Here is a 40,863-nt window from a genome sequence, read left to right as displayed (position 1 = left end):
ACAGTGGCCAAGCAGACCTGGCGCGGCAACACCCTCAGCCACTCGATGGTGATCACCCCAGAGGCGGCCTGGCCCTCGATCCACATGGTGGAGGTGGTGCGCAGCTGCCCCGAACTCTGCCGCTTTTGCCTGGCCAGCTACCTCACCCTGCCCTTTCGGACCCCATCCCTGGATGACGGCCTGATCCCAGCGGCGGAAAAGGGGCTCACTGCCACCCAGCGTCTCGGGCTGCTCGGGGCATCCGTAACCCAGCACCCCCAGTTCGCCGACCTATTGGCCTGGCTAGATCAGGATCGTTTTGAGGGCACCCGGGTAAGCGTGAGTTCCGTGCGGGCCGCCACCGTGACCCCCGAGCTGGGCCGAATCCTGGCCAAACGGGGCAGCAAGTCGCTCACGATCGCCATCGAATCCGGCAGCGAGCGTATGCGCCAGGTGGTCAACAAAAAACTCGCCAATGAAGAGATTTACGCCGCCGCCCGCTACGCAAAGGAAGGAGGTCTCACGGGCCTGAAGCTCTACGGGATGGTGGGCCTACCCACGGAAGAGGAGGCCGACATTGAAACCACCGCCGACCTACTACTGGCCCTAAAGAAGGCCACTCCGGGCCTGCGGCTCTCCTTTGGGGTGAGCACCTTTGTGCCCAAGGCCCACACGCCTTTCCAGTGGCAAGGAGTACGCCCAGAAGCCGAAAAACGTCTCAAGCTTCTAGGCAAACGGCTCAAGCCCAAGGGCATCGAGCTGCGGCCCGAGAGTTACGGCTGGAGCGTGATCCAGGCCCTGCTCTCGCGCAGCGATCGGCGCCTAGCACCCGTGATCGCCGCCGCCCGCGGTCGCAACGAAAGCCTGGGGGGCTGGAAAAAGGCCTATCGGGAGCTACTGGCGCAAGGGCCAGCCGCAAACTCGGCTCCATTGCCCCCCTGGGAGGAGGTGATCCACGCCAGCTGGGATCCCGGGCGCGTATTGCCCTGGGATCACCTGGAAGGACCCCTGCCAAAAACCACCCTGGCCAACCACCACCAAGATGCTCTAAGGACGTACAGTGATTACAACTAAAGCAATTTAAAGTGGCCACCAATTTATTAGATTGGCTCTTTACCGATCAGTTCATTCTGGGTGGAGCCACTGCTGCCGCTGGTCAAAATCTACTGTTAGCTGACACACCTATCGAATCCAATCCAGAAAACTGTCTCACCTATCTGGTTTTCCTGAAGGGACCAATCAAACCTGAAGAACTTGATCAGGCAGCACGGCGACTGCTAGGGCAGGTGACCCCAAAGGCCACCCCGCGCCAGCTATTTGAACAGCTCGGGGGCTTCGCGGTAGACCTCAACAAGACCCAAGCCAACCAACTGCGTCAACGGCGTGAGGTGACCAGCCTGGAGCTGGATCAGCCAGTAGTACTAGATCCACCGTTGCACCGTTATGCGTCGGAAAACAACGTATTTCTACCCCAAGCCCTCGTAAGCTACACAAACACTATTGCGACCAACAAAGAAATCCTGCCCTGGGGCGTGCGCGCAATTTGGCAAGGACGTGACATTTCAAGCATGGGAAACTCCGGCGCAGGCAGCTTCGCATTCGTAATCGATTCGGGAGTCCTAGCAACCACAGGTGACCTCAACCTCAATACCAGCTGGTCCCGTAGCTGGATCTCCGGCCAGGACGCATTCACGGACGATGATGGTCACGGCACCCATGTGGCGGGCACTATTGGTGCCCTAGTCAATGGGTTAGGGATGGTCGGTGTTGCACCCGGTGCTTCGATCGTTTCCCTGAAAGTGTTCGACAGCTCCGGCAATGGCAGCAGTCTCAACATCATTGCCGCAATCGATTATGCAGTATCGGTAATAAGGACTAATAAACTTGATCTCTCAAAAGTAGTAATCAACCTTAGCCTTGCCGGCGGGCTCAACTCCGCCTTGAATTCGGCGCTGCTGAATGCTGCCGATCTCGGAATCCGTTTCGCCGTCGCTGCCGGTAACAACGGGGCAGACGCCGACACAATGTCACCAGCTAGTACCGGTATCCACCCCAACATCTATACGGTATCTGCGGTCGACAGCACCTATAAAATGCCCAGTTGGTCAAACTGGGATCAGATCACAACTAACGACCCCATAGATAGCGTCGACTTCGCCGCTCCCGGGGTAGACGTGATGTCCTATTACAAAAACGGGGCCCTCGCCAACCTCAGCGGCACCTCCATGGCCGCCCCCCACGTGGCCGGAGCTCTCCTGATGGGGGGCGTAACAACCGGCGACATGGTCAAACCCTCGGTCGCAGGTACTGCAGACCCCTTCGCTTGGGCTATCAACTTCCCAGGCACCACCATCACCTCAAGTGCAGCTGTCCAAAATAAGGTTCTTTGGGGCACAGCCGCTAGCGACATTCTCATCGGCGGCAATGGCAACGACAGCATCACTGGGGTGCAAGCAAACGGAACCACGGGCGCAGCAATGGGTCTGGGACAGATTGACATACTCACAGGTGGTCCTGGTGCAGACACCTTTCTGCTAGGAGATTCCCGCGGGGTCTTCTACGACGACCGCAGCAACAACAACATCGGCCTCAGCGATTATGCCCGGATCACTGACTTCAACACCGGCATAGACAAGCTACAGTTCCACAACGGAACTTACTTCACTACTGTCAGTACAGGCATAACTTCGATCTACTGGGATCGCAATGGCAATAACCAATTTGATACCATAGAAAAAGATCAGGACGAATTGATCGCCATGGTGACTGGCGCAATTACTAGCAAAGACATCATCTTGGCCTGAAAACTCTCTAAACTCCTGAGCCGAAGCCCTCAATCAAAAACAGCCGTACGACTGCCGTAGACCATCACCTGGCGCTTGAGGTGCAACAGCACGGCCTTGACCAGGGCCAGGCGTTCGGTGTCGCGGCCCTTGCGAATCAAATCGCCCACCTCATCACGGTGCTTCACCGGCACGGTCTCCTGGGTAATGATTGGCCCGCCATCCAGCTCCTCACTTACGTAGTGGGCCGTGGCGCCAATCAATTTGACGCCCCGATCCCAGGCCCGGTGGTAGGGCTGGGCTCCCATGAAGGCGGGCAAGAAGGAATGGTGAATGTTGATCACCTTGTGAAAAGCATCCGGGGGATCAAAGGCAACTAAAAATTCCTTGCTCAATACCTGCATGTATTTGGCCAAGATCACCAACTCGATCTTGTGTTGAGCCAACAGCTCCAGGTGGCGCGCCTCTGCCTCGGGTTTGCCATCTGGATCAACCGGCACGTGCTCAAAGCGGGCCCCAAATTCAGTGGCAATCGGGCCCAGATCAGGGTGGTTGGAGATCACCAAAGGCACCTCCATTGGCAGCTCTCCGGTGCGCTTACGCCAGAGCAAATCCAGCAGGCAGTGGTCCTGCTTGCTCACGAAAATCGCCACCGGCGGGCGGTAATCGGAGAAGTTGACCTTGTATTCACCGTGCAGCCGTTCGGCCAGGGCATGGGCCGTGGGGCAAATGGCCTCCCTGGGTAAACCAAACCCCTCTAGCTCCCACTCAATGCGGCTCAAGAACAGGCCCGCCGTGGGGTCGCTGTGGTGGTCGGCATGGACGATGTTGCCGCCGTTGGATGTGACCCAACCGGAAAGCTCCCGCACCAGCCCCGGTTGATCGGGGCAGATCATCTGCAGGATCGCCGTGGGGGAGCTCATCGTCGAATTAGGCAGTATTGGCAGCATGGCCCAAGGCGCTCCAGGTTGCGAGGGGCTACAGCAAGTGTCAAAGCCCGGGGGGCACGGATAAAGTCGCCAGCACGAACCACCCTCCGGTGCCCCCCATGCTTACTGGGCTGCTCTCTGCGCTCACCCAACAGCTCCGCCGCCTCGCCTTGCTGGGCCTGGCCGCAGTGCTCTGTTTTGGGCTGGCCGCCTGTGGTGATCAAAGCCGCAAGCCCGCCACGATCAGCGACACCGACATGGCGGCGATTGAACGCCAGGCCAAGGGCTTCCTCTCCGCCCGAGATCGCCTCCCCGAACTGGCTGCCCTGGTCAACGAGCGCAACTGGGTGTTCACGGCCAACCTGATCCATGGCCCCATGCAGGAAGTGGGTCGCGAAATGAGCTACATCAACCAGCGCCTGCTGCCCGCCGATCGCCCCGAGGCCAACGAGCTGGCCCAAAACCTCAAAACAGCCCTCGCCCAACTGGATGAGGCCGCCAAACTCCAGGACGGCGACAAGCTGCGTAAGGCCTATATCCAAGTCGCCAGCGGCTTCGGTCTCTACGCCGACGTACTGCCCGCCCAGGTTCAAACTGATCTGAAGCAGGCCTGATCTAGGCCAAACCTGCCCTCCATTGGCCCCCCAGGACCCCAATTTCCACAGCCAGTCCGTACTGGTGGTGGGAGCGGGAATGGTGGGCCTTTCCATTGCCTGGTGGCTACAGCTCCAGGGCCACCGGGTGGAGCTGATCGACCCGCAGCCAGCTGCCAGCCCCGCAGCCCTGGGGGTCTTAATGGCCCAGGTGTTTCACCGCTCCAGCGGAAGGGGTTGGCGGCTGCGCCAGCGCAGCCTCGAGCTCTGGAACCAATGGCTGCCGCTGCTGGCCGACCAGGGGCACCCGATCCATTGGCGCCCAGGTCTGCTGCTGCTGGCCGCCAGCCCGGAAGAGCGCAGCCGCCAAGAACGACTGGCCGCAGAACGCCAAGGCCAGGGTTTGCCCCTCACCCTATGGAACCAGGACCAACTGGCCCAGCTCCAGCCCCAGCTGCCCCCTGGGGGCTCGGGTGCAATCCATTCAGCCGCCGATGGCCAACTTGATCCAGCCCAAGCCCTACGGGCATTTCGCCTGGATGGGGAGCGCCTTGGCATGGCCACCCACCAGGATCGGGTGGTAATCCTGCGGCGGGGCGGCGCCGGCCAGCGCTGGCGGGCAGAGGGTCAAAGCGGCCGCAGCTGGCAAGCCGATTGGTGCGTAGTTAGCGCCGCTGTGGCCAGCTCTGCACTCCTGGAACCCCTGGGATACCAGCTGCCGATGGAGCCCGTACTGGGCCAAGCCCTGGAGCTGGAACTGCAGGAAGAGCCCGGCTGGAACTGGCCAGGAGCCGTGCTTTGGCAGGGCATCAACCTCGTACCACGTCCTGATTTGGGCGGGGGCCGCAGGCTCTGGCTGGGGGCCACCCTCGAACCGGGGGAGCTGGCGGCACCGGAGGCACTCAGCCAACTGCGCCAGCTAAATGGAAACGCACCGCCCTGGCTCGAGAAAGCCCAGGTGGTGCGCCAGTGGCAGGGCCACCGGCCCCACCCGATTGGACAGCCAGCCCCCCTGCTTCAAAAGCTGGAGGATGGCCTAATACTGGCCAGCGGCCACTACCGCAACGGCGTGCTACTTGCACCGGCCACCGCTGAATGGGTGGCCGGCCAGATCACTTGCTCTCGGTGAACTCGGCGTCGATTACGTCGTCGCTGGAGGAGGCACCGGAGCCAGCACCGTTGCCGTTGCCGCCGGCAGCCGCCGCACCTTCAGCCCCAGCGGCCTGCTGGTAGACGGCAGCACCAGCGGCGTAGAGGGCCTGTTGAAGGGTTTCGAGCTCGGATTTGATCGTCTCGAAATCTTCCTTCTCCAGGGCCTCCTTGAGCTTGGCGGAGGAGGCCTCCACCTTGGCCTTGTCGTCGGCACCAACCTTGTCGCCCAGTTCGCCGAGTTGCTTTTCGGACTGGTAAACGAGGGTTTCGGCCTGGTTTTTCAGGTCGATCCGCTCGCGCTTTTCCTTGTCCACCGAGGCGTTGCTCTCGGCGTCCTTAACCATCTTGTCCACCTCGTTGTCGCTGAGGGTGGAGGCCCCGGTGATCGAGATGCTCTGCTCCTTGCCGCTGCCCTTGTCCTTAGCGGTAACGCTGAGGATGCCGTTGGCATCGATGTCGAAGGTCACCTCGATCTGGGGTACGCCCCGGGGAGCTGGGGGGATGCCATCGAGACGGAAGGTGCCCAGCGATTTGTTGTCGCTGGCCATCTCGCGCTCACCCTGGAGCACGTGGATTTCCACGTTGGTCTGGCCGTCGACGGCCGTGGAATACACCTCGGATTTCTTGGTGGGGATCGTGGTGTTGCGGGGGATCATCTTGGTCATCACACCACCCAGGGTTTCCACCCCCAAGGACAGCGGGCTGACGTCCAGCAACAGGATGTCCTTGACTTCACCAGCCAGCACACCGCCCTGAATTGCAGCGCCGACGGCCACGACCTCGTCGGGGTTGACGGTTTGGTTGGGGTCCTTGCCGGTTACCCGCTTGACCAGCTCCAGCACGGCCGGAATGCGGGTGGAACCACCCACCATCACGATCTCGTCCAGCTCGCCCGAGGAAAGCTTGGCGTCCTTGAGCGCCTGCTCCACCGGCACCCGGCAGCGGTCGATCAGCTTGGAGGCCAGCTCCTCAAACTTGGCCCGGGTGAGGGTCAAATCGAGGTGCTTGGGGCCCTCCGGGGTGGCCGTGATGAACGGCAGATTGATCTCGCTTTGGGTGGCGCTAGAGAGCTCGATCTTGGCCTTCTCAGCGGCCTCGGTGAGGCGCTGCAGGGCCTGCTTGTCCTGGCGCAGGTCAATGCCTTCGTTGGCCTTAAAGGTGGCGGCCAGGTGGTCAACAATCACCTTGTCGAAGTCGTCTCCGCCCAGGTGGGTGTCACCGGAAGTGGAGAGCACCTCAAACACACCATCACCCACCTCCAACACGGAGACGTCGAAGGTGCCGCCGCCCAGGTCGAAGACCAGGATGCGCTCATTACTCTTCCTATCGAGGCCGTAGGCCAGCGCCGCCGCGGTGGGCTCGTTGATGATGCGCAGCACCTCGAGGCCGGCGATCTTGCCGGCGTCCTTGGTGGCTTGGCGCTGGGAGTCGTTGAAGTAGGCGGGCACCGTGATCACCGCCTGGGTGACGGTTTCACCGAGATACTTGCCGGCGTCTTCAGCCAGCTTGCGCAGCACCTGGGCACTCACCTCCTCCGGGGCGAACTGCTTATTAAGTACTGGGCACTTCACCTTCACGTTGGAGCCGGCTTTCTCCACGCCGTAGCTCACTTCCTTCGATTCATCGTTCACCTCATCAACCCGACGGCCAATGAATCGCTTCACCGAATAAAAGGTGTTTTCCGGATTCATCACCGCCTGGCGCTTGGCGATCTGACCAACCAGTTGGTCCTGGTTTTTGGTGTATGCCACCACCGACGGGGTGGTGCGGAAGCCTTCGGCGTTGGCAATCACGGTGGGCTTGCCACCTTCCATCACCGCCACACAGCTGTTTGTGGTGCCTAGATCAATACCGACAACCTTGCCCATGGGTTAACACCTGCTTACGGTGAACGAATCAGAACTGAGTGCATCTTCAGCAGCAGGGCCTGGCCCAGGCGAGGTGTGGTTCCCGAACAGGCGTTTACGGTGCCGCCCACCGGACCCCAAGCCATGGCTTCTGAGATCACTGGCCGCACTGCTCTTCTGGGGGTCCTGGGCGATCCCGTGCGCCACTCGCTCTCCCCCACCCTGCACAACGCGGCAATCCCTGAACTGGGGCTGGAGTGGATCTATCTGGCCCTGCCGACCCCGGCTGCCCAGCTGACAGCAGTGGTGCAGGCGCTTGAGGCCATCGGCTGCCGCGGCCTAAGCGTCACGATCCCCCACAAGCAGGCGGTGGCGGCGCTCTGCCAGGAGCTAAGCCCCCTTGCCCAACGGGTCGGGGCGGTGAACACCCTGGTGCCCCTCGAGGGCGGCGGCTGGCATGGCACCAACACCGATGTGGAGGGCTTTCTGGCGCCGCTGCGACAGCGCCAATGGCAGGGCAAAAGGGCGGTGGTGCTTGGCTGCGGAGGTAGCGCCCGGGCAGTGGTGGCCGGTCTGGTGGAGCTCAATTGCGACCTAATCACCGTTGTGGGCAGGCGGCCCGATGCCCTGGAGGCCTTTGCGAGCAGTTGCCACGCCTGGGCGCCCCAGCTCCAAACCCTTTGCTGGGGCGCCGCACTGAATGCCGCCGATCTGGTGGTCAACACCACTCCGGTGGGCATGGCCTCGCCGGTAGGCATGGCCTCGCCGGTGGGCATGCCCTCGCCGACCAATCCGGCAGCGGTGGATCAAAGCCCCCTCAGCCCGGCCCAGCTTGACCAACTCCAAACCAATTGCCTTGTCTACGACCTGATCTACACACCCCGACCCACGGTCCTGCTGCAGCAGGCCGCGGCCCGGGGCTGCCCCACCCAGGATGGCCTGGAGATGCTGGTGCAACAGGGGGCCGCCGCCCTGCGGCTTTGGAGTGGCCGCAGCGAAGTGCCCGTAGCAAGCATGCGCAGCGCGGTTGAGACCAGCCTTGACTCCAGCCTCCGGCGCCTTTCCTAGGCAGGTTCGACAGCCCTAGCCTGGGCCCCTTCGGCAGAGTCGTGTCCATGGAAGGTCCACCGATCTGGCAACGGTTACTCGCGGCCGCGGCCTACCTGCTGCCCTGGAGTGATGCCCTGCCCTTCGGCCAAGGGCTGTTTGGTGTTTTCCCCCTGCTGCAGTGGCTGCAACTGCCTGCCCTGCCGGTGGTGATGGTGCAGCAATTGGTGCCCTTCGGCAGCCTGGTGCTGTTCCTGGTGCTCTACCTGGCCGTGGTGCGCAACAGCAAGGTGCCCTACTTCCTGCGCTTCAACGTGCTGCAGGCAATCCTTGTCGACATCGTGCTGGTGTTGGTCAATCTGGCTTTTGGGGTTTTACGCCTGGGCAACGGCAGTTTTGCCGGACGCACCCTGGGCAACACGGTGTTCCTGGCGATCCTGGTGCTGGTCGCTTTTGCAGTGGTGGAGAGCCTGCGGGGCAAGGAAGCCGATATTCCCTCGATATCAGAAGCGGTGCGCCTGCAGCTCAATTAACCCCACTGCGATAGGTTGACCAATCCGTCGCTGGTGGGTCCCTGACCTGCTGGCCCCTGCCCCCAAAGGCTTTCTCCGACAGGCGACCATGACGCAGTCCTATTACGAGACCATGTACATCCTTCGTCCGGACATCCCGGAGGAAGAGGTGGAAACCCATGTGACCAAATACCGCGACCTCGTAACAGAGGCGGGTGGAATGGTTCTGGATTGCCAAATGCGCGGCAAGCGCCGCCTGGCCTACACGATTGCCAAGCACCGTGAAGGCATCTACGTGCAGCTCAACCACGATGGTGATGGCCAACACGTGGCTCCCCTGGAGCGGGCCATGCGCCTCTCGGAAGACGTGATCCGCTACCTCACCATCAAGCAGGACGGCCCCATGCCGGCACCTCGCACCATCCCCGGTGCCGCCAGCGAAGCCGCTCCAATGCAGCCCGCCACCAGCGAAATCGAAGTAGTCCCAGCCTTGTAAAGCTGCCTTCCGATCTGTATGGTCCGGCGATGGAGCCGGATCTACACCAATCACCTGAACCGGAGTGGTCCTCCAAGACCGCTTCGGTTTTTGCTTGGGCGAACGCTGTGCTGGCTGCCGAGCAGCCCCAGGCCCATGGGCAGCCGCAAGCCCTGCAGCTGGTCGAGCAAGAACTGGCCCAAGCGCGGGCCGAGCTGGCCACCCTGCACGAGCTGCTGAAAGACATCCCGGAAATTTTTGAGCGGAAATTCAACCAGCGGCTCCAACCACTGCTGGCCGAAAATCGGAACCTCCGCCAGCAGTTACTCGCCCCGAAGCAATTGGCCCTGCTTCAGCCGAGACAAACCAGCGGGCTCGCAGATCTCGAGCTCTCTGATCTCAACGACGACGAGCTGCTGCCCAAAGCCGGGTAGGCAGTCCCCAGACATAGATAAAGCCCTCCGCTGCACGGTGGTCGAACTGGTCATCGGAGCCGTAGGTGGCCATGTCTGGCACATAGAGGCTGTGGGTTTCACTGCTGCGGCCCACCACCGTGGCGTTGCCCCTGTGCAACTTCACCCGCACCGTGCCGGTGACGGTCTGCTGGCTGCGATCGATGAAACCATCGAGGGCATCCTTCAGGGGGCCAAACCAGAGACCCTGGTACACCAGGTCTGCCCACTGCATTTCCAGCTGGCGCTTGGTGCGCAGCACGTCGGCGGCCAGGGTGAGGCTTTCAAGCTCCTGGTGGGCCTTGATCAAAAGCAGCAGGCCAGGGGTTTCGTAAATCTCCCGGCTCTTGATGCCCACCACCCGGTTTTCGATCATGTCGAGCCGGCCGAAACCGTGGCTACCGGCCAGGGCGTTGGCCTGGCGAATCAAACTCACCGGATCAAGCCGCACCCCATCGATGCTCACGGGATTGCCCTGCTCAAAACCGATCTCCACAGTTTGGGCAGTGGCTGGGGCCGCATCCACCGCCACGGTCATGGCATAGATCTCCTCAGGTGGCTCCACATTTGGATCCTCCAGGGGTCCGGCTTCGATCGAGCGACCCAGCAGGTTTAGGTCGATCGAATAGGGGGATTTTTTGCTTACCGGCGAAGGGATCCCACAGCGCTCGCCGTAGGCAATCGTTTCCTCGCGGCTCATGCCCCATTCGCGGGCCGGCGTGAGCACCTTGAGATCGGGGGCAAGGGCACCTATCGCCACATCAAAACGCACCTGATCGTTGCCCTTGCCAGTGCAGCCGTGGGCCACCGCATCGGCGCCTACCTCCCGGGCAATTTCCACCAGGCGGCGGGCAATCAGGGGCCGCGCCAGGGCAGTGGAGAGGGGATAGCGACCCTCGTAAAGGGCATTGGCCCGGATTGCGGGGAAAGCGAACTCCGTGATGAAGGGCTCAATCAAATCGCTAACGATCGACTGACTGGCTCCCGAATCCAGCGCCTTCTGGCGAATCGGCTCGAGCTCATCACCCTGGCCCAGGTCGGCGGCGAAGGTGATCACCTCCTCCACGCCCCATTCCTTAATCAAGTAGGGGATGCAAACGCTGGTGTCCACACCACCGGAATAGGCCAAAACTGCCTTTTTTGCCCGACCCATTAGGCGTCTCCTGCGCTCAATTCTCCGATTCTCCCTTGCCGTCGATCCGCCATCGGCTTAGTAGCCAGATGCCCATCAAGGCAGGAGGCGCCAGCACCAAACCCCAGACAAGCAATGGTTGCAGCTGCAACGGCTCTGGCCAACGGTCTCCTGCTGCCACCAAAACCACACTCAGGGCCAGGGCTAGGGCCCAAAGCTGCAGGACTTGACGCATCGGGGCTATCCGCTGAGCACTGGAAGCTATGGTGGTGGATTGGGGAAGCAGGCTCCAGCCTGTCCCGTAATTGGATACAGCATGAGCACGCTTGCAACCAGCGGCAGCAGTCGCCTCGACACGATCAACCCCTCGTTGACCCGCTACGGCCGCACCGAAATGGCGCCCGTACTGCCCCTGCGCGATGAACCCGATTTGCTCAGCTGGCTGGAAAGCAGCGGCCGCCTGGTGGCCGATGAGGAAACCGCCAGCACCGATGTGAGCACGGTGGAAGAGGAAGAGCTCTCGGCGCTGATGGGCGAAAAAGAGGACTACAACAAGGACGACGAGCAACAGGAAGAAAACTGGGAAGACTGAACTCCCGCCTGTTCAAGCCCAAGCCCATCCCTTGCAGCTTCCCTTGCAACTCTCCTGGCCCAGCAACAGTCGCTCCACGGCGGCCCTGCTGGGCTTTTTGCTGCTTGGAGCCTGCCTGATCTGCGATGGCCTGGTGGCCAACTCCAGGTTGGCCCTGCCCCTGCTGCTTACGGCCGTGATCAGCTGGGCCGTTACCCGCTGGGGGCTCCCCCGGCTGCGGGCCCTCAAGCTCGGACAGGTGATCCGCGAAGAGGGACCCAAGGGCCACCAGAGCAAGGCCGGCACTCCCACCATGGGTGGGCTGTTGGTGGTGCCGGTTGGGGTTTTAGTGGGGGGGTTGATCAACCCGGCCGATCCCCGGCTGCTGGCCATTGCGGCGATCACCCTGGCCTACATGGCGATTGGGGCCATCGATGACTGGCGCAGCCTCACCAAGCGCACCAACACCGGCCTAGGGCCAAAGGGCAAATTGGTGCTGCAGGGCGGTGCAGCCCTTCTTTTTCTTGCTTGGGCCGCCTACGGACAGTGGCTAGGTGGGGCCGGGGCTGGCGACGTGGCCCTACCCCTGGGCTGGGTATTGCCCCTGGGGCTACTGATCTGGCCCCTGGGCCTGTTTGTGTTCCTGGCGGAAAGCAACGCCACCAACCTCACCGATGGCCTCGATGGCCTAGCTGCTGGTTGCGGGGCAGTGGTGTTCACGGGCATGGGCCTGCAACTGATGCTGCGGGGCAACCAGGGTGATCCCTCCCTGGCGGCCTTTTCCGTGGCGATGGCTGGCTGCTGGCTGGGCTTTTTAGCCCACAACCGCCACCCGGCTCGGCTGTTCATGGGTGATACGGGCTCCCTGGCGATGGGGGCAAGCCTTAGCGCCGTGGCCCTGCTTTCCAACAGCCTCTGGCCCCTACTGGTGATGGGCGGCGTGTTTTTAGCTGAATCCCTCTCAGTGATCCTGCAGGTATGGGTGTTCAAAGCCACCAAAGGCCCCGATGGCCAAGGCAAACGGCTGTTTCGGATGGCCCCACTGCACCATCACTTTGAGCTGGGGGGCATGGCTGAACAACAGGTGGTAATCAATTTTTGGCTGGCCAGCTTGTTGCTGGTAGGAGTGGGTTTGGTCTTGCTGCCCTAGCCAGCTCCAAAGATGGCCTACTTCACCTGGAAGGAAACCGGTCTCACCGGCGATTGCGCCAGCCTCGAGGCGATGGCAGCCCGATTTGAAGAGGCGGCAAAACTGATGCGGCGCATGGCCCAGGAGGGCTTCAGCATCGAGCGCCACAGCGACGGTCAGCACATCACCCACCCCGATCCAGCGGTCTTTGAGGCCTATGGATTTGTGAGTGAGGAGTCCCCCGTGCGCCAGCTGACCCTGCTCTGCGAGCCCTAAGGGCTAGCCAGGGAGCCCTAAGCCCTGCTCATAGGCCCTTAGCCCGGCGCAGGTAACCCACCACCCAAACCACCACAAAAGCCAGGGAAGAGATGCCCAAATAAATCAGGGCCCACTTCTGGAAATCGGCGATATCCCAGCCAAACAACAGGCCATTGGCCGCATCACCGGCGGTGCTGAAGCCCAGGTAGGGGGCTCCCATGGCAGCCAGCAGGCCCCGCTCCATAAAAGCCATATCCCATGCCATATCTAGGGACCCGGTTTAGCAGGAATTGGGGATTGGCAGGGGTCAGGCAGGATCAAGGCAGCTTGCCCTTAAGTGCAGTGACAAAGAGCGCAGCCCAGGCCTTCCCCCGCACCCTGATGCTGCTGGGCAGTGGGGAGCTGGGCAAGGAGGTGGCGATCGCAGCCCAGCGACTTGGTTGCAGGGTGATTGCGGTGGACCGTTATCCAGGCGCCCCGGCCATGCAGGTGGCTGACCAGGCCGAAGTGGTGGCCATGGCAGACCCTGAAGCCCTAAAAGCCGTGGTGCGCAGGCACCGACCGGATCTGGTGATTCCGGAGATCGAAGCCCTGGCGGTGGATGCCCTGGCCGAACTGGAAGCGGAGGGAATCACCGTGATTCCCACGGCCCGGGCCACGGCGGTGACGATGAACCGCGACCGCATCAGAGATCTGGCGGCCCGGGAGCTGGGCCTGCGCACGGCGCGTTTTGCCTATGCCGAAAGTGCAACCGAACTGGCGGCCAGGGCCGAACCCTTGGGTTGGCCCGTGGTGGTGAAACCGGTGATGAGCTCCTCTGGCAAGGGCCAAAGCGTGGTCAAAGGCCCGGAAGAGATTCCAGCCGCATGGGAGGCCGCCATGGCCGGAGCCAGGGGCCAGGGAGCCCGGGTGATCGTGGAGGAGTTCCTTGACTTTGAGCTGGAGATCACCCTGCTCACGGTTAAGCAATGGCACGGACCCACCCTGTTTTGCCCGCCAATTGGCCACATCCAAGAGCGGGGCGACTACCAGTGCAGCTGGCAGCCGGCCGCCATGGGCAGCAACGAACTTGCCGAAGCCCAGGCCATGGCAAGGGCCGTCACCGACAACCTGGGAGGGGCGGGGTTATTTGGGGTGGAATTTTTCCTCTGCCGGCGTTCAGAAAAGCTGGAAGTCGTTTTCTCGGAGCTGTCGCCCCGGCCCCACGACACCGGCCTGGTGACCCTGATGGGCCAAAACCTGAGCGAATTTGAGCTTCACCTGCGGGCGATTTTGGGGCTGCCGATTCCCGAAATCACCTCACTTGGACCAGCTGCCAGCCGGGTGGTGCTTGCCACGGAAAGCTCTGCCGCAGTGTGCTTTGAAGGGGTGGCCGAGGCCCTGGCTGAGGCCGATACCGAGTTGCTGCTCTTCGGCAAAGCTGATGCCAGACCCCAGCGCCGCATGGGCGTTGCCCTAGCCCGGGGTGTCAACGAAGTGGAAGCCCGCCGCAAAGCCGACACCGCCGCCGCCCAGGTGCGGGTGATCCCAATGGGATGAAAAGCTGCCACCCCCCTGGCGCGCAAGGGATCTGAACCTTATGGTGCGCCGAGCGTGCTGCACCATGACCCAGGCCCAACCCCGTCCGCCTCGCCGCAGGGAGTTCGATCGCGAAATTCGCCGCGAAGAGCGCCGCGAAGAGCGCCGTGGGGAGCGTCGCGTCAGCGGCCAGGGGTCCAGCCAACGCCGTGAAAAACCCAGCGCACAGCAGAAAAAGCAAAAAAATCAGCCAGCTCGCCGCAGGGGCTCGCCCCTCAAACCATTTGCCGTAGGGATCGCCGTCGGCTGGGCACTAGCCGGCCCCTTGCCCCACCTTGCAGGAGGTGCCGTTGCGGCCCTGCTCCATGGCCCGCAAAGCCTCGGAGCCCTGATCAATCCCTTTGGCCTGGGCGATCGACGCATTCTGGTGATGGGCGCCGACAAGGTGGCAGGCAACACCGATGTGATGTTCACCGTTCAGATCAAGGACGGCAAAACCCAACTCACCCAGGTGCCCAGGGACACCTTCGTGGAATCCCAGGAGTATGGGGTGCTCAAGGCCAATGCCCTGCTCAATTACGGGGGCATCAAGGGGGTGAAGCAGGAATTGAGCAACCTGCTGCAGGTGCCGGTGGATCGCTATGTGAGCGTCGACATGCGGGCAATCAAGCGGCTTGGTGATGCCCTGGGCGGGGTGGAAGTCAATGTGCCTAAGCGGATGTATTACGTCGACAACAGCCAGGGGCTCTACATCGACCTCTATCCAGGCACCCAGCTACTCAAGGGCGACCAGCTCGAGGGCTTCCTGCGTTTCCGCCACGACGAAATGGGCGATCTGGGTCGCATGGAACGGCAAAAACTTGTGCTCGCTGAGCTGTTCAAAAAACTGGGCCAGCCCAGCACCTTGGCCCAATTGCCCGGGTTGCTAAAAATCGCTGGCAGCGATGTGAAAACCGATCTATCGGCCCTGGAAATGGGCCAACTGGTAACGGCCATGGCCGGCACCAAGCTGACGACAAACCAGCTTCCCGGCAGGATTTTCTGGCAAAACGACCTCAGCTACTGGATGCCCGATGCCAATAACCACTACACCGGCGTAGATGGGCCAGCCCCTGGGCCCTAGCCCACCACCTCAGGCGGATGCTGCTTCAGCACCTGCTTGAGATACCTGCCCGTGTGGCTGGTGGCATGCTCAGCCACCTCCTCAGGGGTGCCCATTACCACCAAGTCGCCGCCCTTGTCTCCACCTTCTGGACCGAGATCAATAACCCAGTCGGCACAGCGAATTACATCGAGGTTGTGCTCGATCACCAGGATCGAATTGCCCTTATCCACCAAGCGTTGCATCACATCCATCAGCTTGTGCACGTCAAAGAAGCTCAGGCCCGTGGTGGGTTCGTCAATCAGGTAAAGGGTTTTGCCAGTGGCCCGCTTAGAAAGCTCGGTGGCCAATTTGACCCGCTGGGCCTCACCGCCGGAAAGGGTGGGTGCTGGTTGTCCCAACTTGACGTAGCCCAGGCCCACATCCACCAGGGTGCGCAGGCGATCCGCCGCCTGGGGAATCGCTGAAAACACCTCCGCCGCCTGCTCCACGGTCATCTCCAGCACATCGGCAATGGTGTGGCCCTTGTAGGTCACCTGCAGGGTTTCGCGGTTATAGCGGGCCCCCTTACACACATCACACTGCACATAGACATCCGGCAGGAAGTTCATCTCAATCACATTCACGCCCTGGCCACTGCAGGCCTCGCAGCGGCCACCCTTGACGTTGAAGCTGAACTGACCCACCAGATAACCGCGGGCCTTCGCCTCCACGGTGGCGGCAAAAATCTGACGAATCGGATCAAAGGCCCCCGTATAGGTGGCGGGGTTGGAGCGTGGGGTGCGGCCAATGGGGGATTGGTCGATCACGATCACCTTGTCGATCGCCTTAATTCCCCGCAGCTCAGCAAGGCCCGCAGGGAATGGCACCTTCATGCCCAATTGATGTTCCAGGGCTGGATGGAGTAATTCATTCACCAAGGTGCTCTTGCCGCTACCGCTAACACCGGTAACGCAGACCAACCTGCCCAGGGGAATCTCCACGCTGATGCCGTTGAGATTGTTGCGGGCGCAATCCACCATCGTGATCTTGCGGCTGCCTTCGGTGCGGCGTTCTGCCGGTGTGGGAATTGAACGGCGACCACTCAAATAGGCACCCGTCAGGGAGTCTTCTGCCGCCAGGAGGTCCTGAAAATCACCCTGCGCCACGATGTGGCCACCGTGGACACCGGCACCGGGGCCAATGTCGACGATGTAATCGGCGGCACGGATTGTGTCTTCGTCGTGCTCCACCACGATCAAGGTATTGCCCAGGTCGCGGAGCTTCATCAGGGTGGTGAGCAGGCGATCGTTATCGCGCTGGTGCAAGCCAATGCTGGGCTCATCGAGCACATACAAAACTCCGGTAAGGCCGGCACCGATCTGGGTGGCCAGGCGAATCCGCTGGGCTTCCCCCCCTGAGAGGGTCATGGCTGGCCGATCCAGGCTCAGATAGTCGAGCCCCACATCCAACAAAAACTTCAAGCGCATGCGGACCTCCCGCAGCACCAGGTCGCCGATCTGGATCTGGCGGGCATTGAGCAAGGGATCCACTCCCTCACTTGCTCCCACCCCCATCAGGGCCTCAATACGGGCCAGGGTTTCACCCACGCTCACGGAAGTGAGCTCATGGATCCCGTAGGGGCCGACCCTCACCGCCAGGGCCTCCGGCTTGAGCCTCAATCCATGGCAGGTGGAGCAGGGCACCAGCTCCAGGTATTTCTCCAGCTTCTGGCGCACCGATTCCCCACTGGCATCGCGCAGCTGACGCTCCAGGATTGGCAGGACACCTTCAAAGGGACGTTCAAAGCCCGCACTCTTGCGATAACGGCTATCCGCCTGGATCAGGATTGGCTCCTTGCTGCCGGTTAACAGCACCTCCCGTTGCTCGTCGCTGAGTTGGTTCCAGGGGGTTTTTAACTCGAACTTGAAGGCCTCTCCCACCGAATAGAGCAAGGAGAAGTAATAGGAATTGTCCTTATCTGCCCAGGGGGCAATGGCGGCATAAACGGGCAAATTGGGGTCCGGCACCACCCGTTCGGCCGTGAATTTGCGCAGGTGGCCAATGCCATGGCAGTCGGCACAGGCGCCATAGGGGCTGTTGAAGGAGAACAGCCGCGGCGAAAGCTCCTCCATCACGGCCCCATGGACCGGGCAGGCAAAGTTTTCGGAGTAGAGCCGCTCCCGCTCCACCCCTTCCGGCAACTCCTCACCCGCCTTGGGCACCACCTCCACCAGGGCCAGGCCATCGCCGCGCTTAAGGGAAGTGCGCAGGGAATCGGTCAGCCGCTCCTGGACTCCTTCGCGAGCCACCAGGCGATCGACCACCACCTCAATGTTGTGGGCGTGATTTTTGTCGAGCTCGATGTTGTCGGCGAGTTCGCGCACCTCACCGTTGATTCGCACCCGGGCAAAGCCCTCGGCCACCAGGCCCCCCAGCAACTTCACGTGGGTGCCCTTCTTGCCCCGCACCAGCGGCGCCAGGAGTTGGTAACGCATGCCCTCTGGCAAAGCGAGGATTTGGTCCACCATCTCATCGATGGTTTGGGGCCTAATCGAGCGGTCGCACTGGGGGCAATGGGGTTCCCCAGCCCGGCCATAGAGCAGGCGCAGGTAATCCTGAATTTCCGTCACCGTGCCGACGGTGGAGCGGGGGTTGTGGCTAGTGGATTTCTGATCGATCGAAATAGCCGGTGAGAGGCCCTCGATCGCATCCACATCGGGCTTGTCGACCTGCCCTAAAAACTGCCGGGCATAGGCCGAGAGGCTCTCCACATAGCGGCGCTGGCCCTCCGCAAAAATGGTGTCGAAGGCCAGGGAGCTCTTACCGCTACCGCTCACCCCGGTGAACACCACCAGGCGATTGCGCGGAATGGTGAGATCGATGTTTTTGAGGTTGTGCTGGCGGGCACCCCGCACCCGGATCACGTCCTCCAGGGAACCGCCATTGAGCGACTGCAGCGCCGCTTTTTCGTTCACGCTCTTGGCGAGGGCGCGGGGCATCCGGGCGACTACGTAACAGGTAATCCTACGGGCGCCGCTCCGGACCCAGCAGGCTGGCCGCATAACTGCGGGCTTCCCCGGAATCACCCCCCGCCAGTTCCGCCAGTTCGGCTTCGCGGGCCTGGATGTCCCGCAGTTGGGACACCCGGGTATGGGTGGAACCCTTGAGCACCTCCTTGACCACCCGGAAGTGGTGGTCAGCCGCGGCCGCCACCAGGGGCTGATGGGTCACACAGAACACCTGGCGCTGGGCCGCCAACCGCTGCAACAGCTCGGCCATGGCCCCACTAACCCGGCCGCTCACGCCCGCGTCGATCTCGTCGAATAGCAGGGTCACGTGGGGATCCGCCGCCGCCAGGCAGGTTTTTAGGGCCAGCAGGAAACGCGACATCTCGCCGCCCGAGGCGACTTCCGCCAAAGGTGCCAGGGCTTGGCCTGGGTTGGCAGAAAACAGAAACTGCACCCCATCGGCCCCCTCCTCCCCCGGTGCTGTTGGCTCAATGGCCACGGAAAAACGCACGTTTGCCAGGCCCATCGGCCGCAGGGCGGCCATCAACTGCTGCTCCAGCTCGCTGGCGGCGCTGCGGCGGGCGGCGCTGAGCCGACCATTGACCAGGTCACGCCCGGCCCTGGCTGCCGCTTCAGCGGCCTCGAGGGCCTCCAGGGAAGCTTCCGCTCCACCGGGGGCTAGTTGCTGACGCAACTGGTCGCGCCAGAGGATTAATTCGGCCAGATCCTTGCCGTGGCGGCGCTCCAAGGCCTTGATCTGGGCGATGCGCTCCTGGAGCTGCCCGAGGCTTTCGGGATCGCTCTCGAGGCCAGAGCCATAGCGATCAAGATCCCGAGCCAAATCCTGAACCAGGGCCAGGCCATCAATGCAACTGGTGGCCAGCTCCAATAGGGATGGATCGAGCTGCTGCATCAGGTCAAGCTCGGCCCCACAGGCCGCCAGATGGTCCAGCACCGATGGAGCCTGCTCGGCGCCCTCCACCAGACGCCCAAGCAGGGTCATCACCCCCTCCTCGAGGCGCACCCCATGGGCCAGGCGGTTTTCCTCGACCTGGAGCCGCTCCCGCTCCGCCGGATCCTCCAAGCCAGCTGCCTCCAGATCCGCCAGCAGCTGTTCCTGGCGCTCCCGCTCCTGTTGCAGCTGTAGCCAATCCCTGCGGGCCTCCTCCAAACCAAGAACGGCCCGCTTCCAGGCCCGATAAGCCTCCGCAACCGGGCCAAGTTGCTGCTGGTGCTCAGCTCCGGCAAAGCGATCTAGCCAGCGCCGCTGCTGACCGGGCTTGCCCAGCTGCTGGGTTTGGCCCTGCACGGTGAGATCGAGCAGTAGGGGCCGCAGTTCCTGGATTTGAGCCCGATTGACGGCCACACCGTTGAGGCGGTGGCGACTGCTAAGCCTGTCGTCGCTGAGCCGCCACTCCCGGCTCAGGAGAATTTCCTGCTCATCGGCATCCAGCTGCTGCTGCTCGAGCCAGGCCTGCAGCGGCGGGGTGAGGCTGAAGCTGGCCTCGATCAGGGCCCGCTCCGAACCCTGGCGAAGCAAACGGGGGCCACCACCCAGCAGGGCATCGAGGGCATCGAGCAAAATCGATTTACCTGCCCCGGTTTCACCAGTAAGCACGGTGAAACCAGCGCTGAACTCCAGCTGGAGCTGCTCAATTAGGGCAATGTTTTCGAGGCGCAGTCCGGTGAGCACAGGCCCTTCCGCCAGCCAAAGAGTGATCGGCCCGACCGTAGCGGCTGTGTCTTTCGTTTAGAAGGGGCTCAGATTTAAAGGGTCCTTCCGCGATAGGCGGGGGAATCCGTGTTGTGAGCCTGTGGGTCATGAGTGAACTCGGCGATTTCATTGAGGCCTCTGGCCTGCTCAGCTACGACCCAGCTGCCATTACCCGGATTTATGCCGGCCACCCGCAAAGGCTGATCAAGAGGCTCTGGCAAACCCTGGTACCGATCGGCCTCTACCTATTGGGAGTGGCAAGCGACTGGCTATTCGGTCTCTTGCGCAATTCGGAGCGGTCCCGCAACCGGTCCCGGGAAGCCGCCGAACTGCTGGTGGCCCTGGGGCCTGCCTTCATCAAGGCCGGCCAGGCCCTATCCACCCGGCCAGACATCGTGCCCCCAGTACTGCTGGAGGAACTAGCCCAACTCCAGGACCAGCTACCCGGTTTCGACAGCGCCCTGGCGATGGCCTGCATTGAGGAAGACCTAGGCGCACCGATCAGCGCGATCTACGCCCAGCTGGATGCCGAACCCATCTCGGCGGCCTCCCTGGGCCAGGTGCACAAGGGGGTTTTACCCACTGGCCAAACGGTGGCCGTGAAGGTGCAAAGGCCTGGCCTGCGGGAGCAAATCACGCTCGATCTATACATCGTGCGCAATATCGCCGCCTGGCTCAACCGCAACGTGGGCCTGATCCGCTCCGACCTGGTCGCCCTGATCGACGAACTGGGCAAGCGGGTTTTTGAGGAGATGGACTACCTAAATGAAGCGAGCAACGCCGAGGCCTTTGCCCGGCTCCACAGCCAAAACCCCCGCATAGCAGTACCAGCCATCTACCGGCACGCCACCAGCCGCCGGGTGCTGACGATGGAATGGATTGATGGGGTGAAGCTCACCAACCTGGAGGCGGTTCGCCAGCTGGGTATCGACCCCGACGACATGGTGAGCGTGGGGGTGAACTGCAGCCTGCAACAACTGCTGGAGCACGGCTTCTTCCACGCCGATCCCCATCCCGGCAACCTGCTGGCCCTGCCCGATGGCCGTTTGGCCTACCTGGACTTCGGAATGATGAGTGAGGTGAGCCGCGAATCGCGCACCGGCCTGATCCAGGCGGTGGTGCATCTGGTCAATCGCAACTTCTCAAAACTGTCCAAGGATTTTGTATCCCTCGGCTTCCTAGCGGAAGACGTGAACCTCGAGCCAATCGTGCCCGCCTTCGAAAATGTCTTTGGCCAGGCGATCGAAATGGGCGTCAGCCGGATGGATTTCAAGGCCGTCACCGACGACCTTTCCGGCGTGATGTATCGCTTCCCCTTCCGGGTGCCCCCCTATTACGCCCTGATCATCAGGTCACTGGTGACCCTCGAGGGGATCGCCCTAAGCGTGGATCCCGATTTCAAAATCCTCGGAGCGGCCTACCCCTATTTCGCCCGGCGCCTGATGGAAGATCCCGATCCATCCCTGCGGGAAAGCCTCAAGGAAATGCTGTTTGACGGCGAAATCTTCCGCTGGCAAAGGCTCGACAACCTGATTGCCAGCGCCTCCCAGGGCAGCCAACTGGATCTGGAAAGCCTGCTGGATCAAGTGCTCGATTTTCTGTTCTCCGCCAATGGGGGGCTGTTACGCCAGCAGCTGGTGGAGGCCGCGATCGAACAGGTGGATGCGGTTGCCTGGAACGCCACCCTGCAACTCAGCCAACGGATCCCAGCGCAGTTACAACCACCTGGGCTCAAAAAACGTTCCTGGATGGCAAGCCAGGATCCACTGCCAATGCTGAATTTGGAGCCGATTCGCCAACTGGTGACAATTCTGCAGGCCCTACCGGGGTTCGAACCCCAACTCCTGCTCAAACGCCTGCCACGGGTCCTGGGGGAACCCAACCTGCGCCAGATGGGTGTGCAAATGGCAAAGGGCCTGGCGGAGCGCAGCGTGGTGCGTCTCTTGAGGGATGTGCTTGTTCCCGCTTGAGCAGTTGGGCTAAAGCACCTAGGGTTTTGGTCATATTGGTTTGAACTCCTTGAACAAACGCCGCGCTCTTTTCGCTGCAGCTGCAGCCCTGGGCCTAGCTGTCGGCTCGCCGGCTGGCCTGGCAGCCGAAAACCTGGTTTTCGTTAGCGGTGCCTTTCGCCGCTCAATTCCCGTGGCCGAATTAGAGCACCTGGCCCAGACAGGCCAAGCCGTTGGTCTGAGCGCAGATGTGCTGGCCATAAGCAAGCAAAAGCCCGCGGAAGTGGCAAAAATGCTCAACCAATCGCTGAGCATGCCGGTCACCTTGGTCAGTCGCCTGCTCAACACCCGCATAGGCGAAGCAATCTTGGCCCGCCTGGCGAAGGTGGTCTATCCGCTCAAGGCATCCCAAGACGGCGTCCTAGCCCTACGCGCAGCTGTGATCATTGCCATCGCCAACGGCAATGGCTCGATCAACGCCATTTCCTTTTTGAAGGCCTATCCGGTGGCGGAAATGGAAGTGAGCATTCCAGCCTTGATGGCCGCCCTGAAGAAAGCCAGTTCCCTCGCCGAACTGGTGAGATTTTTCAGTGAATCGCCCCTCGATGGTCTGAAGCCCGCGCCCTAGATTCGAAACGCAAACCCTTTTGCCCGTGCCCGTGCTCCGATCCATCCGGCGTCTGGGCAATTTGAGCTTCGGGGCAAAGCCGACCATGCAGGACTGGCCTGGCCTGATTGAGGCCTACCGCCGCTGGCTGCCGGTATCAGCAAAAACACCAGTCATCACCCTGCGGGAGGGGGCCACACCCCTGATCCCAGCGCCCGTAATTGCTGGCGAGATAGGTAGGGGCGTAAAGGTATTTCTCAAGTACGACGGCCTAAACCCCACCGGCTCCTTTAAGGACAGGGGCATGACCATGGCCATCAGCAAGGCCAAGGAAGCCGGCTCAGAGGCGGTGATCTGTGCCAGCACCGGCAACACCTCGGCCGCCGCCGCCGCCTACGCCCGCCGGGGGGGCATGAGGGCCTTTGTGCTGATTCCTGATGGCTATGTGGCCCAGGGGAAATTGGCCCAGGCCCTGCTCTACGGAGCGGAAGTGGTGGCGGTGCAGGGCAATTTCGATGCGGCCTTGGAAATCGTGCGCGATGTGGCCGATCGCTACCCGATCACCCTGGTGAACTCAGTAAATCCCTACAGGCTGCAGGGCCAAAAAACTGCCGCCTTTGAGGTTGTTGACGCCCTGGGGGAAGCACCGGATTGGCTCTGCATCCCCGTGGGCAATGCCGGCAACATCTCCGCCTATTGGATGGGCTTCAACGAATACAAGCAAGCTGGCCACAGCCGCAAATTGCCCAAGATGATGGGCTTCCAGGCAGCGGGTTCAGCCCCCCTCGTATTGGGGCACAAGGTTGAACAACCGGACACCATTGCCACAGCGATCCGCATCGGCAATCCGGTAAACCGCGAGAAAGCCCTAGACGTCCGCCAGGCCAGTGGGGGCGATTTCATGGCGGTCAGCGACGCCGAGATCATCACCGCCTACAAGCTGCTGGGGGCCGGTGAAGGGGTCTTCTGCGAACCGGCCAGCGCGGCCTCCGTAGCGGGCCTTCTCAAGCGCAAGCACGAAGTGCCCAACGGGGCAACTGTCGTTTGCGTACTCACCGGCAATGGCCTTAAAGACCCCACCACGGCAATCGAGCACAACGATGCCAAGTTCCATACGGGTTTAGCTGCCAACACCGAAGTAGTTGCCAAGGTTTTGGGTTTCTAAAAATTCCAAGGCCCCAGGTAAAGGATCAGCACAACCAATCGACAAAGCGTCTGCCCAAAACCTGGGGGAAACCCCGCAAAAGCTGGGCAGGGAACACCCCGTGCTCGATTTTTAAAAAGATCGGCTTTTCCGCAGGCAAGGGAAAAGGTGGAAAACGATCGGCTTTACCCATTTGGCAAATCTCAATCCCCAGGCCTGCAATGGCAACATCTCTTTAGTAGCAATGCTTCCAAAGGTTTTCCCAAGAACCACCAGCCCCTACTACGGCGATTTTAATTTTGTTCTTTAAATCAATTAATCCCTTAAGAACAGAGCCTGGGGAGGACGGTTCACAGGCGTTGCGCAAAAGGCGGCCCTGTGGAAGCGTGGGTGTCATCGTTTGCAGGCCACCTGGCTCGAAGGTCCGAATCCCATGAAGCTGGTTTGCTCCCAATCGGAACTCAACGCCAGCCTCCAGCTGGTCAGCCGCGCAGTAGCAGGAAGGCCTACCCACCCGGTCTTGGCGAATGTGCTGCTTACGGCCGATGCAGGCACTGGCAGGCTGAGCCTCACGGGCTTTGATCTCAGCTTGGGCATTCAGACCAGCCTGGCGGCCAGTGTCGAAGCCAGTGGTGCCATCACCCTGCCCGCCCGCATGTTTGGTGAGATCGTCTCCAGGATGTCGGCGGATAGTCCGATCACCCTGCATTGCCCTGAGGGCTCTGAGCAGGTTGAGCTCACCAGTCTCTCGGGTAGCTACCAGATGCGGGGCATGCCAGCTGATGATTTTCCAGACTTGCCCCTGGTACAAAGCGGCACTCCGATCAAGCTGGAGGCTGAATCCCTGGTTAAGGGGCTACGGGCAAGCCTGTTTGCCAGTAGTGCCGATGAAGCCAAGCAAATCCTCACCGGCGTCCACCTCGCCCTGGATGCAGATGGTCTCGAATGCGCAGCCACCGACGGCCACCGTCTAGCGGTTTTGCGTCTGGACCATGCCACAAAAAACCCTGCCACAGAAAGCCACTCCGCAGAAACCAGTGAAAACGACGGCGAACCCTTTTCCGTAACGGTGCCCGCCCGCTCATTGCGTGAATTGGAGAGGTTGCTCTCCGGTCGCCAATCCAACGAGCCCCTGAGCCTTTTTTGCGATCGGGGCCAGGTGGTGTTTCTTTGGGCTGATCAGGTGCTGACCAGTCGCAGCCTGGATGGCAATTACCCCAACTATCGGCAGTTGATTCCCGAGGCTTTCAACCGCCAACTTCAGCTCGATCGTCGGGGTCTTATCTCTGCTTTAGAGCGCGTGGCGGTCCTCGCTGACCAACACAACAACGTGGTCAAGTTCAGCGCCGATTCAGCCAAGGGCCAGGTGTTGATCCAGGCTGATGCCCAGGATGTGGGCAGTGGTTCAGAGGCCCTCGCCGCCGACATCAGTGGTGAAGACATTCAGATTGCCTTCAATGTTCGCTACCTGCTTGATGGTCTCAAGGCCATGGCCACCGATCAGGTGGTTTTGCAGTGCAATGCCCCAACTACTCCGGCGATTCTTACTCCTGTAGATGGTGGTCGCTTCACCTACCTGGTGATGCCCGTTCAAATCCGTAGCTGATTGCCTTGGCGCTTCCCGAGCAGCTGCTGTTGCGTGATCTCCTGCGCCTGCGGGTGATGGACGAGCAGGTCGGCGACCAGGGCTCAGGGGTCAGTGTCTGGATGCATCCCCCCGTGCACCGTGTTTTGGGGTGGATTAGTAAGCCCGCCTCCTTTGGTAACCAGCGTTTGGTTTGGCGCCTCAATCAATTGCGTTCTCTGGCTGAGACCGAGCTGTTTGTGAAGGGCGATCCCAGCGAAACAGATCAGGCCACGGTGGAGCGCCTACCAACCTTGATAGATGCCACCCTCTTGGATCGCCGCCAGGAGGCCATTGGTTTTGTGGCGGATGCGGCCATTGAGCTCAAAACCGGCAGGATTCTCCATTACCTGGTCAGTCGCAGCGATCCCCGAGTGCCTGGGAGCAGCCGTTGGCGGCTCACTCCTGATCGGATTGTCGATCAAAAACCTGGCCAGGTTTTAACACCACTGGAAGGTTTGGACGACTTACCGCTTGCTAAAGCAAGTGTGCGCCAGGAGTTTCTGCGCAGGTCCAGGCGCTGGCGAGATCAGTTCCAGAAGGTTGGGGACCGCTTCGAAGAGCGGGTTGAGGGTTGGCTTGAGGAGCCCCCTTGGCAAAAAGATGGGTGGGATCAACCCCAGGAAAGAAATGGGCCCAGGCGGGGCCCTGTATCAGGTCGCCCAGAAACCGATGAAGACCCCTGGATCTGATACTGGAAGCCTGCTGCTGATCCGTTGTGGTTGCTGCCCGCTTCGATGCGCCGGACTACTCCGTGTCCGATGCGCTCCGTAAGGAGAACCTCAGCCAGTCTGATTACGACGAGATTTGCCGACGTTTGGGCCGATCTCCCAACCGCGCCGAGCTGGGGATGTTTGGGGTGATGTGGTCGGAGCACTGTTGCTACCGCAACTCCAGGCCCCTGCTCCAGGGTTTTCCCACCACGGGGCCCAGGATTCTGGTGGGCCCTGGAGAAAATGCCGGAGTGGTGGATCTGGGTGAGGGACAGCGCCTCGCTTTCAAGATCGAAAGCCATAACCACCCCTCCGCAGTTGAGCCCTTCCAGGGGGCTGCCACCGGTGTGGGCGGGATTCTTCGCGACATCTTCACCATGGGTGCCAGGCCCATTGCCCTGCTGAATGCCCTGCGCTTTGGCCCCCTAGATGAGGAGAGCAATGTGGGCTTGATGGAGGGGGTTGTGGCGGGCATTGCCCACTACGGCAACTGCGTTGGCGTGCCCACGGTTGGTGGAGAGGTGGCATTTGACCCCAGTTATTCCGGTAATCCCCTGGTCAATGCCATGGCCCTTGGGCTGATGGAGACCGAGGAGATCGTCTGCTCCGGCGCCAGGGGTGTGGGCAATCCGGTGGTTTACGTGGGCAGTACCACCGGCCGTGACGGCATGGGTGGTGCCAGCTTTGCCAGTGCGGAGCTCACCGAAGCCTCCCTGGATGATCGCCCTGCGGTGCAGGTGGGAGATCCATTCCTGGAGAAGGGTTTGATTGAGGCCTGTTTAGAGGCCTTCCAGAGCGGCGATGTGCTGGCCGCCCAGGATATGGGAGCTGCGGGTCTTACCTGTAGCTGCTCGGAAATGGCCGCAAAAGGTGGCTTGGGGATCGAGCTTGATCTCGACAAGGTGCCGGCCCGGGAAGCAGGCATGACCCCCTATGAGTTCTTGCTCAGCGAATCCCAGGAGCGGATGCTGTTTGTGGTGAAACCAGGCAAGGAGGAGGCCTTGATGGCCCGTTTCCGCCGCTGGGGTCTCCAGGCGGCCGTGGTGGGTCGGGTGTTGCCCGACAACATTGTGCGGGTGTTGCAAAACGGTGAGGTGGCAGCGGAGGTGCCAGCTAATGCCCTGGCTGACGACACCCCGATCAATCACCACGAATTGATCAGTGAACCCCCAGCGGAAATCCAGGCCCATTGGCGCTGGCATGAATCCCAGCTGCCCCAGGCTTCCTTAGCTGGCATTGCCACCGGCAATCCCCAAACCTGGGGCCAGGTGCTGTTGGCCCTGCTCGACGATCCCACGATCGGCAGTAAGCGGTGGGTTTATCGCCAATACGACCACCAGGTCCAGGCAAACACGGTGGTGCCGCCGGGGGGAGCCGATGCCGCCGTGGTGCGCTTGCGACCCCAGCAGGGGCCCGATGCGATGGCCAAGGCGAACCGCGGCGTGGCCGCTGTGGTCGACTGCCCCAATCGTTGGGTCTACTTAGATCCCGAGAGGGGTGGCATGGCGGCGGTGGCAGAGGCTGCTCGCAACCTCAGTTGTGTGGGGGCAGAGCCCCTGGCCGTAACCGACAACCTCAACTTTCCTTCCCCGGAAACTCCGACCGGTTATTGGCAACTTGCCCTGTCCTGTCGGGGTTTATCGACGGCCTGTACGGTCCTTGATACCCCGGTTACGGGGGGCAATGTCTCCCTCTACAACGAAACCCGCCTCCCCGACGGAAGGATGCAACCGATTCACCCCACTCCGGTGGTGGGAATGGTGGGCTTGGTCCACGATCTGGCCCAAGTAACCGGTTTGGCTTGGCGGGAACCAGGTGATCGGATTTGGCTCTTGGGAGCACCTTTGACCGATGGTTTGGATCCGAGGGTGAGCCTTGCCGGCACCAGCTATCTGGAGGTTGTCCACGGTTTGGTGACAGGTAGGCCCCCGGAGATTGATTTAGTTCTAGAGAGGGACGTTCAGGCCTTCCTACGCCAGGCCATTGCGGCTGATCTGGTTGCCTCTGCCCACGACCTCAGTGATGGGGGTTTGGCGGTCGCTGCAGCTGAGGCTTGCATTGCTTCCGGGTATGGCGCCCACCTGGAGCTGCCTTCCTCCCCAGCTCGCCTGGACCATCTTTTGTTTGGCGAGGGCGGGGCACGCATTTTGGTGAGCATTAAGCCCGCCCAGGCTGCGGCCTGGCAGCAGGCCCTAGATCAATTTGGTGCCGCAGGTAACCAGGTGCCAGCCCAGTGTCTGGGGGAGGTGGAGGCGGGTGATCAATTTTTGATCAGCCAGGCGGGGGTTGATCTGCTGCAACTGCCGGTGGCCGAACTCCGCGAAAGTTTTGAGCAGGCCCTGCCCAGGCGTTTGGGGGCTGATCTGGCGCCCCCGCTTTGATGGGCTCGCTGATGCAGAATGAAATCCCCTATCGGTTTGTCCAGGCGCCTGTGGTTAAAGAGCGTCCCGACAAGCCAGAAGAAGCCTGTGGTGTGTATGCCGTTCTGGCATCCGACCAGCCAGTTGCAAACCTCACCTATTTCGGTCTCTATGCACTCCAGCACCGCGGTCAGGAATCGGCGGGCATAGCTGTTTTTGATGGAGAGCACAAGGTCAGGCTCCATAAAGACATGGGTTTGGTGAGCCAGGTCTTTGACCAGGACATGCTTGAGCGGATGCAGGGTCAATTGGCCATCGGCCATAACCGCTATTCCACAACTGGCAGCAGCAAGGTCTGTAACGCCCAGCCGGTGGTTTTGATGACCCGTCTGGGTCCATTTGCCCTCGCCCACAACGGCAATTTGGTCAATGCTCCCGAATTGCGCCAGAAGCTGGCCGACATTGCCAATGAGCTCACCTCCACCACCGATTCTGAGCTGATTGCTTTTTGTCTTCAAAAGGCAGTCAATGAGGGCAAGGATTGGGATGGGGCTTTGCGCTCAGCTGCTGGCTGCTGTCGGGGTGCTTTTAGCCTAGTGATCGGTACTCCGGTGGGCCTTTTTGCCCTTAGGGATGGCCATGGGATAAGGCCGCTGGTTTTTGGCCATATTGGTGATATTGAAAAGGCCCAGTGGGTTGTAAGTAGTGAAAGCTGTGGTTTAGATATTATCGGCGCCAAATTTGATGGTGATGTGAATCCAGGTGAAATTATCCATTTTAAACCGGGGAATTCCCAGCCCCAGCGCAGTCAATGGACTAGCGAGCCGGTCAAGCTTTGTGTGTTTGAAATGATCTATTTCGCCAGGCCAGACAGCCGTTTCTTTGGCGAATCTCTGTATAGCTATAGGGTGCGTATTGGTGAAACCCTGGCCCGTGAGAATCCCGTAGAAGCAGATATCGTAATTGGCGTTCCTGATTCCGGAATCCCCGCCGCGATTGGCTATTCACAATTCAGCGGCATTCCTTTTGGAGATGGGTTGATAAAAAATCGCTATGTTGGTCGCACATTTATTCAGCCCACCCAGGCGATGCGTGAGGCAGGTATCCGGGTAAAGCTCAATCCTTTGCCGGATGTGCTTTCCGGTAAAAGGGTTGTCGTGATTGATGATTCGATCGTGCGAGGTACCACCAGCAGGAAGCTGGTGGCGGCCCTCCGGGATGCCGGTGCCACCGAAGTGCACATGCGGATCAGTTCGCCGCCCGTAACCCACCCCTGCTTCTACGGAATAGACACGGATACCCAGGATCAGTTGATTGCTGCCCGCCTCACCTTGGCAGAGATAGCTGAGCACTTGGGAGTGGATTCCCTTGCCTATCTAAGTAAATCTGGCATGGTTGATGCAGCAAAGGACAATTCCAGTAATTTCTGCTCTGCTTGCTTCGATGGTGCCTATCCCATTGAAATGGAAGAATCAGTGAGCTCCAGTAAACTGATGTTGGAGCCCGCTGGTATTGCGGCCACTGTTTAAATTCTTAATAGGCTAGATTTCAAGGGCTTAGATTGTTAACTGCTTAGATTGTTAAGAGAGGGACCAACCTTTGTAGGTGTTCTCCAGCCTTAAGCCCCATATTATCGCCGCTGCCTGCGGTGTCTTGCGCCTCGATTTCATCGGGTTTAAGGCGAATGTTTCTGGTTTCACTCACCACTGCGCTGATCAGGCCAAATGAAGCCCCGCAGAGATCAACTAGCTGATCACCGCGCTGTTCAAATCTCATCCCGATTTGTCCTAGATCTCCCCTCTGGCAGATGCGGCAATCGTCCAATTTGAGCCGTTTTATTTGGCCATAGCTGGTGGCCAGCACCAGGCTGCTAAGGGAGTTTTCGCTGGATTTGCCAACGCAGGCTGCCCCAACCACCGCTTCTCCCGGCAGCAGACGCATAAGCGTTGGGCCCTGGGCAGCCCTACCCATTAGGGGCAGATTCCCTTCATTTACCTCCAGGCGCAGCATCCTGCCGGTGCTGCTTGCCACCACTAAATCGCTGTTTTCTCGGCAGACCACCGCCCGCTGTAGACACACCCCCTCCTTCAGCTTGAGCACCGTGGCAGCCCTGCCGGAGAGCTCCTGAAAATCTTCAAGCGACAGCCTTTTGAAGCGGCCGTCGCTACTCAATAAACCAATGCTGCTAGTGGTTTCAGTGGGGAGTGGAACCACCTGCACGACCCTTTCACCCTCCATGCTGTCTGGTAAAAATTTCTCTAGGGAGCCATTCAGTTGGCCGGCAAATTCCCACCTCAAAAGGGCAACTCGGCCGCTTTCGCTGAAGGCCAACAACAGCGGTTGCTGGGCTATGGGATAGATCAGCTGGGCTGGTGAGGGGTTGTCGCCTAACGGACTCACCTCTTCGAGGTGCATTCGCCCCAGCATTTGGGGGCTAACAATCTTGACCGCCCCGTCGGCTTGGATTAGTAGGCGGCTTTCACTGGCCAATGCGGCAAAGGCCTGCTGCCGTTGCAGTTCGGCATTGGGGCGAACCGCGGCTGCTCGCTGGGCGACCAATTCATCTCCACCTTCCACCAGGCGGGTGCGCCGGGGCGTGGAAAAGCGTTTTTTTAGGGCTTTCAGCTCGTTCACCAGGGTGTCTAGCAGGACCTCCCGGTTATCGAGCAGATGGCGCAGTTCCTTGCGCTTAAGTCCCAGTTCTTCCGCCTCCTTGCGCAGGCTTTCTTGCTCAAGGCCGGTGAGCCTGCGCAGGGGCATCGCCAAAACCGCATCGGCCTGGCGTTCGCTTAGATCCAGGTGCACCTGCAGGCTTGCCTTGGCGCTTGCCGCATCGGCGGCGGCGGTGATCATTTCAATTACCTGTTTCAGGGCCCGGAGGGCCTTCAGCAGCCCCTCCACCACCTCAAGCCTGTCCTCACAGCGCTTTAGGGCATGGCGGGTGCGGCGCAGGATTGTCAGTTCCCGGTATTCGAGGAAGTGTTGGAGCATGCGGCGCAGGCTCAGCTGCACCGGTTGGCCGTTAACCAGGGCCAGCAGAATTGCTCCGAAATTGCTCTGGAGGGCAGTGCGCCGTTGCAGATCGGCCAGCACCGCTTCCGGACTTGCATCCCGACGCAACTCCACCACCACCCTCATGCCGTCGCGATCGCTTTCATCGCGAATGTCTGAGATGCCGCCGATCTTGCCCTCATTGACCTGGTCGGCCAATTTCTCAATCCAGCCAGCCTTGCTGAGCTGGTAGGGCAGTTCAGTGATCACCACCGCAGAGCGTTTGTGGCGCCCCTTGCCCATTTGGATTTCTTCAATGTGGGCAACACCTCGCATGGGAATGCTGCCCCTGCCGCCCAGGTAGGTCTCGCGCAGGCCGCTGCCAATAAGCACCTCACCACCGGTGGGAAAGTCGGGTCCGGGCACCAGTTCCAGCAGCTTTTCATCGCTTAGGTCCGGTTTGCGGATTAGGGCAATCAGGGCATCCACCACTTCGCCGAGGTTGTGGGGCGGAATGCTGGTGGCCATGCCCACGGCGATTCCGGTGCAGCCATTCAGCAGCAGGAATGGCAGCTGGGCCGGCAGCACCGTGGGTTCCTGTTGGGAGCTGTCGAAGTTGGGGGCGAAATCAACCGTGTCGCTGCTGATTTCATCGAGCATCCCCTCGTTGGCGATCGGGGCCAGCCGGGTTTCGGTGTATCGCATGGCGGCCGGGGGGTCGTCATCGACCGAGCCGAAGTTGCCGTGGCCATCCAGCAGGGGATGGCGGCTGGCGAAGGTCTGTACCAGCCGTACAAGGGCGTCATAGACGGCCTGGTCGCCGTGGGGGTGATATTTGCCAAGCACGTCGCCCACCACCCGGGCGCACTTGCGGTAGGGGCGATCTGGGGTCAGGCCCAGCTCATGCATCGCAAACAGGATCCGCCTCTGTACGGGCTTGAGGCCATCGCGTACATCGGGCAGGGCCCGACCCACGATCACGCTCATCGCGTATTCGAGGTACGAGCGCTGCATCTCCTGATGCAGGGCTATCGGTTGGATCCGTTCTTCGGCCATCCGATGCTGCTGGGAGAAGGCTGAATTTTGGGCTCAGCCTACAGATGGTGCCTAGACCCTGGAATTCCTACTCCTCTTCGTTGCCATCGGGGTTGGCATTGGCCAGGGCCCTTTCCACCGCTGCCTTAAGCCCACTTTGCTGAAGTAATTCCTGGGTTATAAGGCGCAGTTTTGGTCCCCAGAGCTGGTCTTTTTGGTAGCTATCCAGCACGTAGTTGGGGTCAGCTGCCAGGGCCTTGTTGGCTAGGGCCAAGGCCTCCTGATATTTGCTGTCCTGGCGTCCTGCTGCTTCGCTGAAAAGGCCCGTGGCCAAGGCCAGGTTTGTCTCGGCTGCGTCCGGTTTCAGGCTGAGCACCTGGCGCCAGCGACCAAGGGCCTCCTTGGTTTTACCCATGTCGAACAGCACCAATCCCTGGTTGTTGATCGCTTCCCAGAAATCACGGCGCAGTTTGGCGGCCTGTTCAAAGGCCTTTAGGGCAGGGACTGGTTGGGCCAGCTGGATGTGGGCATTGCCGATGTCGAAATAGGCACCGGCGTTGTTGGAATCCAGCTTGAGGCCCTGGCCCAGAAGCTCTATGGCAGCTTCCGGCTTACCTTCCCGCAGGGCGAGGGAGCCCTGGGCAAACCAGATGCCCGGATTGCGCGGATCCAATTCCTTTGCCCGAGCCAGGGAAGTTCCCGCTTCCTTGAGCTGTTTGCTGCGTAGTTGGGCTTCTGCAAGCAGCAGCCAGCCCCTTGGGTCATCGGGCAAAAGCTGCACGGTGAGGGCGGCCAATTGGGCGGCTTCCGCCGCCTGGCCTAGGCGCAGTAGGCGTGATGCGGCTTGGGCTATACCCAGACCAGCCCCTTCCAACTCAACCCTTTGGGGGATGTAGACGTAGGGCACCAGGTTTGCCCTCGCAGCCGGCAGGTTTCCCAGGGAGAGCCCCAACATCAGGGGTGCTGCCACTCCAGCTCGGAGCCAGCGGGGGGCCATGGGGCAAGAAATAGGGGTAACCCACCCTAGGGAGGTAGTTGCTGGGCAAGGGATTTTTCGGCGGCCTGGATATTGCGGCGCCACATCCAGGGTTTGATCCGCCTCAAGGCCGAGGCCCGGAGCTTGCCATCCCAGGTTTGATCGCTCCATTCCAGGGCTTCTGTGGCCTGGAGATTGAGCAGCCATGGCCGGGGCTGTAGATCCGGATCGGTGCTGCTTTCCAGCTCCCGCTGATTCCAGGGGCAGACGTCCTGGCAGATATCGCAACCTGCCACCCACGTCCCCATGCCCTTTTCGATGGCCGCTGGCAGCTCCGCATCCCGGTTTTCGATGGTGTGGAAGGCGATGCAGCGGCGGCTATCCACCACGAAGGGCTCGCGAATTGCCCCGGTTGGGCAGGCTTCGATACAGGCGGTGCATCTACCGCAGAGTGGTTGGCCAGGGCCATCGGCTGGCAATTCCAAATCGGTGAGCAGGTGGCCGATCAATAGCCAGGAGCCCTGGTCGCGGTTTATCAGGTTGCCGTGTTTGCCAATCCAGCCGAGGCCTGCCTCCTCAGCCCAGGCCTTATCCATCAAGGGAGCGCTGTCGACGCAGGCCCGCCAACCCACCCCTGGCACCTGCTGCTCGAGCCAACGGCCAAGCTGCCGCAAGCGGCGATCAATGGTGCGGTGGTAATCGCGGCCCCAGCCGTAGCGCGCCACGGCCAGGGAACCCTCGGCGCGCTCGGTTTTCACGTAGTAGTTCAGGCCCACCGCCAGCAGGCTGCGCACCCCGGGAAGCAATTTTTCTATGGCCCGTCGTTTTGGGTCTGCCATCCAGCCCATGTCGGCCTGGTATCCCGCCGCCAGCCACCGTTGGAGGGCGGCAGTTCTCAGGGCGATCCTCTCCCCCCCTGGCACGGCCGCCAGACCGACCGGGTTGAAGCCCAGGGAGCGGGCCTGCTCCTTGAGCTGGAGGGCTAGGGCTAACACCCGTAAAGTTGCGCCACCCCCATAGTTTGCTGCGTAAACCCCGTGAGCACCGCGTCAATTACCCGTTTCGGCCACCTGCTTCGTTGGGTGGGCATCACCTTGGTGGTGCTGCTGGCGCTGCAAATGCTGGTGCTGTTGGCCTCCTGGAACTGGGCTTTGGAGCCCTTTCGCCAATTATTTGTAGATCGTCTGGTGGGCGAATCCCCGATGGCCCTGCTGGGCCTGGTGCTGATGCTCTACGGCTCCAGGCTTGATCAACCGGGCCCCGACCGCACCCCCATCCGCTGGGTGGTGGGCCTGGTAAGCATCGTGCTCGCCATCACGATGGTGGTGGCGGTGCCCGTGTCGATCGGCTCTGAAAAGGCCACGGGTGAACAGGTGGCCCAGGCCGATGGCGCCCTAGCGATGCAGACGCTGCAACTGGAGCGGGAGAAGCAGCAATTGGCCGATCCCAAGGCGGTGGACCAGGTGATTGCCCAGGCGGAGAAGGCCGGTCAAATTCCAGCCACGATGTCGGAGCAGGAAAAGCAGCTCAAGGCACGTCAATTCATTGATACCCAGCTCAAGCCCCAGCTCGAGAAGCAGGAACAGCAACTGGGTCAGGCCAAGTTGGGCAGGGATTTGGCGGTGCAGCAGAGGCGTTTTGGTGGCACCTGGCGCGCGGCAGTTTTGGCCATTGCCTTTGGGGTGTTGGCCCTGGTGGCCCTGATCTGAGACGTGCCTCGCTAGGTTGCCCCCAGATAGCTGAATACCGGATTTCCGGATTGTTCCTTGGTTCAGTCCAATCCCAAATCTGACCAGCCGCTGGCCAATCGGTTTCAGCAGGACCTCAAGAACGACCTGATTGCAGGTCTGTTGGTGGTGATTCCGCTGGCCACCACCATTTGGCTGGCCACCACGGTCAGCCGTTTTGTGCTGGCTTTTCTCACCTCGATTCCCAAACAGTTCAACCCCTTCAACACCCTTAATCCGCTGTTGCTGGAGCTGATCAACCTGGGCGTGGGCCTCCTGGTTCCCCTGCTCGGGATCCTGCTGATTGGCTTGATGGCCCGCAACATCGTCGGCCGTTGGTTGCTCGAGTTTGGGGAGGGCACCCTGCTGCGGATTCCCGTGGCTGGTTCGGTTTACAAAACCCTCAAGCAGCTGCTTGAGACCTTTCTCCAGGGCAGCTCAAGCAAGTTTCGCCGGGTTGTGTTGGTGGAATATCCCAGGGAGGGTCTATTTGCCCTGGGTTTTGTCACAGGTGTGCTGGGATCAGCCATGCAGGCTGGATTTACCGAACCGATGCTCAGCGTGTTCATTCCCACCGCCCCAAACCCAACCACCGGCTGGTACACCGTTGTGCCAGAGCGCTCCGTTAAGGATCTTGATCTCTCCGTGGAAGATGCCTTCCGCACGATCATTTCCGCGGGCATCGTTAACCCCGATGAGCGTGAAGCCCCCAATCGCAGCTTTTCCAGCTTGCTGGCCCAGCTGCGTGCCCCCCAGATGTCCTGATGCAGAGCCGCACCCTTTCCCGTGAACTGGCCCTGCTGATGTTGGGCCAGACCAGCGACCGGGGTCCGGGCCCGAAGAGCTTGGCCGATGGGGCCATGGATGTCCTGTTGCAACAGGCCCTATCCACCCTTCAGCAGCATGTGCGCGAGGCCTTGGACCTATCGGCCGAAAATCTGCAAACGGCTCAGCAGCAACTGCTCGACAGTGAGTTGCAGGAGCAGGGTGACCAGCAATTGCCGCGGGTTCGAAAGCACCTCCAAGCCGGCCTGGAATCGGCCGAGCAGGCCCTTAATCGCCTCTCAGCCAGCCTGGAATTGCCCCGTCTGTTGCTCTTGGCCGATCAGGAGAGCGTGCGGATGGGGGCCATTCAGCGGGCCCGGGCGGTTTTGGCCCAAAGGGAAACCATCGACGTTGAATTGGATGGGGTGATGGAGGGATGGCGTTTGGGTCGTTTGCCCAGGATTGATCGCGACATCCTGCGCCTGGCCGTAGTCGATTTGGGCCAGTTCGCCACTCCGGCGGCCGTGGCCTGCAATGAGGCGGTGGAGTTGGCCAACCGCTACAGCGATGAGCAGGGCCGGCGCATGATCAATGGGGTGCTGCGCCGTTACACCGCCGCCAAGGCGGCTGGCCATATCCCCAGCCAGGTTCTGACAAGCGGGGAGGCCTGATTTAGCCATGGTTTACGACTGGTTTAACCGCACTGGCGAAGGGGGCCAGGCTCCCCAGGAAGAGACCCCCGCCGCCGAACAGGCGGCCCCCGTAGACCCCAATGCTGAGGCCCTGGAGTGGGCGAAGCAGGCCTATGCGCGTCTAAAGGCCCAGCAGCAGGCGGCCAAGGAGGAAGCTGCCCAAAAGGAAGTTGCCAAAGAACAGGAAGCACCCCAGCCCGAGCCAGTTCAAGAGCAAGTAGTCCATGCGGAACCTGCACAACAACAGCCATTAGCGGACCCCCACACAGCAGCCCCCCCAACAACAGCCCCCGAAACCCCCGCTCCAGTGCAGGGTCTTTCGCTGCTGGAGCAGGCCGCAGCTGAGCGGGTCCAGCGCCAACAGAGCATCGCCGCCCCTGCAGAAGTTGTCGCTCCGGCAGAAGTTGGCGCCCTAGCTGATGCTTCTGGGCCGGCGCGGGCCAGCGCCGAGCCCCAGTTGGGGGAATTTGACGAGACCTTCACCTGGTCGGCCGAGGTGCTCGCAGCCCAGGGCAAGCGGGTTGATCAGATTTCCCTAGAGGAGATCGATTGGCTGTCTCGCCTGCGCCAGGGGTTGGAGAAAACCCGCCAGGGTTTTGTCACCCAGTTGCTCGACAACCTCGGTGACGATCCCCTCACCCCTGAAATCCTTGACGACCTAGAAGGGGCCCTATTGCGGGCCGATGTGGGGGTTCAGGCCACCGACCGGGTGCTCGATGCCCTACGCAAGCGTCTTAACGAGGAGGTGGTGGATCCCACGGAGGGGATTCGCTTCCTCAAGGACCAGCTGCGGCAGGTGCTGCAGGGCCCGATTAAGGAGAGCGGCCAAGACCTTTTGGCCCCCCAGCGGGATCGCCTCAATGTTTGGCTGATGGTGGGGGTGAACGGGGTAGGTAAAACCACCACCCTGGGCAAGTTGGCCAACCTGGCAGTGCGCAGTGGCTACAGCTGCCTGATTGCGGCTGCGGATACTTTTCGGGCCGCGGCCGTCCAACAGGTGCAGGTTTGGGGTGATCGCAGCGACGTGCCGGTGATTGCCAACACCACTGCTAATGCCGATCCAGCGGCGGTCGTTTTTGATGCAATTGGGGCTGCCAAGGCCAAGGGCACCGAGCTGGTGCTTGTCGATACGGCTGGGCGCCTGCAGACCAAGCACAACCTGATGGAGGAGCTGGCCAAGGTGCGCCGGATCGTCGACAAATTGGCGCCGGAGGCGGCCGTGGAGTCGTTGTTGGTGCTTGATGCCAGCCAGGGTCAAAACGGCCTGAGGCAGGCCATGGCCTTTGCCAAGGCCGCTGGTTTGACCGGGGTTGTGATCACCAAGCTCGATGGCAGTGCCCGCGGGGGTGTGGCCCTGGCGGTGGCCTCCGAGGCGGGTCTGCCGATTCGTTTTGTGGGCGCGGGAGAGGGGATTCGCGATCTGCGACCGTTCAACAGTTTTGAGTTTGTGGAAGCGCTCCTGGCCAGTTAGGTCGCTATCTTTCGGGTCTCTTGAGGCCGTTTGGTGAGCACCATGCCGCCCAATGGCTCCGTTTTCTCGGCTTCGGCGTCTTTACGCCAGTTGCTCGACAGCCTCAGCCAGGAGCAACGCCACAACCAGGAGCTGCTGGCCTCCCTGGCATTTGCCCTGCGCAGTTTCACCAACCTCAGCCGCTTTCTCGAGTTGGTGCCCCTGCTCACCAGCCGGCTGGTGAATGCCGAGGGTGCGATTTTGCTGGTCTTCCATGACGACGGACGCCTCTGGCACGACCAGCTACAGGCCACCCCAGCTGATCGTTGCGCCGAGCTGTTGCGCCAGCTTGCCGCCTTACCTGATGCTGATTTAGCTGCCTGCAGCGATCACCAATCGCTGGTGGCCCTGCTCGATGGATTGGTGGGGCGACTTTTGGGGGAGGTCGAGGTGGTCGCCACTTCCGTGGTGGCCCGCAACCGCCAGCGCGGACGTTTGTACGTTTTTGGCAACTCCCACGGTTTGCCCTGGAGTGGGATTCATCGCCGCCATCTCCAGTTGGTCGCCGATCTCACCGGGGTGGCCCTGGAAAGTGAGAGCCTCCTGCAGGCGAAGCAGCGCCACGAGCGGCTAGATCGCCAAATGAGCATTGGCGCAGAGATTCAAGCCCAGCTCCTGCCGGACCGTTGCCCGGTGATTGAGGGGGTTGATCTAGCTGCCCGATGTCGCTCGGCCTTTGCCGTTGGCGGCGACTATTACGACTTCATTCCCACCAGGCCCCAGCTGACGGGGCGCCGGCGGCAGGCCAGCCGCTGGGCCCTGGTGATGGGGGATGTGATGGGTAAGGGGGTGCCCGCTGGTCTGTTGATGACCCTGTTGCGCGGCATGTTGCGGGCAGAGGTTTTAAGCGGCCATCGCCCGGATCGGATTCTCCACGATCTCAACCAGCTGGCCCAGGAGGACCTGGACCATTCCCACCGCTTTGTGACCCTCTTCTATTCCGATTTCGATCCCCGCACCCGTCTGCTGCGCTATGCGAATGCGGCCCACAACCCCCCCCTGCTCTGGCGCCAAGCCCGCCGGCGGATCGAGCGCCTCGATGCACCGGGGTTATTAATTGGTCTCCAGCTGGATGTGAATTACGGATTAGGGCAGATCGTGCTGGAGCCAGGCGATGTGCTGCTCTATTACACAGATGGGGTTACGGAGGCCACGGGCCTAAACGGCGAACGCTTTGCTGAGCAACGCCTGCTAGCCCATCTCCAGACTGTCTGCGCATCGGGTCTGGGGGCCCAGGGCATCCTCGATGAGCTCTTTGCCCGTCTCGATCGCTTTGTGGGGGCGGATCACCAGCTCGAAGATGACGCCTCGATGGTGGTGCTGAAGGTGGACGGGGGCATCCCTTGACCTCCCTGCCAAGCTGAGGGCTCGCTTCCAGCCAGCAGCGCCCAATGGCCGCCGAGCCCAATTCCGCTTCTTCGATTCCGGCCAGCACCTGGAGTGATCGCTTTGAGGAGGGCCTCAACCCCGCCATTGAGCGCTTTAACGCTTCGATCGGCTTCGACATCGCCCTGCTCCAGCAGGACCTCGATGGATCCGTGGCCCATGCCCGCATGTTGGGCTCCTGTGGGGTGATTTCCGAGCAGGAGGCTTCCCAGTTGATTGGGGGCCTGGAGACGGTGCGCTCCGAGGCGGCGGCCGGCCAGTTCAACCCTGGCCTGGAGGCGGAAGACGTGCATTTTGCCGTTGAGCACCGCCTCATTGAATTGCTCGGACCCCTGGGCAAAAAACTGCATACCGGTCGCTCCCGCAACGACCAGGTGGGCACCGATGTGCGGCTCTGGTTGCGCGGCCAGATCGATGCCATCGATGCTGCCCTGATTCGCTACGAAAGGGCCCTCTTGAGCCAGGCGGAAACCCACCGCAGCACCTTGATCCCTGGCTATACCCACCTGCAGCGGGCCCAGCCTGTCTGCCTGGCCCACCATCTGCTGGCCTACATCGAGATGGCCGAGCGGGATCGCTCTCGTCTGGCCGATGTGCGCGGCAGGGTCAATATCTGTCCCCTGGGGGCGGCGGCCCTGGCCGGAACACCCGTGCCGATTGATCGCAGGCAAACGGCCAGCGAATTGGGCTTCGCCGAGATCTATGCCAACAGCCTGGATGCCGTAAGCGATCGCGATTTCGCCGTGGAATTCATGGCGGCGGCGAGTTTGGTGTTGGTGCACCTCAGCCGTCTAAGTGAGGAGGTGATTCTCTGGGCCAGTGAGGAATTTGGCTTTATCGGCCTGACCGACCGCTGTGCCACCGGCAGCAGCCTGATGCCCCAGAAAAAGAACCCAGATGTGCCCGAATTGGTGCGCGGCAAGAGTGGCCGGGTGTTTGGTCATCTGGTGGGCCTGCTCACCATGATTAAGGGCCTACCCCTTGCCTACAACAAGGATTTCCAGGAAGACAAGGAGGCCCTTTTCGACGGCGTGCGCACCTGCCTGGATTGCCTAGAAGCGATGGCGATTTTGTTTGAGGAGGGCCTCGAGTTTCGCCCCCAACGCCTGGAGGCAGCAGTGGCTGCCGACTTCTCCAATGCCACTGATGTGGCCGATTATTTGGTGGCCAAGGGGGTGCCCTTTCGGGAGGCCTACCAACT

The 40,863-nt window shown here is 61.2% G+C and carries 37 protein-coding genes (1 of these 37 cut by a window edge); 26 read left to right on the top strand and 11 right to left on the bottom strand.

Going from position 1 to position 40,863, the window contains the following annotated elements; translation table 11 throughout:
* Together KBY58_RS01690 and KBY58_RS01685 are read left to right on the top strand one after the other, a co-directional pair.
* Positions 1-1,053, top strand: a 1,053-nt coding sequence (locus tag KBY58_RS01690) for a B12-binding domain-containing radical SAM protein (RefSeq protein ID WP_255002525.1), incomplete at its 5' end; no start/stop codon positions are given.
* 11 nt (positions 1,054-1,064) lie between these two features.
* Positions 1,065-2,783: a S8 family serine peptidase gene (locus KBY58_RS01685; RefSeq protein WP_255002524.1), complete on the top strand. Its 1,719-nt coding sequence runs from the start codon at positions 1,065-1,067 to the stop codon at positions 2,781-2,783.
* 29 nt (positions 2,784-2,812) lie between these two features.
* Here the strand turns inward: KBY58_RS01685 and purU are convergent, their stop codons facing one another.
* On the bottom strand, positions 2,813-3,685 hold the full coding sequence (purU, locus tag KBY58_RS01680; RefSeq protein ID WP_255002543.1) for a formyltetrahydrofolate deformylase: 873 nt from the start codon (positions 3,683-3,685) through the stop codon (positions 2,813-2,815).
* Between the two features lie 125 nt (positions 3,686-3,810).
* Here purU and psbQ point away from each other — a divergent pair, with 125 nt between their 5' ends.
* Together psbQ and KBY58_RS01670 are read left to right on the top strand one after the other, a co-directional pair.
* Positions 3,811-4,305 carry a photosystem II protein PsbQ gene (gene psbQ / locus KBY58_RS01675; RefSeq protein ID WP_255002540.1) on the top strand — a complete coding sequence of 165 codons (495 nt, stop codon included), beginning with the start codon at positions 3,811-3,813 and terminating at the stop codon, positions 4,303-4,305.
* Positions 4,306-4,327: 22 nt separating this feature from the next.
* Positions 4,328-5,413: an NAD(P)/FAD-dependent oxidoreductase gene (locus KBY58_RS01670; RefSeq protein ID WP_255002523.1), complete on the top strand. Its 1,086-nt coding sequence runs from the start codon at positions 4,328-4,330 to the stop codon at positions 5,411-5,413.
* Here KBY58_RS01670 and dnaK read toward each other — a convergent pair.
* A complete protein-coding gene (dnaK, locus tag KBY58_RS01665; RefSeq protein ID WP_255002521.1) occupies positions 5,397-7,304 on the bottom strand; it encodes a molecular chaperone DnaK in 1,908 nt (635 codons plus the stop codon). The two genes, KBY58_RS01670 and dnaK, sit on opposite strands and share 17 nt — an antisense overlap.
* 123 nt (positions 7,305-7,427) lie before the next feature.
* On the opposite strand from dnaK, the gene KBY58_RS01660 reads away from it, so the two are divergent.
* The 4 genes from KBY58_RS01660 (at position 7,428) to KBY58_RS01645 (ending at position 9,751) form a co-directional block, all read left to right on the top strand.
* Positions 7,428-8,351 carry a shikimate dehydrogenase gene (locus KBY58_RS01660; protein ID WP_255002520.1) on the top strand — a complete coding sequence of 308 codons (924 nt, stop codon included), beginning with the start codon at positions 7,428-7,430 and terminating at the stop codon, positions 8,349-8,351.
* 47 nt (positions 8,352-8,398) lie between these two features.
* Positions 8,399-8,863, top strand: a complete 465-nt coding sequence (locus KBY58_RS01655; RefSeq protein WP_255002518.1) for a Tic20 family protein — start codon at positions 8,399-8,401, stop codon at positions 8,861-8,863.
* A gap of 88 nt (positions 8,864-8,951) precedes the next feature.
* Positions 8,952-9,338, top strand: coding sequence for a 30S ribosomal protein S6 (rpsF, locus tag KBY58_RS01650; protein WP_255002516.1), 387 nt, complete (start codon positions 8,952-8,954; stop codon positions 9,336-9,338).
* A 107-nt stretch (positions 9,339-9,445) separates the two neighbouring features.
* Complete coding sequence (locus KBY58_RS01645) at positions 9,446-9,751, top strand: hypothetical protein (RefSeq protein ID WP_255002513.1); 306 nt, start codon at positions 9,446-9,448, stop codon at positions 9,749-9,751.
* On the opposite strand, the gene KBY58_RS01640 is transcribed toward KBY58_RS01645, so the two are convergent.
* Together KBY58_RS01640 and KBY58_RS01635 are read right to left on the bottom strand one after the other, a co-directional pair.
* Positions 9,717-10,922: an argininosuccinate synthase gene (locus KBY58_RS01640; RefSeq protein ID WP_255002510.1), complete on the bottom strand. Its 1,206-nt coding sequence runs from the start codon at positions 10,920-10,922 to the stop codon at positions 9,717-9,719. The two genes, KBY58_RS01645 and KBY58_RS01640, sit on opposite strands and share 35 nt — an antisense overlap.
* Before the next feature lie 16 nt (positions 10,923-10,938).
* Positions 10,939-11,136 (bottom strand): hypothetical protein, encoded by a 198-nt coding sequence (locus KBY58_RS01635; RefSeq protein ID WP_254934288.1) that lies wholly within the window; start codon positions 11,134-11,136, stop codon positions 10,939-10,941.
* Between the two features lie 81 nt (positions 11,137-11,217).
* Between KBY58_RS01635 and KBY58_RS01630 the strand changes: the two genes are divergently transcribed.
* From KBY58_RS01630 to KBY58_RS01620, 3 genes are read left to right on the top strand one after another with little or no spacing between them, the layout of a single operon-like run.
* Positions 11,218-11,493, top strand: a complete 276-nt coding sequence (locus KBY58_RS01630; protein WP_254934289.1) for a DUF3134 domain-containing protein — start codon at positions 11,218-11,220, stop codon at positions 11,491-11,493.
* Between the two features lie 43 nt (positions 11,494-11,536).
* Positions 11,537-12,622, top strand: a complete 1,086-nt coding sequence (gene mraY / locus KBY58_RS01625) for a phospho-N-acetylmuramoyl-pentapeptide-transferase (protein ID WP_409995700.1) — start codon at positions 11,537-11,539, stop codon at positions 12,620-12,622.
* Positions 12,623-12,634: 12 nt separating this feature from the next.
* Positions 12,635-12,877 carry a hypothetical protein gene (locus KBY58_RS01620; RefSeq protein ID WP_254934290.1) on the top strand — a complete coding sequence of 81 codons (243 nt, stop codon included), beginning with the start codon at positions 12,635-12,637 and terminating at the stop codon, positions 12,875-12,877.
* Positions 12,878-12,905: 28 nt separating this feature from the next.
* Here KBY58_RS01620 and KBY58_RS01615 read toward each other — a convergent pair whose 3' ends face one another.
* Complete coding sequence (locus KBY58_RS01615; RefSeq protein WP_409995699.1) at positions 12,906-13,103, bottom strand: hypothetical protein; 198 nt, start codon at positions 13,101-13,103, stop codon at positions 12,906-12,908.
* A gap of 98 nt (positions 13,104-13,201) precedes the next feature.
* Here KBY58_RS01615 and purT point away from each other — a divergent pair, with 98 nt between their 5' ends.
* Both purT and KBY58_RS01605 read left to right on the top strand, forming a co-directional pair.
* On the top strand, positions 13,202-14,398 hold the full coding sequence (gene purT / locus KBY58_RS01610; protein WP_255002505.1) for a formate-dependent phosphoribosylglycinamide formyltransferase: 1,197 nt from the start codon (positions 13,202-13,204) through the stop codon (positions 14,396-14,398).
* Positions 14,399-14,462: 64 nt separating this feature from the next.
* A complete protein-coding gene (locus KBY58_RS01605; protein WP_255002502.1) occupies positions 14,463-15,500 on the top strand; it encodes an LCP family protein in 1,038 nt (345 codons plus the stop codon).
* On the opposite strand, the gene uvrA is transcribed toward KBY58_RS01605, so the two are convergent.
* Both uvrA and recN read right to left on the bottom strand, forming a co-directional pair.
* Positions 15,497-18,460, bottom strand: coding sequence for an excinuclease ABC subunit UvrA (uvrA, locus tag KBY58_RS01600; protein WP_255002500.1), 2,964 nt, complete (start codon positions 18,458-18,460; stop codon positions 15,497-15,499). The genes KBY58_RS01605 and uvrA overlap by 4 nt on opposite strands.
* 25 nt (positions 18,461-18,485) lie before the next feature.
* Positions 18,486-20,162 carry a DNA repair protein RecN gene (gene recN, locus KBY58_RS01595; protein WP_255002499.1) on the bottom strand — a complete coding sequence of 559 codons (1,677 nt, stop codon included), beginning with the start codon at positions 20,160-20,162 and terminating at the stop codon, positions 18,486-18,488.
* 128 nt (positions 20,163-20,290) lie between these two features.
* Here recN and KBY58_RS01590 point away from each other — a divergent pair, with 128 nt between their 5' ends.
* The 3 genes from KBY58_RS01590 (at position 20,291) to thrC (ending at position 23,904) form a co-directional block, all read left to right on the top strand.
* On the top strand, positions 20,291-22,153 hold the full coding sequence (locus KBY58_RS01590) for an ABC1 kinase family protein (protein ID WP_255002496.1): 1,863 nt from the start codon (positions 20,291-20,293) through the stop codon (positions 22,151-22,153).
* 49 nt (positions 22,154-22,202) lie between these two features.
* On the top strand, positions 22,203-22,760 hold the full coding sequence (locus tag KBY58_RS01585) for an alpha/beta hydrolase (RefSeq protein ID WP_255002494.1): 558 nt from the start codon (positions 22,203-22,205) through the stop codon (positions 22,758-22,760).
* A gap of 85 nt (positions 22,761-22,845) precedes the next feature.
* Positions 22,846-23,904 carry a threonine synthase gene (gene thrC, locus KBY58_RS01580; protein ID WP_255002493.1) on the top strand — a complete coding sequence of 353 codons (1,059 nt, stop codon included), beginning with the start codon at positions 22,846-22,848 and terminating at the stop codon, positions 23,902-23,904.
* A gap of 25 nt (positions 23,905-23,929) precedes the next feature.
* Here thrC and KBY58_RS01575 read toward each other — a convergent pair whose 3' ends face one another.
* Positions 23,930-24,076: a hypothetical protein gene (locus KBY58_RS01575; RefSeq protein ID WP_254934298.1), complete on the bottom strand. Its 147-nt coding sequence runs from the start codon at positions 24,074-24,076 to the stop codon at positions 23,930-23,932.
* Between the two features lie 240 nt (positions 24,077-24,316).
* Here KBY58_RS01575 and dnaN point away from each other — a divergent pair, with 240 nt between their 5' ends.
* Genes dnaN through purF form a run of 4 tightly spaced genes read left to right on the top strand, consistent with a single transcriptional unit; the run spans position 24,317 to position 30,109 of the window.
* Positions 24,317-25,489 (top strand): DNA polymerase III subunit beta, encoded by a 1,173-nt coding sequence (dnaN, locus tag KBY58_RS01570; protein WP_254934299.1) that lies wholly within the window; start codon positions 24,317-24,319, stop codon positions 25,487-25,489.
* Positions 25,490-25,494: 5 nt separating this feature from the next.
* The gene (locus tag KBY58_RS01565) at positions 25,495-26,199 is read left to right on the top strand and encodes an RNA methyltransferase (RefSeq protein ID WP_255002490.1); all 705 of its coding nucleotides are present in this window, start codon (positions 25,495-25,497) and stop codon (positions 26,197-26,199) included.
* A 26-nt stretch (positions 26,200-26,225) separates the two neighbouring features.
* A complete protein-coding gene (gene purL / locus KBY58_RS01560; RefSeq protein ID WP_255002488.1) occupies positions 26,226-28,601 on the top strand; it encodes a phosphoribosylformylglycinamidine synthase subunit PurL in 2,376 nt (791 codons plus the stop codon).
* A gap of 11 nt (positions 28,602-28,612) precedes the next feature.
* The gene (purF, locus tag KBY58_RS01555) at positions 28,613-30,109 is read left to right on the top strand and encodes an amidophosphoribosyltransferase (protein WP_255002487.1); all 1,497 of its coding nucleotides are present in this window, start codon (positions 28,613-28,615) and stop codon (positions 30,107-30,109) included.
* Positions 30,110-30,152: 43 nt separating this feature from the next.
* Here the strand turns inward: purF and KBY58_RS01550 are convergent, their stop codons facing one another.
* The 3 genes from KBY58_RS01550 to queG all read right to left on the bottom strand — a co-directional run bounded on the left by KBY58_RS01550 (position 30,153) and on the right by queG (position 34,577).
* The gene (locus KBY58_RS01550; RefSeq protein WP_255002485.1) at positions 30,153-32,627 is read right to left on the bottom strand and encodes a DNA topoisomerase (ATP-hydrolyzing) subunit A; all 2,475 of its coding nucleotides are present in this window, start codon (positions 32,625-32,627) and stop codon (positions 30,153-30,155) included.
* Between the two features lie 67 nt (positions 32,628-32,694).
* Entirely contained in the window at positions 32,695-33,603 is a 909-nt protein-coding gene (locus tag KBY58_RS01545; RefSeq protein WP_255002482.1) for a tetratricopeptide repeat protein, read from the bottom strand.
* Between the two features lie 26 nt (positions 33,604-33,629).
* A complete protein-coding gene (gene queG / locus KBY58_RS01540) occupies positions 33,630-34,577 on the bottom strand; it encodes a tRNA epoxyqueuosine(34) reductase QueG (RefSeq protein WP_255002480.1) in 948 nt (315 codons plus the stop codon).
* Positions 34,578-34,619: 42 nt separating this feature from the next.
* On the opposite strand from queG, the gene KBY58_RS01535 reads away from it, so the two are divergent.
* The 6 genes in view from KBY58_RS01535 to argH are tightly spaced (at most 57 nt apart) and all read left to right on the top strand, a layout consistent with a single transcriptional unit that may run on beyond the window.
* Positions 34,620-35,291: an HpsJ family protein gene (locus KBY58_RS01535; protein WP_255002479.1), complete on the top strand. Its 672-nt coding sequence runs from the start codon at positions 34,620-34,622 to the stop codon at positions 35,289-35,291.
* 57 nt (positions 35,292-35,348) lie between these two features.
* Complete coding sequence (locus tag KBY58_RS01530; protein ID WP_255002477.1) at positions 35,349-36,074, top strand: DUF502 domain-containing protein; 726 nt, start codon at positions 35,349-35,351, stop codon at positions 36,072-36,074.
* On the top strand, positions 36,074-36,745 hold the full coding sequence (gene nusB, locus KBY58_RS01525; protein ID WP_255002476.1) for a transcription antitermination factor NusB: 672 nt from the start codon (positions 36,074-36,076) through the stop codon (positions 36,743-36,745). The genes KBY58_RS01530 and nusB overlap by 1 nt, the downstream gene beginning before the upstream one ends.
* Positions 36,746-36,752: 7 nt before the next feature.
* Positions 36,753-38,237 (top strand): signal recognition particle-docking protein FtsY, encoded by a 1,485-nt coding sequence (gene ftsY / locus KBY58_RS01520; RefSeq protein ID WP_255002473.1) that lies wholly within the window; start codon positions 36,753-36,755, stop codon positions 38,235-38,237.
* 42 nt (positions 38,238-38,279) lie between these two features.
* The gene (locus tag KBY58_RS01515) at positions 38,280-39,623 is read left to right on the top strand and encodes a PP2C family protein-serine/threonine phosphatase (RefSeq protein ID WP_255002536.1); all 1,344 of its coding nucleotides are present in this window, start codon (positions 38,280-38,282) and stop codon (positions 39,621-39,623) included.
* A 44-nt stretch (positions 39,624-39,667) separates the two neighbouring features.
* Positions 39,668-40,863: the 5' portion of an argininosuccinate lyase gene (argH, locus tag KBY58_RS01510; protein WP_255002471.1), read on the top strand. 217 nt of this gene lie beyond the right edge of the window; 1,196 of the gene's 1,413 nt are visible here — the first part of the coding sequence; its start codon is at positions 39,668-39,670; its stop codon lies beyond the right edge, outside the window.

It is taken from the genome of Cyanobium sp. HWJ4-Hawea, assembly GCF_024345815.1.
GTDB lineage: Bacteria > Cyanobacteriota > Cyanobacteriia > PCC-6307 > Cyanobiaceae > Cyanobium_A.
Note: the sequence above shows the minus strand (reverse complement) of the source record. Positions and strands in the feature narration are given on the sequence as shown.

Bases quoted from the DNA above. Each gene is read 5' to 3' on its own strand.
- purU (WP_255002543.1), bottom strand. From the start codon at position 3,685: ATGAGCTCCCCCACGGCGATCCTGCAGATGATCTGCCCCGATCAACCG.
- psbQ (WP_255002540.1), top strand. From the start codon at position 3,811: ATGCTTACTGGGCTGCTCTCTGCGCTCACCCAACAGCTCCGCCGCCTC.
- dnaK (WP_255002521.1), bottom strand. From the start codon at position 7,304: ATGGGCAAGGTTGTCGGTATTGATCTAGGCACCACAAACAGCTGTGTG.
- KBY58_RS01660 (WP_255002520.1), top strand. From the start codon at position 7,428: ATGGCTTCTGAGATCACTGGCCGCACTGCTCTTCTGGGGGTCCTGGGC.
- KBY58_RS01655 (WP_255002518.1), top strand. From the start codon at position 8,399: ATGGAAGGTCCACCGATCTGGCAACGGTTACTCGCGGCCGCGGCCTAC.
- rpsF (WP_255002516.1), top strand. From the start codon at position 8,952: ATGACGCAGTCCTATTACGAGACCATGTACATCCTTCGTCCGGACATC.
- KBY58_RS01640 (WP_255002510.1), bottom strand. From the start codon at position 10,922: ATGGGTCGGGCAAAAAAGGCAGTTTTGGCCTATTCCGGTGGTGTGGAC.
- KBY58_RS01635 (WP_254934288.1), bottom strand. From the start codon at position 11,136: ATGCGTCAAGTCCTGCAGCTTTGGGCCCTAGCCCTGGCCCTGAGTGTG.
- KBY58_RS01630 (WP_254934289.1), top strand. From the start codon at position 11,218: ATGAGCACGCTTGCAACCAGCGGCAGCAGTCGCCTCGACACGATCAAC.
- KBY58_RS01620 (WP_254934290.1), top strand. From the start codon at position 12,635: ATGGCCTACTTCACCTGGAAGGAAACCGGTCTCACCGGCGATTGCGCC.
- KBY58_RS01615 (WP_409995699.1), bottom strand. From the start codon at position 13,103: ATGGAGCGGGGCCTGCTGGCTGCCATGGGAGCCCCCTACCTGGGCTTC.
- KBY58_RS01605 (WP_255002502.1), top strand. From the start codon at position 14,463: ATGACCCAGGCCCAACCCCGTCCGCCTCGCCGCAGGGAGTTCGATCGC.
- uvrA (WP_255002500.1), bottom strand. From the start codon at position 18,460: ATGCCCCGCGCCCTCGCCAAGAGCGTGAACGAAAAAGCGGCGCTGCAG.
- KBY58_RS01590 (WP_255002496.1), top strand. From the start codon at position 20,291: ATGAGTGAACTCGGCGATTTCATTGAGGCCTCTGGCCTGCTCAGCTAC.
- thrC (WP_255002493.1), top strand. From the start codon at position 22,846: ATGCAGGACTGGCCTGGCCTGATTGAGGCCTACCGCCGCTGGCTGCCG.
- KBY58_RS01575 (WP_254934298.1), bottom strand. From the start codon at position 24,076: ATGGGTAAAGCCGATCGTTTTCCACCTTTTCCCTTGCCTGCGGAAAAG.
- dnaN (WP_254934299.1), top strand. From the start codon at position 24,317: ATGAAGCTGGTTTGCTCCCAATCGGAACTCAACGCCAGCCTCCAGCTG.
- purF (WP_255002487.1), top strand. From the start codon at position 28,613: ATGCAGAATGAAATCCCCTATCGGTTTGTCCAGGCGCCTGTGGTTAAA.
- KBY58_RS01550 (WP_255002485.1), bottom strand. From the start codon at position 32,627: ATGGCCGAAGAACGGATCCAACCGATAGCCCTGCATCAGGAGATGCAG.
- KBY58_RS01545 (WP_255002482.1), bottom strand. From the start codon at position 33,603: ATGGCCCCCCGCTGGCTCCGAGCTGGAGTGGCAGCACCCCTGATGTTG.
- nusB (WP_255002476.1), top strand. From the start codon at position 36,074: ATGCAGAGCCGCACCCTTTCCCGTGAACTGGCCCTGCTGATGTTGGGC.
- ftsY (WP_255002473.1), top strand. From the start codon at position 36,753: ATGGTTTACGACTGGTTTAACCGCACTGGCGAAGGGGGCCAGGCTCCC.
- KBY58_RS01515 (WP_255002536.1), top strand. From the start codon at position 38,280: ATGCCGCCCAATGGCTCCGTTTTCTCGGCTTCGGCGTCTTTACGCCAG.